Origin of the sequence: Citrobacter sp. Cf087 (assembly GCF_030334285.1) — a bacterium.
GTDB classification, from domain to species: Bacteria; Pseudomonadota; Gammaproteobacteria; order Enterobacterales; family Enterobacteriaceae; genus Citrobacter; species Citrobacter freundii.
This window is the reverse complement of record NZ_JAOWED010000022.1, coordinates 746,618-804,288: the sequence shown is the minus strand read 5'-3', so window position 1 is coordinate 804,288 and position 57,671 is coordinate 746,618. Positions and strand designations below refer to the sequence as shown.

Annotated in this window: 54 protein-coding genes (2 of these 54 running past the window's edge); 26 read left to right on the top strand and 28 right to left on the bottom strand. The window is 50.3% G+C overall.

Annotated elements, in window-relative coordinates; translation table 11 throughout:
• The 4 genes from OGV57_RS05970 to OGV57_RS05955 all read left to right on the top strand — a co-directional run.
• On the top strand, positions 1-780 hold the final stretch of the coding sequence (locus OGV57_RS05970) for a methyl-accepting chemotaxis protein (protein WP_054528382.1). Its footprint begins 1,164 nt before the window's first position; 780 of the gene's 1,944 nt are visible here — the last part of the coding sequence; the start codon falls outside the window, past its left edge; its stop codon occupies positions 778-780.
• A 179-nt stretch (positions 781-959) separates the two neighbouring features.
• On the top strand, positions 960-1,274 hold the full coding sequence (locus tag OGV57_RS05965; protein WP_003836258.1) for a helix-turn-helix domain-containing protein: 315 nt from the start codon (positions 960-962) through the stop codon (positions 1,272-1,274).
• Positions 1,267-2,538 (top strand): type II toxin-antitoxin system HipA family toxin, encoded by a 1,272-nt coding sequence (locus OGV57_RS05960; RefSeq protein WP_054528381.1) that lies wholly within the window; start codon positions 1,267-1,269, stop codon positions 2,536-2,538. The genes OGV57_RS05965 and OGV57_RS05960 overlap by 8 nt, the downstream gene beginning before the upstream one ends.
• A 54-nt stretch (positions 2,539-2,592) precedes the next feature.
• A complete protein-coding gene (locus tag OGV57_RS05955; RefSeq protein ID WP_054528380.1) occupies positions 2,593-3,111 on the top strand; it encodes a hypothetical protein in 519 nt (172 codons plus the stop codon).
• Here the strand turns inward: OGV57_RS05955 and OGV57_RS05950 are convergent.
• The 5 genes from OGV57_RS05950 to OGV57_RS05930 all read right to left on the bottom strand — a co-directional run bounded on the left by OGV57_RS05950 (position 3,108) and on the right by OGV57_RS05930 (position 13,318).
• A complete protein-coding gene (locus tag OGV57_RS05950) occupies positions 3,108-4,475 on the bottom strand; it encodes a glycoside hydrolase family 10-like protein (protein ID WP_046670683.1) in 1,368 nt (455 codons plus the stop codon). The genes OGV57_RS05955 and OGV57_RS05950 overlap by 4 nt on opposite strands.
• Before the next feature lie 12 nt (positions 4,476-4,487).
• Positions 4,488-4,775: a VF530 family protein gene (locus tag OGV57_RS05945; RefSeq protein WP_003019974.1), complete on the bottom strand. Its 288-nt coding sequence runs from the start codon at positions 4,773-4,775 to the stop codon at positions 4,488-4,490.
• Between the two features lie 134 nt (positions 4,776-4,909).
• Positions 4,910-6,238 (bottom strand): HlyD family type I secretion periplasmic adaptor subunit, encoded by a 1,329-nt coding sequence (locus OGV57_RS05940; protein WP_170926215.1) that lies wholly within the window; start codon positions 6,236-6,238, stop codon positions 4,910-4,912.
• A complete protein-coding gene (locus tag OGV57_RS05935) occupies positions 6,238-7,977 on the bottom strand; it encodes a type I secretion system permease/ATPase (RefSeq protein ID WP_049016483.1) in 1,740 nt (579 codons plus the stop codon). The genes OGV57_RS05940 and OGV57_RS05935 overlap by 1 nt, the downstream gene beginning before the upstream one ends.
• 10 nt (positions 7,978-7,987) lie before the next feature.
• Entirely contained in the window at positions 7,988-13,318 is a 5,331-nt protein-coding gene (locus OGV57_RS05930) for a peroxidase family protein (RefSeq protein WP_071684401.1), read from the bottom strand.
• Between the two features lie 1,002 nt (positions 13,319-14,320).
• Between OGV57_RS05930 and OGV57_RS05925 the strand changes: the two genes are divergently transcribed.
• The 6 genes from OGV57_RS05925 to OGV57_RS05900 all read left to right on the top strand — a co-directional run bounded on the left by OGV57_RS05925 (position 14,321) and on the right by OGV57_RS05900 (position 19,017).
• The gene (locus OGV57_RS05925; RefSeq protein ID WP_016150243.1) at positions 14,321-14,875 is read left to right on the top strand and encodes a fimbrial protein; all 555 of its coding nucleotides are present in this window, start codon (positions 14,321-14,323) and stop codon (positions 14,873-14,875) included.
• Positions 14,876-14,889: 14 nt separating this feature from the next.
• The gene (locus OGV57_RS05920; protein ID WP_286530927.1) at positions 14,890-15,609 is read left to right on the top strand and encodes a fimbrial biogenesis chaperone; all 720 of its coding nucleotides are present in this window, start codon (positions 14,890-14,892) and stop codon (positions 15,607-15,609) included.
• Between the two features lie 123 nt (positions 15,610-15,732).
• Entirely contained in the window at positions 15,733-17,076 is a 1,344-nt protein-coding gene (locus OGV57_RS05915) for a fimbrial protein (protein ID WP_286530838.1), read from the top strand.
• A 7-nt stretch (positions 17,077-17,083) separates the two neighbouring features.
• Positions 17,084-17,740, top strand: a complete 657-nt coding sequence (locus OGV57_RS05910) for a fimbrial biogenesis chaperone (RefSeq protein ID WP_054528376.1) — start codon at positions 17,084-17,086, stop codon at positions 17,738-17,740.
• A gap of 55 nt (positions 17,741-17,795) precedes the next feature.
• Positions 17,796-18,560: a winged helix-turn-helix domain-containing protein gene (locus OGV57_RS05905; protein ID WP_054528375.1), complete on the top strand. Its 765-nt coding sequence runs from the start codon at positions 17,796-17,798 to the stop codon at positions 18,558-18,560.
• Entirely contained in the window at positions 18,547-19,017 is a 471-nt protein-coding gene (locus tag OGV57_RS05900) for a YqeJ family protein (RefSeq protein ID WP_063456227.1), read from the top strand. Before OGV57_RS05905 ends, OGV57_RS05900 begins: the two co-directional genes overlap by 14 nt.
• 269 nt (positions 19,018-19,286) lie before the next feature.
• On the opposite strand, the gene OGV57_RS05895 is transcribed toward OGV57_RS05900, so the two are convergent.
• The gene (locus OGV57_RS05895; RefSeq protein WP_016150236.1) at positions 19,287-19,820 is read right to left on the bottom strand and encodes a GNAT family N-acetyltransferase; all 534 of its coding nucleotides are present in this window, start codon (positions 19,818-19,820) and stop codon (positions 19,287-19,289) included.
• 110 nt (positions 19,821-19,930) lie between these two features.
• Between OGV57_RS05895 and tam the strand changes: the two genes are divergently transcribed.
• Together tam and OGV57_RS05885 are read left to right on the top strand one after the other, a co-directional pair.
• Entirely contained in the window at positions 19,931-20,689 is a 759-nt protein-coding gene (tam, locus tag OGV57_RS05890; protein ID WP_003836295.1) for a trans-aconitate 2-methyltransferase, read from the top strand.
• A gap of 131 nt (positions 20,690-20,820) precedes the next feature.
• Positions 20,821-21,198 carry a GFA family protein gene (locus tag OGV57_RS05885; protein WP_003836296.1) on the top strand — a complete coding sequence of 126 codons (378 nt, stop codon included), beginning with the start codon at positions 20,821-20,823 and terminating at the stop codon, positions 21,196-21,198.
• Here OGV57_RS05885 and OGV57_RS05880 read toward each other — a convergent pair.
• The 7 genes from OGV57_RS05880 to sad all read right to left on the bottom strand — a co-directional run bounded on the left by OGV57_RS05880 (position 21,195) and on the right by sad (position 28,908).
• On the bottom strand, positions 21,195-22,109 hold the full coding sequence (locus OGV57_RS05880; protein WP_046670674.1) for a bestrophin family protein: 915 nt from the start codon (positions 22,107-22,109) through the stop codon (positions 21,195-21,197). The two genes, OGV57_RS05885 and OGV57_RS05880, sit on opposite strands and share 4 nt — an antisense overlap.
• Positions 22,110-22,324: 215 nt before the next feature.
• Positions 22,325-23,776 (bottom strand): tagaturonate reductase, encoded by a 1,452-nt coding sequence (locus tag OGV57_RS05875; RefSeq protein WP_054528374.1) that lies wholly within the window; start codon positions 23,774-23,776, stop codon positions 22,325-22,327.
• 106 nt (positions 23,777-23,882) lie between these two features.
• Entirely contained in the window at positions 23,883-24,410 is a 528-nt protein-coding gene (locus OGV57_RS05870; RefSeq protein WP_003032438.1) for a GNAT family N-acetyltransferase, read from the bottom strand.
• An 80-nt stretch (positions 24,411-24,490) separates the two neighbouring features.
• On the bottom strand, positions 24,491-24,850 hold the full coding sequence (locus OGV57_RS05865) for a DUF4186 domain-containing protein (protein ID WP_003032437.1): 360 nt from the start codon (positions 24,848-24,850) through the stop codon (positions 24,491-24,493).
• The gene (gene glsB / locus OGV57_RS05860; protein ID WP_003032436.1) at positions 24,850-25,776 is read right to left on the bottom strand and encodes a glutaminase B; all 927 of its coding nucleotides are present in this window, start codon (positions 25,774-25,776) and stop codon (positions 24,850-24,852) included. Before glsB ends, OGV57_RS05865 begins: the two co-directional genes overlap by 1 nt.
• 62 nt (positions 25,777-25,838) lie before the next feature.
• Complete coding sequence (locus tag OGV57_RS05855; protein ID WP_054528373.1) at positions 25,839-27,416, bottom strand: methyl-accepting chemotaxis protein; 1,578 nt, start codon at positions 27,414-27,416, stop codon at positions 25,839-25,841.
• A gap of 103 nt (positions 27,417-27,519) precedes the next feature.
• The gene (gene sad / locus OGV57_RS05850; RefSeq protein ID WP_044699824.1) at positions 27,520-28,908 is read right to left on the bottom strand and encodes a succinate-semialdehyde dehydrogenase; all 1,389 of its coding nucleotides are present in this window, start codon (positions 28,906-28,908) and stop codon (positions 27,520-27,522) included.
• A gap of 103 nt (positions 28,909-29,011) precedes the next feature.
• On the opposite strand from sad, the gene ptrR reads away from it, so the two are divergent.
• Complete coding sequence (gene ptrR, locus OGV57_RS05845; RefSeq protein WP_003032431.1) at positions 29,012-29,887, top strand: putrescine utilization regulator PtrR; 876 nt, start codon at positions 29,012-29,014, stop codon at positions 29,885-29,887.
• 222 nt (positions 29,888-30,109) lie between these two features.
• Positions 30,110-31,306 (top strand): sugar transporter, encoded by a 1,197-nt coding sequence (locus OGV57_RS05840; RefSeq protein ID WP_003032430.1) that lies wholly within the window; start codon positions 30,110-30,112, stop codon positions 31,304-31,306.
• A gap of 36 nt (positions 31,307-31,342) precedes the next feature.
• Here OGV57_RS05840 and OGV57_RS05835 read toward each other — a convergent pair whose 3' ends face one another.
• The gene (locus OGV57_RS05835) at positions 31,343-32,008 is read right to left on the bottom strand and encodes a MarC family NAAT transporter (protein WP_003032428.1); all 666 of its coding nucleotides are present in this window, start codon (positions 32,006-32,008) and stop codon (positions 31,343-31,345) included.
• A 257-nt stretch (positions 32,009-32,265) separates the two neighbouring features.
• On the opposite strand from OGV57_RS05835, the gene marR reads away from it, so the two are divergent.
• Genes marR through marB form a run of 3 tightly spaced genes read left to right on the top strand, consistent with a single transcriptional unit; the run spans position 32,266 to position 33,351 of the window.
• Complete coding sequence (marR, locus tag OGV57_RS05830; protein WP_003032426.1) at positions 32,266-32,700, top strand: multiple antibiotic resistance transcriptional regulator MarR; 435 nt, start codon at positions 32,266-32,268, stop codon at positions 32,698-32,700.
• Between the two features lie 18 nt (positions 32,701-32,718).
• The gene (gene marA / locus OGV57_RS05825; RefSeq protein WP_003032424.1) at positions 32,719-33,102 is read left to right on the top strand and encodes an MDR efflux pump AcrAB transcriptional activator MarA; all 384 of its coding nucleotides are present in this window, start codon (positions 32,719-32,721) and stop codon (positions 33,100-33,102) included.
• Positions 33,103-33,132: 30 nt separating this feature from the next.
• Positions 33,133-33,351 (top strand): multiple antibiotic resistance protein MarB, encoded by a 219-nt coding sequence (marB, locus tag OGV57_RS05820; RefSeq protein ID WP_054528372.1) that lies wholly within the window; start codon positions 33,133-33,135, stop codon positions 33,349-33,351.
• Positions 33,352-33,843: 492 nt separating this feature from the next.
• On the opposite strand, the gene eamA is transcribed toward marB, so the two are convergent.
• Complete coding sequence (eamA, locus tag OGV57_RS05815) at positions 33,844-34,743, bottom strand: O-acetylserine/cysteine exporter (RefSeq protein WP_048241015.1); 900 nt, start codon at positions 34,741-34,743, stop codon at positions 33,844-33,846.
• A gap of 198 nt (positions 34,744-34,941) precedes the next feature.
• Here eamA and ydeE point away from each other — a divergent pair, with 198 nt between their 5' ends.
• The gene (gene ydeE, locus OGV57_RS05810; RefSeq protein WP_003843627.1) at positions 34,942-36,129 is read left to right on the top strand and encodes an efflux MFS transporter YdeE; all 1,188 of its coding nucleotides are present in this window, start codon (positions 34,942-34,944) and stop codon (positions 36,127-36,129) included.
• A 43-nt stretch (positions 36,130-36,172) separates the two neighbouring features.
• Here ydeE and urtE read toward each other — a convergent pair whose 3' ends face one another.
• The 5 genes from urtE to urtA are packed head-to-tail and all read right to left on the bottom strand — an operon-like array spanning position 36,173 to position 41,640.
• Positions 36,173-36,871 carry an urea ABC transporter ATP-binding subunit UrtE gene (urtE, locus tag OGV57_RS05805; RefSeq protein ID WP_054528371.1) on the bottom strand — a complete coding sequence of 233 codons (699 nt, stop codon included), beginning with the start codon at positions 36,869-36,871 and terminating at the stop codon, positions 36,173-36,175.
• Positions 36,872-36,880: 9 nt separating this feature from the next.
• Positions 36,881-37,678, bottom strand: coding sequence for an urea ABC transporter ATP-binding protein UrtD (gene urtD / locus OGV57_RS05800; protein WP_032935768.1), 798 nt, complete (start codon positions 37,676-37,678; stop codon positions 36,881-36,883).
• On the bottom strand, positions 37,678-38,751 hold the full coding sequence (urtC, locus tag OGV57_RS05795; protein ID WP_054528370.1) for an urea ABC transporter permease subunit UrtC: 1,074 nt from the start codon (positions 38,749-38,751) through the stop codon (positions 37,678-37,680). Before urtC ends, urtD begins: the two co-directional genes overlap by 1 nt.
• The gene (urtB, locus tag OGV57_RS05790; RefSeq protein ID WP_054528369.1) at positions 38,751-40,325 is read right to left on the bottom strand and encodes an urea ABC transporter permease subunit UrtB; all 1,575 of its coding nucleotides are present in this window, start codon (positions 40,323-40,325) and stop codon (positions 38,751-38,753) included. Before urtB ends, urtC begins: the two co-directional genes overlap by 1 nt.
• Positions 40,326-40,368: 43 nt before the next feature.
• On the bottom strand, positions 40,369-41,640 hold the full coding sequence (gene urtA / locus OGV57_RS05785; RefSeq protein ID WP_003032408.1) for an urea ABC transporter substrate-binding protein: 1,272 nt from the start codon (positions 41,638-41,640) through the stop codon (positions 40,369-40,371).
• A gap of 486 nt (positions 41,641-42,126) precedes the next feature.
• Here urtA and mgtS point away from each other — a divergent pair, with 486 nt between their 5' ends.
• A complete protein-coding gene (gene mgtS, locus OGV57_RS05780; protein ID WP_003032406.1) occupies positions 42,127-42,222 on the top strand; it encodes a protein MgtS in 96 nt (31 codons plus the stop codon).
• A 283-nt stretch (positions 42,223-42,505) separates the two neighbouring features.
• Here the strand turns inward: mgtS and OGV57_RS05775 are convergent, their stop codons facing one another.
• From OGV57_RS05775 to dcp, 3 genes are all read right to left on the bottom strand, one after another.
• Positions 42,506-43,432: a diguanylate cyclase gene (locus tag OGV57_RS05775; RefSeq protein WP_286530828.1), complete on the bottom strand. Its 927-nt coding sequence runs from the start codon at positions 43,430-43,432 to the stop codon at positions 42,506-42,508.
• A gap of 197 nt (positions 43,433-43,629) precedes the next feature.
• Positions 43,630-43,848: a hypothetical protein gene (locus tag OGV57_RS05770; protein ID WP_003836310.1), complete on the bottom strand. Its 219-nt coding sequence runs from the start codon at positions 43,846-43,848 to the stop codon at positions 43,630-43,632.
• Between the two features lie 288 nt (positions 43,849-44,136).
• Entirely contained in the window at positions 44,137-46,182 is a 2,046-nt protein-coding gene (gene dcp, locus OGV57_RS05765; RefSeq protein ID WP_054528367.1) for a peptidyl-dipeptidase Dcp, read from the bottom strand.
• Between the two features lie 137 nt (positions 46,183-46,319).
• On the opposite strand from dcp, the gene ydfG reads away from it, so the two are divergent.
• The 3 genes from ydfG to ydfZ all read left to right on the top strand — a co-directional run bounded on the left by ydfG (position 46,320) and on the right by ydfZ (position 48,234).
• A complete protein-coding gene (gene ydfG, locus OGV57_RS05760; protein ID WP_003032398.1) occupies positions 46,320-47,066 on the top strand; it encodes a bifunctional NADP-dependent 3-hydroxy acid dehydrogenase/3-hydroxypropionate dehydrogenase YdfG in 747 nt (248 codons plus the stop codon).
• 86 nt (positions 47,067-47,152) lie between these two features.
• The gene (locus OGV57_RS05755; protein ID WP_003032396.1) at positions 47,153-47,839 is read left to right on the top strand and encodes a GntR family transcriptional regulator; all 687 of its coding nucleotides are present in this window, start codon (positions 47,153-47,155) and stop codon (positions 47,837-47,839) included.
• Positions 47,840-48,030: 191 nt separating this feature from the next.
• Entirely contained in the window at positions 48,031-48,234 is a 204-nt protein-coding gene (ydfZ, locus tag OGV57_RS05750) for a putative selenium delivery protein YdfZ (RefSeq protein ID WP_003032393.1), read from the top strand.
• A 75-nt stretch (positions 48,235-48,309) separates the two neighbouring features.
• Here ydfZ and OGV57_RS05745 read toward each other — a convergent pair whose 3' ends face one another.
• The 4 genes from OGV57_RS05745 to OGV57_RS05730 form a co-directional block, all read right to left on the bottom strand.
• The gene (locus tag OGV57_RS05745) at positions 48,310-49,776 is read right to left on the bottom strand and encodes a mannitol dehydrogenase family protein (protein ID WP_049015837.1); all 1,467 of its coding nucleotides are present in this window, start codon (positions 49,774-49,776) and stop codon (positions 48,310-48,312) included.
• Positions 49,777-49,939: 163 nt separating this feature from the next.
• The gene (locus tag OGV57_RS05740) at positions 49,940-51,274 is read right to left on the bottom strand and encodes an MFS transporter (RefSeq protein ID WP_003836325.1); all 1,335 of its coding nucleotides are present in this window, start codon (positions 51,272-51,274) and stop codon (positions 49,940-49,942) included.
• A 60-nt stretch (positions 51,275-51,334) separates the two neighbouring features.
• Complete coding sequence (gene rspA, locus OGV57_RS05735) at positions 51,335-52,549, bottom strand: starvation-sensing protein RspA (RefSeq protein WP_003032386.1); 1,215 nt, start codon at positions 52,547-52,549, stop codon at positions 51,335-51,337.
• Between the two features lie 108 nt (positions 52,550-52,657).
• Entirely contained in the window at positions 52,658-52,984 is a 327-nt protein-coding gene (locus OGV57_RS05730; protein WP_044699845.1) for a YnfA family protein, read from the bottom strand.
• 153 nt (positions 52,985-53,137) lie between these two features.
• Here OGV57_RS05730 and OGV57_RS05725 point away from each other — a divergent pair, with 153 nt between their 5' ends.
• On the top strand, positions 53,138-53,479 hold the full coding sequence (locus tag OGV57_RS05725; protein ID WP_003032382.1) for a DUF1283 family protein: 342 nt from the start codon (positions 53,138-53,140) through the stop codon (positions 53,477-53,479).
• 35 nt (positions 53,480-53,514) lie between these two features.
• Complete coding sequence (gene speG / locus OGV57_RS05720; protein ID WP_003032379.1) at positions 53,515-54,075, top strand: spermidine N1-acetyltransferase; 561 nt, start codon at positions 53,515-53,517, stop codon at positions 54,073-54,075.
• A 7-nt stretch (positions 54,076-54,082) separates the two neighbouring features.
• Here speG and OGV57_RS05715 read toward each other — a convergent pair whose 3' ends face one another.
• Positions 54,083-54,793, bottom strand: a complete 711-nt coding sequence (locus OGV57_RS05715; protein WP_003843601.1) for a YnfC family lipoprotein — start codon at positions 54,791-54,793, stop codon at positions 54,083-54,085.
• 102 nt (positions 54,794-54,895) lie between these two features.
• Here OGV57_RS05715 and OGV57_RS05710 point away from each other — a divergent pair, with 102 nt between their 5' ends.
• Together OGV57_RS05710 and ynfE are read left to right on the top strand one after the other, a co-directional pair.
• The gene (locus OGV57_RS05710) at positions 54,896-55,204 is read left to right on the top strand and encodes a DUF1161 domain-containing protein (protein WP_085954018.1); all 309 of its coding nucleotides are present in this window, start codon (positions 54,896-54,898) and stop codon (positions 55,202-55,204) included.
• Positions 55,205-55,352: 148 nt separating this feature from the next.
• Positions 55,353-57,671: the 5' portion of a selenate/tellurate reductase subunit YnfE gene (gene ynfE, locus OGV57_RS05705; protein ID WP_054528366.1), read on the top strand. 120 nt of this gene lie beyond the right edge of the window; the window shows 2,319 of its 2,439 coding nt (coding positions 1-2,319); the start codon lies at positions 55,353-55,355; its stop codon lies off the right edge, out of view.

The following is a 57,671-nucleotide window of genomic DNA, read 5'->3' as shown; positions in this document are numbered from 1 at the left end:
GCCATCCTGATTACCGTCAGAAGCAGTAGCACAGTGGTGGCGAATAACGCCGTTAGCCTGGCTGACAGTAATATGGAGCTTTCATCTCGCGTAACGCAGCAGGCCGCTGCGCTGGAAGAGAGCTCAGCGGCTATGGAGCAGTTAAATGCGACCGTTCATCAAAACGCCAGTAATACACAATTGGCGGATGAGCTATCCGATAACACAGCGCAAACGGCCAACCGTTGCGGTGATGTGATGCAGGGCGTTATCTCTACGATGGATAACGTCAGCGCCTCATCCGGCAGAATGGTGGAAATTGTCGCGGTCATCGACAGCATTGCGTTCCAGACCAATATTCTCGCCCTGAATGCCGCGGTTGAAGCCGCCAGAGCGGGTGATGCTGGCAGAGGGTTTGCCGTCGTGGCCTCCGAAGTGCGCACGCTGGCTCAGCGCAGTGCCACCGCCGCCCAGGAAATTAAAGCGTTGATTGATGAATCCGTTTCTCATGTTGGTAGCGGAAGTCAGCAAATTCACACTGCCGGCGAACGTCTGGGAGAACTGGTCAGCAATGTGCGTCAGGTACGCCAGTTGATGGGGGAAATACGCGTTGCGGGTGAAGAACAGCGTAAAGGTGTTTCCGAAGTTACGCTCGCCGTTACCGAAATGGACAGCACCGTTCAGCAGAATGCCTCGTTAATTGATGATGCCGCAGCACGGACGCAGGCGCTGAAAGAGGAGGCGGAACAGCTGGCATTGCTGGTCTCTTCTTTCAGATTACCTGAGCCTTCCGTTGCCTGATAACCACATCCTATCCGGGTACAGATCTTGTGCCCGGATAATTCCAGAATAATGGTGCTTAACCACGATTTATTGATTTAACTCCTCTTTATTGTGTCTTACAAAACTTTGAATCATTCTCCTCTTAACTCTATAATATTGGGTGTAAAGTCGTTTTTATTCCAATAAGAGCCAATATTATGGATTTAACGCTCAATACAGCAGCCGATATCGTCAAACTACTTTGCGACAGATTGCGTAAGGAACGGCTCGCGCAGCAAATGACGCAGGCAGATGTTGCCGCGCGTTCAGGTGTCGGTGTGAATACCGTTTCGAATCTGGAGGCCGGTAAAAATGTAGGATTTGAGAATCTGGTCAAAGTCGCGATGGTGTTAGGCTATGGTGACGCGCTGGAGGGCTTATTCAAACCCAGGATCGACAGTCTGGATGATATTTTGCGTTACGAGAAGAGCGCGGCACGCCAGCGGGTGAAAAGGAAAAATACTGATGCCTGAGCAAGTCGATGTCTTTTATGAAGGCTGGGGTGAAAAATGGTTGTGGGGAAAACTGGTGTCTTCCTCAGCCCTGACCGGACGCCCGTTGATCGCCTTTGAATACAGTGAAGACGCTATACGTAAGGGGCTGGAGCTGTCCCGGTTAAGGTTACCGCTGAACGGTCCTCGTTTACGCAGGGATTTCCCGGCTCATCAGTTGGGATTACCAGGACCCGTGTACGATTCGCTACCTGATGGTTGGGGTATGCTGTTGATGGATCGTTTATTTAAACGCCGTGGACTCAACGCAGCGCGCATAGGACCTCTGGAGAGGTTAACCTGGGTCGGCAATAACGCAATGGGCGCCATGACGTTCCGGCCCGTTCAGTCAGATGTCGAGACGCTTTCAAAAGAGGATGTTCCTCTCGAACAACTGGCATCTGAGGTTCAGGAAGTCCTGAGCGGCGAAGGCGGGGAATTCTTGCAAAAACTGCTCCAGATGGGCGGTTCACCGCAAGGGGCCAGGCCAAAAGCGTTACTTTATCGTGACAGTGTCACGTCAAGGTTCACCACTGCGCCCCTCCCGGAGAGCGAAAGCTGGTTGATTAAATTTCCTGCCAGGCATGAGCATGCTGAGGTATGTGCCATCGAAGCGGTGTATGCTGAATGTTTGCGGCAATGCGGGATCACTACGCCTGATACCGCGTATTTTAATCTGCCTGACGGGCAGGCGGCATTTGCTACCCGCCGTTTCGACCGTGACCAGTCGGTCCGTATTCCTATGCAGAGCCTGGCGGCATTTACCGGTGCAAATTACCAGATACCCGGTGCTTTAGATTACCGGGATTTTCTGCGCGCCACACAGATTTGTACCAATGATGTCAGAGAAAAAGCGAAAGCGTTCGAACGCGTGGTTTTCAACGTGGCATTTAACAACCGCGATGACCATCCCAAAAACTTTGCCTATTTAATGTCAGCCGCAGGAAACTGGACTTTGGCTCCGGCTTACGACGTGACCTGGTGCGAAGGACCCGGCGGGTATCACCAAATGGACGTGCTGGGAGAAGCGCTGGATATCGAAAGAAAGCACCTGCAGCAGCTTGGCATACAGGAAGCTGAGCTATCAGCTGAGCATGTGAACGCTATAATCGACAAGATCTGCCACCATGCAACAGCGCTAAGCGTTACAGCCAAAGACAAATACGCCGATCAGATAACACAAACTACGCTGAATACGATACAGAAACAGATTAATGATAATGTCCGCAGGTTAATGTCCCTGTGATCCAGAGACAGCCGCTACACTTAGCGAAGAATTAAATCTGAGCGAGGCAACGTTATGGCTGAATTTGTCGTGAATATGCTGAAAAACACGCCAGTTTGGGTGTATCTGCTGTTTGCCTTTCTACTGTATCGAGGGATTAAAGCCAGAACACCTGCCACTGTCACGCTGGAAAAGCTGGCGCTGATCCCCGCTATTTTTTTAGTCTGGGATATCTACGATTTAATCACTTATCGCGACCCGACCCTCATTACGTATATTCAGTGGGCGATAGGTATCCTCAGCGGCGCAATCATTGGCTACATATTAATTAACCCCGGCCGTTTGAGCCGCAGTAGCGCACCACGGAGTATTCACCGTCCGGCAGATTATTCCGCATTGCCATTTATGCTGCTGGCATTCGGCGTTAAGTACGTACTTGGCGTACTTAACGCCATTTCCCCCGACGTTTTACGTCAACCCGCAATGAGCGCCCTGGCTATCATTACTGGCGGCATGTTCGCCGGAATTTTTGTGGGGAAATTTACCCGCTACGTGAGCGTCTGGCTCAGGCTTCCCGCTCAGAACAACCATTAACGTCCCCAACGATTGCGAATATAGGTCACAGCTTCCTGCGTTTGCGGTTGATTAAGGTAATCTTCGCGAAACAGGATCGTGCCGTTAATGTACGGTTCGGTCTCGTTTAGATCGAGCTGCTTTTTCAGTTCCGGCACACCGCCTTTGACCGTCCAGTCTGGCTCTTTTCTCGATGGTTCACCGACTTTATACAGCGCTACACCAATGTAGAGGCGAGTGTTGGTTGATTTCACGACATCTGCCCACCATTTTGCCAGTACATCGTAGCGCGCTGCATCGCGGGCAAAAGGCCAGTAGAGTTGCGGTGCGATGTAATCCAGCAAGCCTTGTTGCACCCAACGGCGGGTGTCGGCATAAGACTCATCATACGCTGCCGCACCGCGCGTGTCGGAGCCCGCTGGATCGTGCGAACGGTTGCGCCATACGCCCGCAGGGCTGACACCGAATTCAACCTCAGGCTTGAGTTTCTTGATAGTCCGTGATACCTGGGCAATCAGCCGTTGCGTGTTATCGCGGCGCCAGTCAGCTTTGGAAGCGAATCCCTGGCCGTATCTTCTGAACGTCTGGCTGTCATTGAGCGCAGAGCCAGGAGACTCGGTATAGAAGTAATCATCAAACTGCACACCGTCAACAGGGTAATTCTCAACCACTTCCGCCACGATGCTGGTTATCCAGTCACGCACTTCGGGAATACCGGGGTCTAACACAAAACGCTCGCCCGCGGTGCGGATCCAGTCCCGATGCAGAACGTATACGCTGGACGGTGTTTGTGACAGCGTGCTGTTTAATTCAGTGACCGTCGAAGGTTTGGTGTTTACAGACACGCGATAGGGGTTAAGCCAGGCATGAACTTTCATTCCGCGCTTATGCGCTTCATCGAGCATAAACTGCAGCGGATCGTAACCCGGATCCTGGCCAATCGTGCCGGTCAGGGTATCTGACCACGGCAGAATCTTTGACTTCCACAATGCGGTCCCATCGGGCTTAACCTGGAAAAAAACGGTGTTAATACCAAGTCGTTTCAGGTTGTCCAGCTTATCCGTCAGCGCTTTTTGCTGCAGGCTGATGCGTACAGCAGGTGAACTGATGTTCACAGATGAGATCGGCGGCCAGTCAAGACGTGAAACCGTCGCCAGCCAGATCCCACGCACTGGCTCCTTGCTCTGCTGAGGTTTGCTCACCGGAGGTTGCGGAGTGGTTTTGGGGCCGGGCGGTTGTGAAGAACAGCTGCCAAGTAACAACATACTGCCCACAAGTACAGCAAACCATTTCATGTTGGTCAGCGGTAGTCTGGCACGAAAACGGGCGATAATCTTCGCCAGTTTTTTCTGATAATTTCCTGAAAAGAAACCGGATGCTGCCATCTGATTTTGCTCTTATTTCTTCTTATTGCGGCTGTTAGCCCAGGGATCGAAGGCCGGTTCGGGAGTGTTATTTGAGGCCTGGTCATGTAGAGAGTCCAGGTACAGTGCTTCTACTTCTGCCCGTGCCCACGGCGTACGGCGCAGAAACTTCAAACTGGATTTAACGCTCGGTTCATTTTTAAAGCAGTTGATATTAATGCGTTGCGCCAGCTCAGCCCAACCATAACGTTCAACCAGGGCATTGACCTGCATTTCTAGCGTCACACCATGTAAAGGGTCTTTAGAATTATGAGCATTCATATGAAGTCCAGTTCAGTGGTTCCAGATTTTGTCAGTAGTGAGACGGGAAGAAGGTTACAAGAAAGCAAAGCTGCCAGCAACGGCAGAAAGCGGTATGGCGCGACAAGCCGTACGTCATACCGGCAATGGATGATTCAATACTCTTTAAAAGCCAGTTCCAGACGGGCAATCAACGGTTTAAACAGGTAGCTCATCAGGGTTCGTTCACCGGTCTTGATCGTCACGCTGGCGGGCATTCCCGCTTTAATTTTGTAATCGCCCAGCAAACGCGCGCCCTCTGCTGAAACCTGTACTTCCGCAAGGTAGTAAGGCTGCTGAGTGGCTTCATCAATTAAGCGGTCCGCAGAGATAGTCAGAACCTGGGCCGGAACCGAAGGTAACAGCGCATGGTTAAGGGCAGGGAACAGCACATCAACGGTTAAACCGGGGACCAGTTTATCAATGGCATGTACGGGTATTTTGGCATCAATTTGCATCGGTTGTCCGGCGGCGACGATATCCATCAAATGTTCTCCAGGCTGAATGACGCCGCCCACGGTACTGACTTTAACATCCAGCACAATACCGTTAATCGGTGAGCGGATCTCGGTGTTATCCAGCTCATGACGCGTTGATACCAATTCATCCTCCAGCATTGCCACTTCTTTTTGGTTTTCCGTCAGTTCAGACTCAACTTCACGTAAATACTGATGACGCACCTGATAGGCTTTAATTTTTAATTCGTTCTGCTGCGATTTCAGTTTGGCAATGTTAAGAATATCTTCTGAAACGCTGCCAGATATTTCTGCTGCCTCGCGCTCCAGCACCAGTAATTGTGCTTTGGGGTAATAGTTTTTTTCGCTCAGCGCCCGGATAGCCCCTAACTCCCGGTTAATCAGAGAAAACTGGTGGTCGCGATAGCCTTTTATTTTATTGAGATTATCCGTCTGTCCAACCAGACCATCGAGCGTCTCCTGAATCATCGACAGTTCATCCTGAATCGTTTTGCGACGGGTATCGAAAAGTTTAGCCTGCAGATTTCTGACTTCTGATAGCCGTTTATTGCCAGAGAATTGCTGCGTCAGCGTAGTATTAAAGCGGATCACATCCAGGTCATCGCGTTCTGCTAACAGGCGATCTTCGATACTTTTTGCAGAAATATACTGGGCATTCAACGCGCTGAAACGCATTTCAAGCTGCATTTTATCCAACCGGACGAGGACCTGATTTTTCTTCACGAAGTCGCCTTCTTTGATAAAGATATCGGTTACCCGACCGCCGCTCAGATGCTGAATGGTTTTGCGGTTACTCGATACGGTAACCGTACCATCGGCGACCACGCCCGCATCTAACGGAGCTTGCACTGCCCAGAGGATAAAACTACCGACACCAAGCACAATGACGATCACGCCCCGGATAATCGGCGACCAGATATTGGTATCTACGCCAGCAGAGGCCGTGTTGTGGGGGTTCTTTTTCATCATCAAGCCTCACGTTGCTGTTCAGTCGTGGATGGAGAAGGCGTAGCCACCGGTTTCAGTACGTTGGCCTGACGCAAATGGGCAAAAACCTGATCGCGGGTACCAAACTCCTGTATAACGCCATCGTTAAGCAGCAAAACCTTATTGACCACGCCGAGCAGCGTCGGGCGGTGTGAGATAATGACTGTGGTTTGTCCCTGGGTACGCAGAGCATTGATGGCTTTAACGAGTGCAAATTCGCCCGCGTCGTCAAGATTGGCATTCGGTTCATCAAGCACGATAAACGCAGGATTGTTATACACGGCGCGCGCCAGCCCGATGCGCTGTCGCTGCCCACCGGAGAGCTGGTATCCACCTGCGCCCAGCAGAGTGTCATAACCTTGCGGCAAGCGCAGGATCATCTCATGAACGCCTGCCAGTAATGCGGCGGCGACGATAAGCTCACTGTCATTCTGCGCGAAGCGGGCAATGTTTTGTGCGATGGTACCGTCAAACAGTTCCACATCCTGCGGCAGATAGCCAATAGACGGGCCCAGCAGCGCTTTATCCCACTGGCATATATCTGCGCCATCTAATCTGACTTTCCCTGATAACGGTTTCCAGACACCAACCAGAACCTTTGCCAGCGAGGTTTTTCCTGAGGCTGAAGGGCCGATAATCCCCAGCACTTCACCTTGCTCCAGCTGGAATGAGATATTACGCAGTAGCGGAGAAGGCTGGCCGGGGGCTGCAGCGAAGACGCTTTCGACGCTGATGTTGCCATTCGGACGCGGCAGGGTCAGTACCTCTTTCGGCGCCGGATACTCCTTCAGCAAGGTTGAGAGCTGATGCCACGCGCTACGAAACTGCACGAACTGCTTCCAGCTGCCAATGACTTGTTCTACCGGGTTGAGGACGCGGCCAAGAATGATCGAGGCGGCAATCATCAAGCCCGGGGTAATATGGCCGCCGATCACCAGTAAAGCCCCGGCGCCCAGCGCAATCGACTGCAGCAATACCCGCACAAAGCGGCTGAGACTGCTTAACCCGGCCGTTTTGTCGGCAATCTGTGTTTGTAGCGCCAGCACTTTGTTATGTTGCTCCTGCCAGTTGGACTTCAGGGTCGAAAGCATCCCCATCGCTTCAATGGCATCGGCGTTTTGCAGCTGTTTATTCAGTTTACTGGCATTGTTAATGGTTAAGGCGTGCGCTTGTTGAATCGGGCGCTTGGTAGAGATTTCAGATACCAGCGTCAGAATAAATAATAACGTTATTCCGCCGAGAGAAAGATATCCCAGCAGGGGATGGACCAAAAAGGCGATGAAAAGATATATCGGCGTCCAGGGAATATCCAGTAAGGCGAACAGACTATTCCCGGAAAGAAACTGACGGATCTGATCCAGTTCGGCTAAAGATTGCGCCGGGTTGTTATCACCGGTAGCCATCTTTCTTTTAAAGGCTGAGTTAAAGACCAACTGACTTAGCTTTATATCCAGCCTGTTGCCAAGCCTGACCATAACCTGCGCGCGGGCAGATTCAATCATGGCAATAACGATGTACAAGCCGACAATCAATAAGGTTAACATTAACAGCGTGGTGGTATTTTTACTGACCAGCACACGATCGTAAACCTGTAGCATATAAATTGCCGGCGCCAGCATAAGCATATTAATCACACAACTAAAAAACAGCAGCATCAGAAAAGTGGGTTTCGTTCCCTTTAATGCATCATTCAGTTCTGTTGGCGTATGCTGGCGCGACATAGTCTTCTCCTTATACGATCAATGAACTATTGCCATTGTTGCTGGCAAGGGTAGTGGGCATTTCCAGATAAAAGTCACCAATATTCACGGTGGTCGAATTGACGCCCACCAATGTGATGGTGTCTGTACCGATAGTCACAATGGTGTTGCCATTGTTTCCGGTGATAGACACGTTGCTGGCAAAATTACCCGCATTGATACCTAACAAGACGAGATCAAGGAAGTCCTGCCCGCCGTTGGGGTTACTGTCAAAACCGGTAATTCGGTCCTGCCCAAAGTTGGCCCCAAAGGCGAAGATGTCGCTCCCGGTACCACCGTCCAGAATGTCGTTACCTTCCTGACCATTGAGAATATCGTCTCCACTACCGCCGGAGAGGGTATCCGCGCCCGCACCGCCAATCATGACGTCGTTGCCAACACCACCTTGCAGGTTATCAACGCCATCTCCGCCATCGAGGAAGTCATTCCCGATACCACCAAACAACTGGTCGTTACCGCCCATACCAAACAGATAGTCGTTACCAGAACCGCCCGTAATGGTATTTGCAATGGCATTACCGGTACCAATAAAACTGCCGTTGCCGGTAAATACCAGTTCTTCCACGTTATCGGTGAGGTCGTAGCTGCTGAGGCTGGTTCGGACAACGTCCGTGCCGCCATTCACACCTTCGATAACCACATCACCGAAATCATCAACGATGTAGGTATCATCGCCCGCGCCGCCGGTCATACTGTCGGCACCAAGCCCGCCATCAAGCGTGTCGTTACCGGCATCACCTTGCAGAATATCTTGTCCCGCCTGACCAGAGAGGTTGTCGTTTCCAGCACCGCCGATGAGCAGATCGTCACCTGCACCGCCAAGTAAGGTGTCATTACCGCCTTCACCGCGCAGGATATCGCTCCAGGCAGTACCGACGAGGGTGTTAGCCCCGTTGGTACCAACAATCAGATCGCCTACAGGCTGGGTGGTGGTCGACGTCAGGACAACAGGGGGGTTGCCTTCATCGTCGACGACGGTAACGACCACCTGCAACGTTCTGCCGACCATAGCCTGGCCCGGCGTATAGGTAGCGGATGTCGCACCGTTAATGTTGACGAATCCGGTTGGCGAACTCATTCTCCATTGATAAGTGAAATTACCGCCGCTCAAACCATCAGCGTCAGAAATGCCTGAAACCACCGCTGTCAGCGTCAGGCTTTCAGTTGGGGTGAGGTCGTTAATTACCGGCATACCGGTCGTGACCTGATTGCGCGGGAGGATTGCCTGAGTTTGTGCCGACACCAGGGTTTCAGCGTCACCCATGCGGTCGTTAAAACTGGCGACCACACGCAACGGTGCGCCCTGAATAGCGCCAGGCACTCTGAACTCAACGCCTGTTGCCTGATCTCGCCATTGGCCGTTGACGAATGCCTGCCAGGTCATAGTGATGACCACATCCGCCGCCAGCCCGTTACCATCCAGCAAGTTCGCCACGTTGACGCGCAGCAGGTCACCCACCGAAGGATTAGGATTGCTGATGGTCAGATCGCCCGTCGCTTGTTGCCCCGTCACCCACAGCTGCTTCCCATCGCCAAACTCCAGTTTTTCGATGTTCAACAGACGATCGATGCCATCATTCAGGTTCAGCGCGGAATCCGGCGTAGCGTGATCGACGCGCAGGCTACCGTCCGCCATACGGGTAAAGACATAGTTGCTGCTGACATCACGGTACACCGCGACGTCAGTTTCCGTGCCGTTACCTTCATGCAGAATTTCGCGCACAATCGACAGTTGATTCGGTTTCAGCGTGCCGGCCAGCATGTACGATTTCAGTTCGGCCATACCTTCGGCGCTGGTGAGTCCCGCCATACCCGTAACGGCAATACGAACGTTGAGCCACGCATCACCATCAATGATATCGTTACCAGCTTTACCCATGATGCGGTCGCTACCACCACCGCCGAGTAAAATATCGCTACCATCATCAGGGTTCAGTAGCACCGCGTCCGGATTTGTAGAACGCTCTACGCCGAGAATAGCCTGTAGACCGTTGATCCGGTCCGCACCTTCCTGGGTCAGGTTGTTAGAGAGGGGAACGCCCTGAACAGGCGCAGTACCTATCGGCTGTTCTGTTCCGGTCAGGATATCGTCGTGTTTCCAGCCCGACAGCCCTTCAACAAGATCAAAACGGTCGCGTAGAATAAACTCCTGCTGGTTGACGAAAATAGGGATCCCAAGGTCAGAGTTAGCACCATTTGGGTCGCCTTTATGGATAGCCCAGTCGAAACCGGCCATGCCATTATTGCGCTGGATCCCCGCGCCCTGAACCATGATGTCGTCACCGGCTTCGCCATCGTAGTCGGTGTCGTTACCCTGACCGTTGAGGACATCGTGACCGATAATGGTACTGTTGAAGAACAACTCAGAGTTGTCACCCGCCAGCGTGTCAAACCCGTCGCCGCCTTCCAGCCAGTCATCGCCTTCGTTGCCCATCAGGAAATCACCACCCGAGCCGCCAAGCGCAAAGTCGTTATCCTGACCCGAGAAGACCTCCTGCGCATCTTCGCCGACCACCACGAAGTCGCTGCCGCTGCCACCAAAGACCAGATCGTTTCCGTTACCGGAGAAGATAACGTCATGTCCGGCATCGCCATGCAGGAAGTCCGCATCACCAACAGGCGTTCCGGTATCGGTAATAATGTCATCACCGTCACCGCCGTGGACCACATCTGCTTCGTCACCGCCGTCCAGTCGGTCATCTCCGCCATCGCCCCACAGGCTGTCGATCCCTTTACCGCCGATTAACGTATCGTTGCCTGCCGTCCCACCAAGCACCACATGCCCATCGCCGGTATATTTCAGATACCCACCATCGGCAAAACTATCGCCGTCAACATCCACCCCTGGGTCGCGACGCACCAACAACGGCGAGAGCAGATCCTTCAGCGGATTACCCCATTTCGGGTCGATTTCCGTTTGCAGCACGCGGTTCACTTCAAAAATATGGTCCGGTGTCTGGAACAGATTAGCGGGCAGGTGGGAGGAACCCTCATCACCAAGATCGCTGTTACGCATTACCAGCGCGGAAAACGAGTTGGCCTCCAGTTCATTGAGTAAGTTCAGCCCCTGAACGCGGCTCAGATAGTAGAAACGATCACCGTCCTGAAGCATTTCCATTTGTGTTTCAAAGACGAAGTTGAAGGTTGAGCCGAGCATGCCGCCAAATTCATTTTTGCGCTCAGCCAGCCCGCCAATCCAGAAATCGACCATATTCAGACCGGTCTCTTTGGTTGCCCACGCTCCGGTACTGTTAAAGAAATCCATCGCATCCGCAGGCGGGGAATTGTTTGCATCACCAAATAACAGGAAGTTAACCGCTGCGCGCTTACCTTCAAGGCTGGTAGCGTTAAGGATCAGTTCGTGCTGGCCATAGGCGGCCATAAAGTTAATGATTGAAGCGGGATTTTTCAGGTAGGTAGTGAAGTCAGCCCAACTGGTATAAGGCTTTAGTTGGCTATCGCCGCTTAAAGCAAAAAACTGCTCGCGGGCCTGGTTCAGCGTCGGCATTGCGGTGTCACGGCCACGGGCTATATTAAGCGCGCCTAAATCGAGGGGCAGGCCGATGAGATTATTACGCAGAGCATCGGTAATAAATTCATCAATTTCGTTACCCACCTGACGCGTCATACCACGCACTATTGCGCCGATAGCCTGATCGTCCGTGACGGTGGCCCCGTTGATTTGATTAAATGCTACCGGATTCAGGAATGCTGAAATCAGGTCAATATCACCGCTTTGCATATCAATGTCGGTACGCGCCACGGTTTCTGTCAGCATTGAATGCCCAAAACGGTAAACAACATGCGCAAACTCTGCAAAGATCAGCGGGTTGATATCCGCCGTGTTGGAGAAGACAAACGGATCGACGGCAGGTTGTACGGTACGGGCAAACTCCTCGAATACGAGGTGCTGATATTGCATTTCCGTGGAGAAGCGGCCTGCCTGGAATAAGTACTCACCGTTCCATACCAGAGTATTGGTATCGGCAGGTAATTCCGTGATTTGGTGGTTGGGCATCAACCACTGGTTAATGAGGTCGATATCGCCGGTTTCCAGCAGAGTGGTTTTATACTGCTCAACCAGGCGGTTATGCTCGCTGTGAAAAACGGCGTGCACCGCGGTTAAACCTATATTTTCGTTCCCGCGCCCGTCACCAGTGATAAAGTGGCGATCGAGCAGTTCATTATCATAGGTTCCTGCCGGTTGCGGTCCTTCTCCGCCGATGGCGCTGTCATCATCTGCCAGCAGACCAGCTTTTGGCACGGCAGTATGAGCGATGTCATCCAGAAACGCATGACCGGTGCGGAACGTCTCCGCGGGTAACAGGCCTCCGTTGGCTTCAACCAGCCCCCCGGTGGTAACAATCTGTACCTTTCCGTTTTCACTTAAAATCAAATTACCGTAGCGATCCGTTGCCAGCAGGGGAACATTAAACACGTCCTGATCGGTGAGTTTAATGCCAAGCAGGGTTTCAGCCTGGTTTTTAACGTCAGCCCAGGTCGCCAGTCCACCGTTTGCACCACCCAATAAATTCCCGGTGGGCTCAGGTTTCCCATCAATAATGACGTATTCGCGGATGAAAATTTGATGTGAAGGATGGGAGGTGTAGGTTTGGTTTTGGTCGATGAAGGGGGTCGTCAGGTTTACTGTCTCTCGGTTTTCATCCACCGTTGCCCGGGTTAATAACATAAAGTTTGTCGACGACCCTTCAACATATAAAGGGTCATCGGGCTGGAGCGGAATGAAAACGATACCGTTGCCTCCTTTCGGAATCAGATCCAGACCATGGTCGAAAAACTGGCCAAAGAAGGTCATCCAGCCGTTAAACGCAGGGGAGAGCCCAATATCGGGAGACTGATTGGGGATGGATAAGCTGCCATCCCCAGTAACAGTCCCGCCGCCGGGCGCATCTTTTAATGCGTTAAAAGCCTCCAGCGCAGCCGGGTTTGAGGCCGTCTGGTCTGAAATTAAATTGCTAATTATTCGTGGGTCGGCATCAATGACCGTACCGCCAATCTGGAGATAGCTGGTCATTTGATCCGCATCCTGCCAGTTTAATGCGGTTAATCTCGGCATTGTCTGATCGGCAGAGCCGTATAATTCCTGACCTGGTAAAAGGTTATTCCATGAACCATCTACCGTGCGAAGTCCGTAGGGCAAGAGTGGGCTGGAGACTAATTCCCGAAGCATTTCAGCATTAACGCTCCCGTCTGGGTTAGTTGCCGCTTCGGATATTTTGATCTGCTTAAGAATAAAAGCAAGATCGTGCAGGGTGACAGTAAAGTCATATTGTGAGGCCATAAGTCATTACCCCTATCTTTACTTGTATTAGCTATCATCATTCGTTCTCATGTTTATAAAAAACATGTGAGAATGAGTCGTATTTAGTGCTTGATTGTTATTGCTTGTACAACTCCATTTAATAAAATGCTCAGATTATCAATGACGTATTTAGCGTCATCTTCGTGGATATTCACATCGCGAAATAATGTAGTCGCAGGTTTAAAAGTTTGCTATTTGTGTGCAAGAGACACACTTGCTCTCTTGAATTATCAGGCATATTCAAGGTCTGCTGCGTCGCAAGTTTGAGCGTAGTAAGGGTTAGACGTGTTGTTTTTTTCTCACATTACATTTCTGTGATGATCATAACTATGGTTTTTCCTTTGCCGACTTCACTCATACTTTTCTATGAATAAGATTGTATTTTCATTTCTTTACATTAGGGGGGTGGCAATTTATTTTTACACCGAAGACAACGCTGAGTAGACTGCATTGAAGCTTCAATTTATGAGGAAAATATAACGTTATCTCGGTTAAACATTCCTCTCATCTTAAAATTATGTGCTACTTTGCCAGGTTGAATTAACCCGGGCAAGTTATGTTAACACCAGTACGAACACGGGTAATAACGAAGGTTAACTTTAAGACTAAACGGTCACAAGGTTGGCTATGGCTGCATTAACTTGTGATGAATATGGTCTTTATCGTGTTTAATTCGGGTTAAGAAAATTTTTCTTAGGGAAATTATGCCTGTAGATAAAATTTAATATAAACAATGAGTTACATCAAAAGCATCGAGATTTAGATCTTATTTAAGATCGACCTAATATGATTTGAGAAAACAAAGGTTTTAATCTCTGGGATTATTCTTAAACTAGCAGTCATCGTAGGGTTAATCCTACGGAGTCATAAGACATTACTGGCGTCGCTGTATCCCTCAATAAATACTCCGCTCTCAGCGGAGAGGGACTATTGAATTATTTATTACGATACCGATGTATTTATTAATTAAGGACAGACAATATGAAAATCAATAATCCTCATACCAGTTACATATTTGCAGCTGGTGGCCTTGCGTTATTGTTAGCGCAGATAGCGTATGCTGATTCAGCAAATACCATCACCTTTAAAGGCGAAGTGACCGAACAAACTTGCGAGGTCACGGTTAACGGTGTAAATGCACGGCCGGTAGTATTACTGCCGTCGGTTGCGAAAAGCGATCTCGCAGCAGCAGCATCTTCAGCAGGCCTGACAACATTCACCCTCGGCGTTACTGGTTGTACTGTTGATTCTAATGCGTTGGATATTAAAACCGTCTTCGTTGCAAATAATATGACCGAGCGTGGAAACCTGGCTAATACGGGTACAGCGCAAAATGTTGAATTACAACTGCTGACCGATAGCGCGGGCACTACGCCTATTGATTTGCGTACTGGAACTCCAGTTGCAGGAATCACCGTTGCGGCCGGAAATACGTCCGGTGAGCACGACTTTGCCGTGCAGTATTTTAGCCCGAACGGTGGAGCAACCGCCGGGACAGTTGTCGGCACTGTGCAATACGCCATTTCCTATTTGTAAGCGAGATCTGCGTGATGAAAGGATTGGCTATTGGTTTAGTTGGAATGATGATGTGCTTCTGCGTGCAGGCAAGCATAGTGATGACTGGCAACCGGATAATCTATCCGGCAGACAGCCGGGAAGTCAGTGTGCAATTAACTAATCGCGGCGACGTCCCTGGTGTCGTTCAGGTTTGGCTTGATGATGGCGATGCACAATCAGTACCACAAACTGCGGCCGCTCCTTTTGTCACCACGCCACCGGTCTTTCGGATGGCGGCCCACGCGGGGCAAACTGTGCGGCTGCGTTACATCGGCAAACCCGTTGCACAGGACAGGGAATCGCTATGGTGGTTTAACTTCATTCAGATCCCGCCCATAAATAAGGATGCGCAAAACGATAACCAGCTTCTGGTGCTGGTACGTAGTCGCGTAAAAGTATTGGTCAGACCCACAGGGCTGGTGGGTTCGCCGCTGGAGATGGCGAACACCAGCCGGGTCTGGCTGCAGAATGGCAAGCTGCATTTACGCAATAACAGTGGTTTCTATCTTGCTCTCTCGTCACTTGACGTCAGCGGTGCGGGAAAAAAACAGCGCATTCAGAGCGAAACGATCGCACCGTGGGCGACAATGTCGTGGCCTGCAAAAATTTCGCAAGTGAATGACGCGCAAATCGATGGGAGCGGCTGTGACCGACGGTCGAGGTCGTGTAGTCGGGATGGTTGCCCAGGCGAACCAGGTATATGCCCGCGTTGAAGAAGAAGAGGGACTATTGATGCTGGAAAGCAGTGATTGTTCGTTGCCGTGGAAACTTAACCAACAACAACGTACAGAACCGTTAATTGCATTAACGGTAGCTTGCGTAACAAAAGGGCGCTCATGAGACTATTTTTTCTGGTGCTGGCGCTGTTTTCTTGTCAGATACAGGCCGCCTGTGAATACATTATTTATCCATATAAATCAGGAAGTAGTGGCGCACAAGGCACGCACAGGCTTAGTGCAAGTACGGACGGCATTGCCAATGACTGGCGCTCCGGTGGCGGCAACGATGCCTGGAACGGGCTATTGCCGGGATTGAGTAAGTCTGTCGATATCACCAGTAATAGCAGTTTTCAGCCGGCAGGGACGATCCTGACCTCCAGCGGCGGGATCCCTTTTACCACTTATGCCCATAAAGGCGGCGGTTACGATCCTGAGCAGGTATTTTTCCGTTGTACACCGGACACAGCCGGGCAACTCTATGAAGCCTGGTCAACTAACGGCGATGACACCGTGGCTGGCTGGTATGAAGCAACGGATGTACCTGGCGCGTATCTGACCATCATGAAAAACGTCGCATTACGCTTGACGCACGATGCGACAGGCAGCGTCTTTACCGACAGCTGGCAGCAACGCCCACTGGAAAACCTGGATCTTGATACCAATGGCAACTTCCTGATTAAGGCCAAGAACTTCTCGACGATAAGTGCCGAGTTGATTAAAACGCTGGATACACGCTACTACGCCAACCAGGCGCAGTCTGCTACTTACAATAGTTATGTGAATCCCAATGCTTACGTGGTTTTTCGTGGGCCCGGTACAACTTCGTGGGGTATCAAGATAGGTCAGCCACACCGTGGAGGAAACTGGGCTGGCTGGGCGAATGACTGGCCGTCAGTGATTAGCCTGTACAATAACGGGATCTTCGTCAAACGTGCAGCAATGTGTCAGGTTACCGATTTTACGCCCGTTGTGCATCTGCCGCCAATTTCCGTGGCCCAGCTCAAGCAGGGGGAGTATTCATCAGCGCCCTTCCAGATAGGATTTGCCTGCGAATCAACGGTGGTTTCCGGTGTGGCGACCGGGAAGAGCAATGTCGCAATGGGGCTGCTTGCACCGGAAAGCAGCGTCAACAGCGCCTGGGGTTTTAATTTGATTACTGGTAAAACCGTAACCTGGCTATTAGATACGCAATATGGCGCTCCCGGGCAGGCTCGCGGCGTTGGCGTGCGTGTTTACCGCGCGGGTAGTCCGGTGAATTTTATGGCGGTATCAACTGTCGGCAGCGGTAGCGAAGGCGGCTGGATGCCAGTCATTGGCAGCAATACGCAGCAAAATGGCAGCCAGGATGGCATCAATTACTACAGCGAAAGCTTCGAAGCTCGTCTGGCAAGTTTTGGTGCAGATACGTTAACGGCGGGGGGCTACCAGTCACATGTACAAGTTTTATTGCGTATTCAGTAGCCTCTGGATGTTGGCATTTGGCCTACATGCGGCGGTTAACATCAGTACTACTCGGGTCATCTTCAACCACGGAGAGACTCAACGCTCGGTGATGTTAGTCAACGACGGTAATTATCCCGTGGTGGTTCAAAGTTGGGTAGATGACGGCACGCCAGAGAAAGGGCCATCTCAGGCCAGTTCGCCTTTTATCGTGCTTCCCCCGGTGCTAAAAATTCTCCCCGGTGAACAACGCGAGATAAAGGTGATGACGACTGGGGCGGGGCTTGCCAACGATTATGAGTCGTTATTCTGGCTCAACGTGTACCAGGTTCCAGCGGAGTTGAATAAAAGCTCAACTGGTGAAAAAGTGCGCTTAACGTTAAGAAATCAGCTAAAAGTCCTATGGAGACCGAAAAACACAGGCGTGTTGACTGAAAAAAGCATCAATCTTCTGAGTTTTCACCATGAAAACGGGGGGATTTACGCTGTTAATCAGAGTTCCTGGAACATATCTCTGGCTAATGTAGCTTCAGGAGACTATTCCATAACTGGAATAGTGGTTTCACCGCGTTCCCGGCAGGTAATTTTTAAGTCAGCACCTCCTGAAATGCTGAATAATAAGATAAACTTTACTGTGATTAACGATGAAGGAAATCGTTGGGGATTTTCAACTGTCGTAAATTAACGCTGGCAGTACTCGCTCCAGCTAAATTGACAAAAATCCATATTCAGGGAACATAATGGCACACGTGTTTTTGCTTAACAGTACCGTTGTATTCTGGCCAGAGCGGAACGTACTCTACGCGAAATCAGATGAGACCAAACGTATAACATTAAGCAATCCGGCAACCCGTTGTTTACTATTATTAATTCAACAACAGGGGCAGGTTATTGAACGTGATTATTTCTTTGAGCATGTCTGGTATATTAACGGTGCGCAGGTCACCAATAATACGTTCTATCAGAATATTTCCTTGCTTCGTCGCGCGTTTAAAGAACTTAGCCTGAATGAAGAACTTATCGTAACCGTACCGAAAGTCGGGATCCGCCTGGAGCCACAACTGGAAGTGCTGGAACAGAAGATTGAAGAACCGCTTAGCGAGCTCTCTGTCACGCCATCGGTAACGTCGGTAAATACAGTGACAAAATCACTGCTTATGCGCTCACTGTGCTGGATTCTGGCGGGTGTTGTGTGCTGCGTTATAGCCGCAATAGTGACCTGGGAGGCACAGTTTGATCCCAGACTCAGTCGTTATGTGTCTTTAAGCGTAGGGGAGGGATGCCACTGGTACGCCAATCAGGATGTGCTTAAATTTGATCAGCACCAGCAGTTTATCAAAACAAGTACGCTGGATTGTCAAAGCTATCCCTGGGTTTATCTCACGCTGTATCCTAATTTCCCGCGGATCTCCGCATTAACTTGTCGAAAGCAATTTAGCCGCTGGCAGGATAATGATTGTGTGACCCATTATTATTTCGCGGAGTCCAGACATGTGGGGACGTAATATAAAATGGTGTGTTGGCATCATCTTAGCAGTAGCGTTAACAATTTCTGTCACGATGACGTTACAAAACTGGCAGCGGTCACATTTTGATTGCTCCGGAGAATTAGTAATGGAGTATCCAGATATTCGTGGTGATATTTCAGTCAGGTACGTTTTTAATGGCAGCAATGGGGTGGCTATTTTACGCGGAAAAATCACTGATAATAACGGTGAAAAGCTGGCGGTAAATCAAAATGTCTGGTTTACCTTTACCCGCAAGGATGATGATTACTTTATGGAATCCGGAAATGTCGCTTCAAGTTCCGGTGGCACTAACATTCATCCATTGTTAGCGAGAACGTTGCCAGATTTTTTCCTTAAACCCAAAGAACCATTTTATTTCAGCATATTGCGACTCAATAGCAGTACATGGCAGTTCTATACCAGCCGTTCGCCGTCGGTGTTTTGTCAGCGTTAAACCGTTGAGATTGCACTCTGTATAGAGTTTGCATCCAGAGTGCTTGTGCTCAAAGCATTTCAACTGCTGGAGCGAACTTTGTTGCTCAGACCTTCATGATTGGTTATTCGACAGAGAAATCAGAAGGGGCGAAGACTGAACAGGTCCATGGGGTTAGAAGCCTAATACAGTTCAAATTCAATTTAACATAATATACATTATGCGCACTAAGATGGAGTAAGAAAGAACCTGAGTTTTTTTGGTCGTCCTTGTGCAACTGAAACATAGTGTTAAACGGCGCTGCTGCGTATCAGACGATACAGAACATGTTGTGCTAATCGATGATCTGGCGGCAACGCGGGATGCACAAACTCTTCTGCTTTACTCATGCCAAGGCGTATCATCAGGTTCTCAGACGGTTTGTTCAGCACCGAAGTAAAAGAAACCACCTCAGTTAACGCCAGTTCCTCGAAAGCAAAAGTCAGGCAGGCTTCAGCAGCTTCCAATGCAAACCCCTGATGCCAGAATGATTTCGCAAGACGCCAGCCTATTTCAGTACAGGGTGAAAAATGAAACTTATCAGGTTGTGGATGTAAACCTACGCAGCCCACAAACTGGTGTGTTTCTTGTAGTTCAACGGCCCAAAATCCCCAGCCGCGCTCTGTAATGCCTTCCTGGAATCTTGCGGCAAGATTGTCGCTTTCCGTCCGTAGCAATGGAGCCGGAAAAAAACGCATCACATCGGAATCGGTATTTAACGCGGCGAATGGCGCTCTGTCTTTCGCTTCCCACTGACGGAGAATCAGTCTCGATGTTTCCAGCATAAATCTGCCCTTATCATTCATTTTCATATAATCTTCTAAAAGAAGCTGCTCATCGGCAAGGACTAATGAACCCCCTTTCCGCCTTTTCTTCTTATACTGGAGATTCATACATGGCCGACTGGAACCCTTCGCTTTATTTGCAATATAAAACTGAACGTTCAAGACCCGCAGCGGAATTACTTAGCAGAGTGGCGTTAGAAAGTGTTCGTTCAGTTGTCGATCTTGGCTGTGGCCCGGGAAACAGTACAGCATTACTGCATCAGCGCTGGCCTTCAGCTCAAATAACTGGGGTTGATACCTCACCCGCGATGCTTAATGAAGCGCGCAACACATTACCAAAATGCCATTTTATTGAAGCGGATATCAGTACGTTTCAGGCAGAGCACCCCGTGGATCTGCTTTATGCCAATGCATCGTTACAGTGGGTACCCGATCACTATGAATTATTCCCGCACCTGGTCTCACAACTGAGTCACAATGGCGTTCTGGCCGTGCAAATGCCAGATAACTGGCTGGAGCCAACGCATGTATTGATGCGCGAAGTGGCTTATGAACAAGATTACCCAGACCGTGGCCGTGCTCCGCTTCCTGGCGTTCACGCCTACTATGATATTTTGACCGAAGCGGGTTGTGATGTAGATATCTGGCGTACAACGTATTATCACATTATGGATTCGCATCAGGCAATTATCGACTGGGTAAGCTCGACGGGCCTGCGCCCCTGGTTGCAGGATTTGAGCGAAAGCGAGCAACGTCATTACCTGGCGCGCTACCATGAACTGCTCCAGGAACAATATCCGTTGCAGGAGAACGGCAAAATTTTACTGGCATTTCCGCGATTGTTTATTGTTGCCAGACGCAATAGTTAAGCGTTTATCATCTGGCAGATCACAGGAATAAACTATCAGCCATGCGTACCCTCGCCTTTTTATCATAAGGATCTAGTGGCTATGTCTGGCTTCTGCTAGTGTCTTGCAATATGTTTCTGACGGGGGTTGTTATGTCTAAAGTCTACATTGGTGGGTGTCTGTGTGGCTCGATCCGTTTCACAGCCAGCAGTCCTAATAATTCCCATACCTGCTCCTGCGATATATGCCGGAAACATACGGGCGCGCCTACCGTCGTCTGGATTGAGTTTGATGCAGAAAATGTAGAATGGACGGGAAAAGCCGGAAAACCGAAAACCTGGCGCTCATCAGAAACGACCAGTCGGGCCTTTTGCCCTCAGTGCGGCAGTTCCGTGGGCGCCATCGATGACGCCCCGGTCATTGCGCTTTTAGCCGGTGCTTTTGACGATCCTAACGATGAAGACCTTGCACCGGAGTTTCATTCGTTTTCCGATATGCAGCCCGCGTGGTGGCAAAACGAACGTCGCTAAGTGAGTTGATAGTGCTTATCCGGCATATGCTTTGCTGGCACATTTGTTTCATCATTCATTTGCAGCAAATCGATTTCGATTGCATTGCAAATCGCATCCAGCGGCAGATCGTTGTTCTCAGTGCCAAACGGATCTTCAAGCTCTTCTGCAAGCGTGTCGAGCGAAATAAAAGTATAGGAAATAAGCACTGAAATAAACGGTGTCATGTAGTGCAGATCGACCACCAATGCAAATGGCAACATGATACAAAACAGGTACACAGTACGGTGAAGGATCAAGGTATAAGCAAACGGCACCGGGGTATTAGCAATCCGCTCACAACCGGCCAGTACTGCAGACATATCATTTAACCTATTGTTTAAACTGTGAAATAATATGTCAGACAGTTGACCATTACGTCTGCGTACGGCCAACCACTCCCCCATCAGCAACAAAATACGGTTTGCCGGGGATTGTGCGGCAAATACCGTTTGCAAATCTTTCTCGCTAAGATATTTCGCTAACGGCTTCGCCTGTGGGTTTCGACGTAACGTCATGCGTAAACAGTGAGCAAATGCAATTTGCAGACGCACAAACTGTCCCAGTTCTGCATCGTCAGGTAACGTGGTTTTTACCTCACGCAGAAGCGATCGGGAAGCAATCATCAACTGCCCCCACAGGTGTCGGGCCTCAACGTAACGTGAATAGCAGGCGTTATTGCGAAACCCCAGAAAAATAGCTATCGCCACGCCGAGAATGCTGAACGGCGCAAGGGTAAACTTAATGCCCAGCATCGTATACCAGGGCAACATGATAATAACGGCGATGGAAAGCAGGAAGTTCAGCAGCAGACGTGAAAAAATCTTGGATAATACGGAACCGTGCCAGACGAATATCAGGCGCATCCAGTGTTGTTGGGGACGAACGATCATGGTTATCTTCGGGAAAATGTGAAATCCGTCACATTAGACGCGATAGCGATCAATGTTGCAAGTTAATCGCAACATTATCCAAACAACTTTTGCCCTGCTCAAAACGAAGCCGCACGGAAGTTACAGACTGGGTTAATGACATAAATAATACAGTATGTTGTAACTAATTTATATCCAGAAAAAACCCGGCCTGAGCCGGGTTGTCGGTAGTCGTCTTAGCACAGTGGCTTAACGGCTTCCCGCATACCTTTTGCCAGGATGGCATCCAGATCGGCAGAAACTTGCTCCACCAGCCCAGAAACCTGGGTCAGGTCTTGCTCCCAATGTTCTTTGACCGCCAGTACAGTACGCACCAACGCCTCAGTACTTATCTGGCGATCGCGATGTTGGCTCCACAGTTGTTGGAAACGTTCAATCCAGGGCGCATCATCCTGGACCGGATAAGACTCACCGTTACGCTCCCCGCGGTAGAACGCAATCAACGCCGCCAGCGCAAACGTCAAACGCGCAGGCAGTTTACCGCTGGCCTGTTGCCCTGCCAGCAGTTGCGGCAATATGCGGGTACGGAATTTAGTCATGCCGTTCAGGGCAATCGACAACAACTGATGCTTGATGTACGGGTTGCAGAAACGCCCCGTCACCGCACTGGCAAAGGACGCCAGCTCATCGCGCGGTAAATCCAGTACCGGAATGATTTCTTCATAAATAGCTTTTTCAACGAAGGCGCAAATTTCTGCGTCATTCATCGCCTCGCCCACGGTGTCCAACCCTGCCTGCCAGGCAACAGGAACCAGCGCAGTGTGAGCACCGTTGAGAATCGCCACTTTGCGCTCTTTGTACGGTTTGATGTCATCCACAATCAGGACATTCAGCGGATACTTATCCAGACGTAGTTCTGCGGCTAATGACTTCGGCCCCTGAATGACAAACAGATAGAAATGTTCTGCCGTGTCGAGGAAAGCATCATGATAGCCCAGTTCAGCTTCGAGCTTAGCTACCTCATCACGCGGATAGCCGGTAACAATACGGTCCACCAGCGTAGAGCAAAATGCATTGGCCTGATCCAGCCACTGAATAAACGCTTCCGGCAGCGTCCATTCCTGAGCGTAGCGCAGAACCAGTTCACGCAGCGCATCACCGTTATAATCAATCAGTTCGCAAGGGATGATAATCCAGCCTTTATCCAATGCGCCGTTAAAATAGCTGAAGCGTTCGAACAGCAGACGCGTCAGTTTAGCCGGATAACTTACCGCTGGCGCGTCGTCAAACTTATCGCCCGCGTGGTAACTGATACCTGCTTCCGTGGTGTTAGAGAACACAAAACGCATATCAGGATTATGTGCCAGCTTCAGGAACTCATCGTATTCGCTATAGACGCTGATTTCACGGTTAACTGAACGAATTAGACGAGCATCGCTGACAGCCTCGCCCTTCTCATTCAAACCACGAATGATAGTAGTATAGAGGCCATCCTGCGTACTCAGCGATGGCGGGAAGGTACTTTCGATAGGACGAACAATGACCACACCAGCGTTCAGATCGGTATGTTCGTTCAGCAGATCAACCTGCCAGTCTACAAAGGCGCGCAGGAAGTTTCCTTCACCAAACTGAATAATGCGTTCAGGATACTGAGCACCGGGGAAATCGCGACGATTTAGTGTTTGCACAATGGGTTCCCTTTATGATTAGTCATACAACATGATTGAATTGGTCCAATAGGTTAGCAAACTTTAATACATTGAAACCCTGTTTTGATCAATCCCCGGCGACAAATTAGAGCGTTTTATAGAAAAGTGTGGTCCCGGTCAGCGTCCCATCGGGCATTTGGGCATAGTCAGGTATCACCCCTACCTTTTTCCACCCGCAATTGTGGTAGAACAACTCCGCGCCACTGCCCGTCGCCGTATCAAGCACCAGCAGCGTTTTACCTTGTTGACGCGCGCAACTTTCCAGTTCGTTCATCAATTCACGAGCCAGGCCACCGCGTCGCGCTGAGGGGTGAACCAGCAGTTTGGCAACATCAGCACGATGAGGTTGATTTTCAGGTTGATCGATAATGAGTTGGACGGTACCGACAAGCGCCCCCTGCGCGTTTTGCGTACCAAGAACGATCCGTTCTCCGCGAGAAACACTTTGCGCGACGTTCATCCAGAAAGGCTCTGATTTTTCGCGATTAAAGGGCAGCATAAAACTGATGGAGGCACCGTCATTGACGCACCGTTCAAGAACATCGCTGAGCTCGTCGATTCGCGACAGAATCTGTGCCGCGCTCAGCACAAAGCAGGGTTTACCGGAAGCCATGGTTTCTCCTTAGATTGACCCCTTCATACTGCTTTTAACAATTACACAACACAAGGGGTCATATCATAGGATAATGTTATCTATGGCTTGTTCATCTGAAGTACTAACCAGTGATAAATAACCGTGACAACGTAACGTTTTTGTTCATCGTTTAGCGCTACGCCCTTAGGTATATCATGCCATTTCGCCAGACACCCTCGACAGCATGTTGCCGTAGCATGTTGAGCGATAAATACCGGGTGACCGCGCATGGGAGTTTGTTTACCATCATTGGCGGGAAACGCAGGAGCCAGTCGTTTAGCAATAAAATCCGCAGCATGTTGTTCGATAACCGGCGCCCCTTTATCCAGACAATACTGCCTTTCTTTCTGACCAAGACGAAACCGCGAGCGAAACGTTGATTTCGCCAGCCGGGCAAAAAGAGGATCGAGCGTATTCATCAGTAAACCGAACGCCCCAGCTGTTGTGTTAATTGCTCCAGCACGGCGATACCGGCCAGTGAATTTCCCGCCGGGTCCAGTTCCGGACTCCAGACAGCAATCGCCATCTCGTGAGGCACGATCGCCACGATGCCGCCCCCCACACCAGATTTCGCCGGAAGCCCGACCCGCCAGGCAAACTCCCCTGCGTTCTGATACATGCCGCTGGTCGCCATTAGCGCATTGATCTGCCTGGCCTGCATCGGCGTCACCACGGGTTCCGCAAGATGAAAGGCATGCCCTTGATTTGCCAAAAAGACAAAGGTTCGCGCCAACTCCACACAGCTCATTTTTAGCGCGCAGTAGTGAAAGTAATTTTGCAAAACGGTGGTCACGTCATGGTGAAAATTGCCGAAGGATTTCATCAGCCAGGCAATTGCGGCATTACGCGCCGAGTGTTCAAACTCTGATCGCGCGACCGTCGCATCATAAGCGATATCCGAAACACCGCTTAACGCACGTACCACTTCCAGCATCCGTTGACGCGGTGCGCTTAGACGCCCTTGCAACATATCGCAAACCACCAGCGCCCCGGCGTTAATAAAGGGATTGCGAGGGATACCCTGCTCCATTTCCAGCTGCACCAGGGAGTTAAAAGGATGGCCAGAAGGATCTTTGCCGACACGCTGCCAAATCTCCTCTTCCTGATAGTGACGCATTGCCACGACCAGGCTGAGCACCTTTGAAATCGACTGAATAGAAAAACGTTCTTGCGCATCTCCCGCCTGATAGTGCTGTCCATCAACGGTACAGATAGCAATACCCAGTTTTGAACCGTCGACAGAGGCTAATGCCGGAATATAATCAGCGACTTTACCCTGACCAATCAGCGGACGAACCTGCTGCACAATGGTCTCTAAAATTGAATTGTCCATGGCCCTGGCCACAACATGCTCCTTGCTCGCAGGTATGAAAGGCCTGCGAGTATAACAGAGCTGAATACGCAGCGTCAGGCCGGAAGGCGGAATCTGGCCACGGCCTGCATAAGCTGGCGGGATTCATGGTGTAGCTGCAAGGAAGAGTCAGATGCAGCATTCACCAGTTCGCTGGTTTGCCGGGCTTCGCCGTTCAGGACATGCAGCTTTCGAGTCAACTGGTGAATATTGTTCCCTTGATTTAAGGTTGCAGTCGAAATGTCGTTCAGCAACGCGCCAAGATTCTCAACCAGTGCGATAACCTGCTGCAAATTCTTATCCAGTCCGTTAACCGCGTGAAAGCCCTCTTCAATGCCCTGTAACGAGTGTTTAATCAGTGTCTGAATGTTTTGCGTAGACTGACCGCTTTTTCGCGCCAGCAGCCCAACTTCTTTTGCAACCACGGCAAACCCACGCCCTTGCTCCCCAGCATGTGCTGCCTCGATTGCCGCGTTAAGAGCCAGGATATTTGTCTGAAATGCAATGTTGTCGATAAGCGTTGTAATCCCTCGCATTTCAGACGAACGTGTCACAATCGCCTGCATTGACGTATTTACCGTCGCCATCATTCGGTCCCCGCCTGCCGCAACATCTCGCGCCTGCACAGCGCGTTGATTCGCCAGTTCAGCAAAGCCACTGTTATCCTCAACATGCATTTCCAGCAACGAAATATGCGATGTCACGCTGCTTAACTCTTCACTTTGTTTCGCCGACTGCTGATATAGCTGTTTATTGTTCTGCGCAAGTTCGTTGATATTTTCTACCATTGCAGTGGTGGCATCGTTCACCTGCTGCACCAGCGCGCAGAGACCTTGCTGCATTGCAGCAATACGCGAACTTAATTGCGTCACTTCCCGGTTAAACTGACTTACCTGCGGGGCCGGGCGAGACAGGTCCCCCGCTGCTAAAATATCGATATGATCGATCAGCCGTCGCAGTGGCATAATCACCCAACGGGACATACTGCGCCAGACCAGAAAGGCGATAACCACCAGCACGAGAGGAATAAACAAAAATAGATTCTGTAAACGCTCAAGACTGGTCAACAGCTGCTGACGCCCAGCTTCCGCATGTCGCCCACTGTGCTGCTGAAAGCGCGCGTAATTAGCGTTAAAGTCCGTCTGAAAGGCCTGCACGGGTACGGCAAAAAACGCATCAATGGAACCTGACTGCATCAGCCCATCCGCCTGCTCCTGAATACCGCTATAAAAACGCTGATAGCTCTCCGTTAGATCCGGATCCGGCTGCGGTTTCATATCCCGCCAGGCATCCCATGCACTTTTTGACTGCGCCAGCGCCCGGTATGCCTCTTCCATTAACGGACGCCAACTCCCGTCCGAACCGGTGGCGGCATCCTGCATAAAATAAACTCCCGCACGGTTAAGTAAATCGCTGGCAGATAATAACGCCACCCGCGCTTCATCAACCTTCGCCTGCTGTATAAGCGCGAGTTGATTACGTTCTTCATTATGCTGTGCGCCGCTGACTGAGGCCGAAAGCATTAAGGAGGACGCGACCTGCAAAATAGAGAACAGCGCAATAATGCAAAAAATGCCGGTTAACAGACCAAACTGACGGGGTATAAGACGACGGAAAATTTGCGTTATGTTCATATTACTCATCTGTATCAAAGCGTTAGACGCGAGTGTACGGAGAGTAAATGACAGAAAAATTGCAGAAATAAGACAGGTGCCCCCAGCGGAGGCACCTACACCATCAAAGGCGGTTTTTCCAGACGGTCTGCACGTTACAAAACTCATGCAAACCAAAGTGCGAAAGCTCTCGGCCAAAACCACTTTTCTTCACACCGCCAAACGCAACGCGGGCATCGCTGGCACTGTAACCATTGATGAATACGCCACCACACTCCAGGCGTGACGCCATCTTCTGCGCCAGCACTTCATCCGCAGTAAACACCGTGGCAGATAAGCCGAAATCACTGTCATTCGCCAGCGCTAAGGCATGTTCCGCATTCTTCGCCACAGTAATTGCCGCAACTGGACCAAACAGTTCCTGGCGGAACGCCGTCATCTCTGGAGTAACATCGCCCAGTACCGTCACGGCATAGTAATTACCATGACCCGCAATTTTTTCCCCGCCGAGAAGTAACCGCGCCCCTTCGGCAAGGGTGGCTTCAACCTGCTGGTGCAACTCATCACGCAGATCAAATCGCGCCATCGGCCCCAGATCGTTTTCTTCGTTCAGCGGATCGCCCATTTTGAGCGCGCTCGCAGCGGCCACAAAGCGTGAAGTAAATTCTGCCGCTATCCCTTCTTCGATAATAAAGCGTTTGGCTGCCGCACAAACCTGCCCGGTATTCTGATAACGCCCGGCGACCGCCGCCTTAACGGCCAGATCGAGGTCTGCATCATTAAGGACAATAAACGGATCGGAGCCCCCCAGTTCAAGAACGCATTTTTTCAACGCGGCCCCCGCCTGGGCGCCAATCGCCGCACCAGCACGAACACTACCCGTTACCGTTACCGCCGTGATACGCGGGTCATTGATCATCTGACTGACCCCTGCGTTATCGGCATTCACCCAACCGTAAACCCCCACGGGTACACCCGCATCAGCGAAAACCTGCGCAATAATTGCAGCACAGCCGGTTACGTTAGGCGCATGCTTTAACAGGTAACCATTTCCGGCCAACAGAATCGGGACGGCACCTCGCATTACCTGCCAGAGTGGGAAGTTCCACGGCATGATCGCCAGAATAGTTCCTACCGGACGATACTCAATCACCGCCTGGTTATTCTCCACCAGCGTGGGTTCCGGACTGAGCATCACCGGTCCATGCTCGGCGTACCAGTCACACAACGCAGCTGACTTAGCGACTTCAGCCCGCGCCTGCTTAATGGGTTTACCCATTTCACGTGAGATACACTGCGCCATCTCTTCCGCACGATGGCGCAGAGCTTGCCCAATATGGCGCAGCATTTGCGCACGGTGCTCAACGGAAGTGTGTTTCCATTCGCTATAGCCATTCGCTGCAAGGTTCAGCGCATGATCAATCTCTTCCACGCTGGCCCACGGCGTCGCCGTCAGTCTTTCACCGCTGGTAGGGTCAATGGAAATCGCATGTGTTGCTGCTGTGATAGTCATTAAGTGCCTCTCTTTATCGCAGGGTATGGTTATATCATGAGCATATTTACTCTTTCTGAAAAATGAATAATATTAACCATACCATTCACGAATAGAGAAAATTATGGATCTGACGCAGCTGGAAATGTTTAATGCCGTCGCGGAAACTGGCAGTATTACGCAGGCCGCTGCGAAGGTTCATCGCGTGCCATCTAATCTCACCACCCGTATACGTCAGCTTGAAGCCGACCTGGGTGTTGATCTGTTTATTCGTGAAAACCAGCGTCTGCGGCTTTCCCCATCCGGGCACAACTTTTTGCGCTACAGCCAGCGGATCCTCGCGCTGGTTGAGGAAGCCAGGATGGTCGTCGCCGGGGATGAGCCGCAAGGACTCTTCTCTCTCGGCTCGCTTGAAAGTACGGCAGCAGTACGCATCCCCGCCACGCTGGCTGAATATAACCAGCGTTACCCCAAAATTCAGTTCGCGTTAGCGACAGGTCCTTCTGGCACAATGCTGGACGGCGTGCTCGACGGTACATTGAACGCTGCCTTTGTCGATGGCCCAATTACCCATCCAGGCCTTGAAGGAATGCCGGTCTACCGTGAAGAGATGATGATTGTCACTCCTAACGGTCATCCTCCTATTCAGCGGGCCAGCGACGTCAACGGTTGCAGTATTTACGCCTTTCGCGCCAACTGTTCCTATCGCCGCCATTTTGAAAGCTGGTTTCATGCCGATCGCGCCATGCCCGGCACCATTCACGAAATGGAGTCATATCACGGTATGCTGGCCTGCGTCATTGCCGGAGCGGGTATCGCACTGATCCCGCGTTCGATGCTGGAGAGCATGCCAGGGCATCATCAGGTCAACGCCTGGCCGCTAAGCGAGAACTGGCGCTGGCTGAATACATGGCTGGTCTGGCGCAGAGGTGCAATGACGCGGCAGCTGGAAGCGTTTATTGAGGTGTTGAACCCTCAGTTATCACAGAGCCCGGAGTAGCTGGCTATCCTCAAAGAACATGAATAACTGTATATCCGGGTGAAGTCATACGCCCGGAATTTCATTATTATTGAAATACTTAAAAATATGAGGAATGTTCGGCAGCAAATTGTAGCGCCCTGCCAATGAAATGAGATCCGCATCACAAAATGATTGTATTTTCGCCAGCAAACGTTTTAAGATCGTGGCCTTACCTTTTCGCAGCTAATCCTCTTATTTGATATGACAACAGACACTGTTTCCCGCAAGGTCGCGTGGCTACGGGTAGTTACGCTTGCCATTGCCGGTTTTATTTTCAATACCACAGAGTTTGTCCCTGTCGGTTTGCTTTCCGACATCGCACAAAGCTTTAATATGCAGACCGCTCAGGTCGGGATCATGCTGACGATCTACGCCTGGGTTGTTGCCCTGATGTCGCTCCCCTTCATGTTACTTACCAGTCAGGTAGAGCGCCGAAAACTTCTGATCTGTCTGTTTGTTGTGTTTATCGCCAGCCATGTGCTCTCTTTCCTGGCATGGAATTTTACCGTGTTGGTAATTAGCCGTATTGGTATTGCCTTTGCGCACGCTATTTTCTGGTCGATCACCGCATCGCTGGCAATTCGCCTGGCTCCTGCCGGGAAACGTGCACAGGCTCTCAGCCTGATTGCCACTGGCACTGCGCTGGCGATGGTATTGGGGCTGCCCATCGGGCGTATCGTCGGTCAGTATTTTGGCTGGCGCACAACCTTCTTCGCCATCGGTATGGGGGCGTTAGTTACCCTGCTTTGCCTGATTAAGCTCCTGCCCAAACTACCCAGTGAGCACTCCGGCTCTTTAAAAAGCCTGCCCGTGTTATTCCATCGCCCGGCATTGATGAGTCTGTATCTACTGACGGTGATTGTGGTCACCGCGCACTATACGGCCTACAGCTATATCGAGCCGTTCGTGCAGACCGTCGCGGGCCTGAGCGCAAACTTTGCTACTGTCCTGTTGCTGGTTCTGGGTGGTGCGGGAATTGTCGGTAGCGTCATTTTCGGTAAGCTGGGTAATCTGCATGCGTCCGTACTGATTAGCAGTGCCATTGCCCTGTTGACGATATGCCTGGTACTGTTACTTCCCGCCGCTGACAGCGAAATGCACCTTGCCATCCTGAGTATTTTCTGGGGCGTCGCCATCATGCTGATAGGCCTGGGTATGCAGGTGAAAGTTCTGGCGCTTGCTCCGGATGCGACTGACGTCGCAATGGCGCTGTTCTCAGGAATCTTTAATATCGGTATTGGCGCTGGCGCGCTGGTAGGCAATCAGGTGAGTTTGCACTGGTCGATGTCTACGATTGGTTACGTCGGCGCAGTGCCTGCCGTTGCCGCGTTGATATGGTCGGTGATTATCTTTCGTAAATGGCCGGTATCACTGGAAGAACAGCCTCAGCATTCATAAAAAATATGCCCGGTAAATATTACCGGGCATAGTGTTTTAAGCGTAGGTTTTGATAATTTCCAGCACGCCGTTAATAATAAACTGCACGCCCATACACACCAGCAGGAAGCCCATCAAACGAGAAATCGCTTCGATACCACCTTTACCGACCAGCCGCATGATCCCCCCGGAACTGCGCAAACAGCCCCACAGGATAATCCCGACAACCGCAAAAATAATCGGCGGCGCGATCATGATCACCCAGTCCGGAAATTCGGAACCATGACGCACGGTGGACGCGGAGCTGATGATCATCGCAATCGTCCCCGGACCGGCAGTGCTTGGCATAGCCAGCGGTACAAAAGCGATATTGGCCGTCGGTTCGTCTTCCAGCTCTTCAGACTTGCTTCTCGCTTCCGGAGAATCATGCGCCTTCTGCTGTGGAAACAGCATCCGGAAGCCGATAAACGCAACGATTAACCCACCCGCAATACGTAACCCGGGAATCGAAATCCCGAACGTATTCATTACCACCTGCCCGGCGTAGTACGCCACCATCATAATGGCAAATACATAGACAGATGCCATGAGTGACTGACGGTTACGCTCTGCGCTGTTCATATTGCCGGCTAGGCCAAGGAACAACGCCACGGTGGTTAACGGGTTTGCCAACGGTAACAGGACTACCAGCCCCAGTCCTATTGCTTTAAACAAGTCCATCATAATGTCATCTTTCCTGTGCGTTAATCGTCAGCGGCAAGTATACGGTGAAATCCGCGAGATAAGCCATTTTCGTGATGTAAGGATTCATTTTTCATCCGCACGTATAAACCATAATTATCAAACCGTTAAAATTCCACTCGCCAGGTATTTAGTCTGATGATTTAGCAAAACGTGGCATTTGCGGATCCATTCGTTTGACTTATATTTGCCTAAGCAATAATATCAGCCGTGACTAACTACTTGCCAGGGCAACCATTGTGAAAAACACCAGTGATCTGTTTAACGAAATCATCCCACTGGGTCGTTTGATCTATATGGTTAATCAGAAAAAAGATCGTTTGCTAAACGACTATCTGTCACCGCTGGATATCACGGCATCGCAGTTCAAGGTGCTCTGCTCCATCCGTTGCGCGGTGTGCATCACCCCTGTCGAATTGAAAAAAGTGCTGTCTGTCGACCTTGGCGCCCTGACGCGGATGCTGGACAGACTGGCCTGTAAAGGCTGGATAGAAAGGCTTCCGAATCCACATGATAAGCGTGGCGTGCTGGTAAAACTCACCGATCATGGCGCAGCAATTTGCGAGCAGTGTCATCAATTAGTAGGGCAAGACCTGCACCAGGAACTAACAAAAAACTTAACGGCGGATGAAGTAGCCACACTTGAGCACTTGCTTAAGAGAATCCTGCCGTAAACAGAAAGAGGTATGACGATGTCCAGACGCAATACTGACACAATCACTATTCATAGCATTTTGGACTGGATCGAAAATAACCTTGAATCGCCGCTCTCACTGGAAAAAGTGTCTGAGCGTTCAGGTTACTCCAAATGGCACCTGCAACGGATGTTTAAAAAAGAAACCGGTCATTCACTGGGTCAATACATTCGCAGCCGTAAAATGACTGAAATAGCGCAAAAATTAAAAGAGAGTAACGAGCCCATTCTTTATCTGGCAGAGCGTTACGGTTTTGAGTCTCAGCAGACGCTGACCCGGACATTCAAAAACTATTTTGATGTTCCGCCGCACAAATACCGTATGACGAATATGCATGGCGAATCGCGCTATTTGCTTCCACTCAATCAATGTAATTGCTAATCGCCAGTTAACGACGTAACCGAGGAAATCATGAAAATTCTGTCTTATGCAATGCTGGCCCTGCTGTTTGTTGTTTCGGGTCAGAGCATGGCGGAACAGACCGCGCAACCTGCCACACAGAACAGTCGCGACGCGATGATTATGCCCCCTGCGCACGATCAGTCCCCGTTCGATTTTAATCATATGGGTGCAGGCAGCGACAAGTCCGACGAATTAGGTGTGCCTTATTACAATCTGCGCAACCTGTAATTTTATTGCCCCGCTACTGCGTAATACTTGTCAGTTAACGAACCGGAGGTAATAAATCTGTTGCCTCTGTCGCATTGTTACGTTCACCTTATATTTTTCACTTATCTGAAACCAGATTGCCTGTGAACGTGTTAAGGGTACTATCGCCGTACCCTTAACAATCCCGGCTCCCGGCGGGAAAATTGCCACTTCGTGGTTCCCTCCGATTATTCCTTCAGGCTTTCGGGCCGGGCGCGAGGCAACTTCCCTGTAAAGCGCGCCCTGAGCCAGCATCCATGCTGGCTCTCCCGGCCTTACGGAAACACGTCGGCAATTTTCCCGCCGGGAGCCTGGGTTGCAAGGGAGGCGGCGGTGAGCCTCCCTTGCACGTTCACGGATATCAGTGCCTCAGAGAAGTTATGCCGCTGAGGTGAACGGAACCCTGATCCTGAATTACATGTTCTCAATAATGCTTAACTGACGCAGGCATCACCCGTCACTGCGGGGCTTTTTTTAGCCCCTCACCGACGCAATTTTACGCAACCGAAAACCAAACACATTGATATACAGCCCAGCCATGATCAGTAGCGCGCCAAGTAGCTGTAATCCGCTAAGCGTTTCGTCCAGCAGTACGGCCGCACTCGCCAGACCGACAACCGGCACCAACAGCGATAGCGGCGCTACCCGCCAGGTCTCATAGCGTCCGAGTAACGAACCCCAGATGCCATAACCCACAATGGTCGCCACGAACGCCAGATACACCAGTGACAAAATGGTTGTCATATCTATCGCCACCAGACTTTGGGTAATTTGCGCTGGACCATCGAGAAGTAATGAGGCCAGGAAGAACGGAACAATGGGGATTAGCGCGCTCCATACCACCAACGACATCACGGCCGGACGCGATGTATGCTGCATGATTTTTTTGTTAAAGATATTGCCACAGGCCCAGCTTAGCGCCGCCGCCAGCGTCAGCATAAAACCGAGCATGCCAACATGCTGACCGTTCAGACTGGCTTCAATCAGTACCAGCACACCAAATACCGCCAGCGCAATTCCTACCAATTGTTTACCCTGCAGACGTTCGCCAAAGGCGAATGCCCCCAGAATGATGGTGAAAAACGCCTGAGCCTGTAATACCAGAGAAGCTAACCCGGCAGGCATACCAAATTTGATGGCGCTGAAGAGAAACGCGAACTGTCCAAAACTAATTGTCAGGCCGTAGCCGAGTAAAAGCGAAAGCGGAATTTTCGGGCGGGCAACAAAAAAAATCGCCGGGAACGCCACCAACAAAAAGCGTAACCCTGCCAACATCAACGGCGGCATATTGTGCAAACCCACTTTAATGACAACAAAGTTCAGTCCCCAAACCACAACGACCAGTAACGCCAATAACCCGTCTTTACGCGACATACCACCGCCCCTGCAAATATTAAATTTTTGTAAACAAGTTAAAGTAACGGAAATCGTTGTACCGTAACAGATCATTAATTTAGGTAGGCCACACAGGGCATTTTCGGACAACTTATTGAGTGTACATCACACTTTTAGCATGCTATTTGTTTCTGATATCTAAAAAAAACATAACAACATGCATTGTCGGGCAGGAAAATGAATATCTCTCTGAGAAGGTCCACTCTCGCGTTACTTGCGTCATCTTTGTTATTAACCATTGGTCGTGGCGCCACGCTGCCATTTATGACGATTTACCTCAGTCGACAGTATCAACTGAGCGTCGACCTGATCGGTTATGCGATGACGGTTGCACTGACCATAGGCGTCGTCTTCAGCCTTGGCTTTGGTATTCTGGCCGATAAGTTCGATAAAAAACGCTATATGTTGCTGGCTATCTGCGGCTTTGCCTCCGGCTTTATTGCTATTCCGCTGGTGCATAACGTCGTGATAGTGGTTTTGCTCTTTGCCCTGATCAACTGCGCCTACTCCGTCTTCGCCACGGTGCTGAAAGCCTGGTTTGCCGATAACTTGTCTGCGACCAACAAAACGAAAATTTTCTCACTTAACTATACCGTGCTGAACATCGGCTGGACCGTTGGTCCGCCGCTGGGCACGCTGCTGGTTATGCAAAGCATTAACCTGCCGTTCTGGCTGGCTGCCGCCTGTTCTGCGCTACCTCTGGTGTTTATCCAGACGTGGGTAAAACGTTCACCGGCAACCGCAGAAGGTGTAAATGCCGCTGTTTGGTCCCCTTCAGTACTGCTGCGCGACAGAGCATTATTCTGGTTTACGCTGTCAGCATTTTTGGCATCATTCGTTGGCGGCGCCTTTGCATCCTGTATTTCGCAATACGTTATGGTGGTCGCCGATGGCGATTTTGCCGAGAAAGTCGTCGCGGTGGTCCTGCCCGTTAACGCCGCCATCGTAGTATCACTGCAATACGCACTTGGTCGCAGGCTCACCGCCACGAATATCCGCCCGTTAATGACAATGGGTACAGTCTTCTTTGTCGTTGGCCTGGTCGGTTTCGCTTTCTCCGGCAACAGTCTGTTGTTATGGGGAATTTCTGCTGCCTTTTTCACTATCGGCGAAGTCATTTACGCACCGGGTGAATACATGCTTATCGACAACATCGCGCCAGCAGGTATGAAAGCCAGCTATTTTTCCGCCCAGTCGTTAGGCTGGCTTGGCGCAGCGGTTAACCCATTAGTCAGCGGCGTCATTTTAACCACATTGCCACCCTGGTCGCTGTTTGTGGCGCTGATAGTGGCGATCGTTCTTGCCTGGGCGCTAATGATAAAAGGCATGCGCGCCAAACCCTGGGGCCAGACGGCGGTCTGCTAGTTATTATGTTCGCGACAGAGCCACAGTCGCTCTGTCGCATACCTCAGATAGCAACCAGTCCCCGAACGCCCTCGGACTCCATATTTTTACCGTCGCCGCTTTGAATAATGCTGCCCCGCGACATCAACAGGTATTTGTCGGCGAGCTGCTCGGCAAAATCATAGAACTGCTCCACCAGCAAAATGGCCATATCGCCGCGATGCGCCAGTTGGGAAATCACCTGACCAATCTCTTTAATGACCGAAGGCTGGATCCCCTCGGTAGGCTCATCAAGGATCAACAATTGTGGGCGACTTGCCAGTGCTCGTCCAATCGCCAGTTGCTGCTGCTGCCCGCCGGACAAATCTCCGCCCCGCCGATGCTTCATTTCCTGTAAAACCGGAAAGAGCGCGTAAATATCATCCGGCACATGTCGTGCCTCCGGTGCTGAAAAACGGGAAAGGCCGAGCAGCAGATTCTCTTCTACCGTCAAACGCGGAAAAATATCACGCCCCTGCGGGACATACGCCACACCGGCCCTGACCCGCTGATGCGGCTTCCATTGAGTGACATTTTTCTCCTGCCAGAGCACGCTTCCGCTGCGGGCCGGAATAAGCCCCATCAGACACTTCAGTAGCGTTGTTTTCCCCACGCCGTTACGCCCCAGCAGACATGTCACCTCACCGATACGCGCTTCAAAGTTCACCCCGCGCAGAATATGACTGCCGCCATAATATTGATTAAGTTCTTTCACCTGCAGCATCTGCACTCCTTAACGCCCGAGATAAACTTCAATAACCTGCTCGTTGGCCTGCACTTCACGCAGACTCCCCTGAGCCAGGACACGTCCTTGATGTAATACTGTGACGCGATCGGCAATGGTTTCGACAAATCCCATATCGTGCTCAACAACCATCAGAGAGTGCTTACCGGCAAGCTGGCGAAACAGCTCCGCCGTGTATTCCGTTTCCGCATCCGTCATCCCCGCCGCGGGTTCATCCAGTAGCAGTAAATGCGGCTCCTGTACCAGCAGCATGCCAATTTCGAGAAACTGTTTTTGCCCATGCGAAAGCAGACCAGCGCGGCGGGCCCGCTCATTACCCAGCCGCAACAGCGCCAGTACTTCATCAATACGATCCCGCTGTTCGCCTGAGAGTCGTGCCCGTAGAGAACCCCAGACAGATTTATCATTTTTCAGCGCCAGCTCCAGGTTCTCTTCCACCGTTAATGCTTCAAATACCGTGGGCTTTTGAAATTTCCGTCCAATCCCCTGACGTGCAATGGCAATGGGATCCAGCGTCGTTAAGTCGGTCGACTGATCGTATATCGCACGACCACTTTGCGGCCTGGTTTTGCCGGTAATGACATCCATTAACGTTGTTTTTCCGGCGCCGTTGGGCCCGATGATGCAACGCAGTTCCCCAACCCCAATATTGAGCGTGAGATCGGTTAGCGCCTGAAAGCCATCGAAGTTAACGTTAATTTTTTCCAGCTGTAGCACCGGATCAGTCTGGTTGCGAAACCGATCCCCCGGCATCTGGCGAGTAAATAGCCCTTCATCTGGTTGCATTATTTGTCTCCCTTGCGAAACAGACCAATTACCCCTCGGGGTAAAAACAGCGTAACGCCAATAAAGATCAGGCCAAGAAACAGCTGCCAGTATTCCGGCATAATCACCGTAAACAGGCTTTTCGCACCGTTCACCAACACGGCGCCGAATACCGGGCCGATCAGGGTTGCACGTCCGCCGAGGGCAACCCAAATCGCCGCTTCAATCGAGTTGGTCGGCGACATTTCGCTGGGGTTAATGATCCCCACCTGCGGAACATACAGCGCCCCTGCCAGGCCGCACAGTACAGCGGAAAGCGTCCACACCAGTAACTTGAAACCTTTCGGATCGTAACCACAGAACATCAGACGGTTCTCTGCATCCCGCACGGCAGTCAAAATACGACCGAACTTACTGCGGGCCAGCGCCAGTCCCAGCCATAATGCCAGCACCAGCAGCATGACCGTCGCCAGAAACAGCGCGATACGGGTTGAGGTGGCGGTTACCGGGAATCCCAGAATGGTGGTAAAGCCGGTAAAACCGTTATTTCCCCCAAAACCCGTTTCGTTGCGAAAAAACAGCAGCATTCCTGCGAAAGTCAGGGCCTGGGTCATGATGGAGAAATAGACCCCTTTGATTTTTGACCGAAAGGCAAACCAACCAAATACCAGCGCCAGCAGGCCAGGAACCAGAACGACCAGCAGGAGCGCCCAGATAAAATGTTGCGTCCCCCACCAAAACCACGGCAACTCGCTCCACGACAGGAATGACATGAAGGCCGGTAATCCTTCGCCAGAGGCCTGGCGCATCAGGTACATTCCCATCGCATACCCTCCCAGCGCAAAGAAAATACCGTGTCCCAGCGAGAGCATGCCGGCATAGCCCCACACCAGATCCAGCGCGACCGCGACAATGGCATAACAGAGAATTTTCCCGGCCAGCGTTAGCGTCCACACCGATATCGCCAGCGGATGGTCCGCAGGTAACAGCGCAAGAAACGGCAGAATAATCAACGCCAGCAATAACCCCAGCCCCAGGATGCGCGTCGCGCGTGGCGCTTTACGCGCCAGCGTTAATGTCATTGGCATCGTCATCAGTCAATAACCCTCCCTTTTAGCGCGAACAACCCCTGCGGACGTTTCTGAATAAACAGAATAATCAGCACCAGAATCATGATTTTGCCTAGAACCGCCCCCACCTGAGGCTCCAGAATTTTATTGAAGATCCCCAGTCCAAACGCCGCGGCCACGCTCCCGGCGAGTTGTCCCACGCCGCCCAGCACCACAACCAGAAACGAATCGATAATGTAGCTTTGCCCCAATTCCGGTCCTACGTTGCCCAACTGCGAGAGCGCTACGCCCCCCAGCCCGGCAATGCCTGAACCAAGGCCAAAGGCCAGCATATCGACGCGTCCGGTAGGTACGCCGCAGCAGGCCGCCATACTGCGATTTTGCGTCACGGCACGTACGCGCAGCCCCAGACGCGTTTTATTCAACAACAACCAGGTAAAAAACAGCACCAGAATGGCAAAGCCAAGCACCACAATTCGGTTCCACGGTAAAATCAGATTGGCATAAACCTGAATTCCCCCTGAAAGCCATGCCGGATTGGCGACTTCCAGGTTTTGCGCGCCGAAGGACATACGCACCAACTGGATGAGCATCAGGCTGATCCCCCAGGTCGCCAGCAGCGTTTCGAGAGGACGCCCGTATAAATGGCGGATCACCCCGCGCTCAAGCAGCATTCCCACCGCCGCGGTAAGTAAAAAGGCAACCGGCAGCGCAATAACCGGATACCAGGCTAGCCATTGCGGGAAAAACTGGCCCATCAGCTGTTGTACCATCCAGGTACAGTAAGCCCCGAGCATTAACATCTCGCCATGCGCCATATTAATGACGCCGAGTAATCCATAGGTTATAGCCAGACCCAATGCCGCCAGCAGCAAAATTGAGCCCAGTGACAGCCCCATAAAGGCCTGTCCAAGAAGATCGCCAATCTTCATGCGATGCGCGATGGAATTCAGGCTTTCGCCAGCGGCAGCACGCACGCGGGTATCGGGTTCATGTTCAGCCTGGGTGAATGGTTGCAGGCGCGCCTGAGTTTCAGGATCATTTGACGACCCTAATAGTTCGATTGCCTGACGTCTGACCTCCGGCGAGGAACTGTTCAGCTGCAGATTTGCCAGTGCAATAGCCAGCGCGGATTTCACATCACCATTTGACTCCTGAGCCAGTCGTTGCTGTAAAAACGGCAGCATACCCGGCTGTGCCTCACGCTGTAATGTACGAGCTGCCTCTAACCTTAATGTGACACTGTCACTTAAAAGCTGATGAACGGCCTGCGTTCCTGCCACCAGATTACGCAGGCGGTTAGTCAGGCGAATTTTTTTTAGCTCGCCGTTTGGGGTTATCGCTGTTCCTAACGGCTGTGCGTGCGAGCCGTTCATGATGAAGGTATTTTTCGCGTTATCAGTCAGCAGATGCTCCTCGCGCAACGCGTTGAGCATCGGCAAACGCTGAATGTCGGGATTGATCGACCATTGTTCGAGCAAGGCGGCCTGCTGAGTTCGATTTGCGGCTGTAAAGGTATCGGCATCTGATGCCTGCGCTATCCACGGCAAAAACCACGTCAGCAACAACACACCACGAATAAAGCGCATAGCTTTCATGAGCGTTCTCCAAAGCGGTACCCTCCCGCAGGAGGGCACACGATCAGTTGCTGGCGGTTTTCACAGGCTGTTCAGATTTTTTATCATTACCAGCGATGTACGGACTCCATGGCTGGGCGCGGACCGGCTCATCGGTTTGCCATACCACGTTAAACTGGCCATTGCCCTCAATCTCGCCAATCATGACGGGTTTATGCAGGTGATGGTTGGTCGCATCCATGGTCAGGGTAAAGCCTGATGGCGCAGCGAAGGATTGCCCCGCCATTGCAGCGCGAACTTTATCCACATCGGTCGTTCCGGCTTTTTCTACCGCCTGCGCCCACATATGGAGGCCAACATACGTAGCTTCCATGGGGTCGTTTGTCACCACCGATTCAGCATTTGGTAATTTGTGCGCTTTGGCATACGCCCGGTAATCCGCGACAAACTTCTTGTTGGCAGCGTTATCGACGGACTCAAAGTAGTTCCAGGCTGCAAGGTTGCCCACCAGCGGTTTGGTATCAATACCGCGTAACTCCTCCTCACCCACGGAGAATGCCACCACAGGAACATCGGTAGCTTTCAGGCCCTGGTTGGCCAACTCTTTATAGAATGGAACGTTAGAATCGCCGTTGATGGTTGATACCACCGCCGTTTTTCCCCCTGCAGCGAATTTTTTAATACTGGCGACAATGGTCTGGTAATCGCTGTGTCCGAATGGGGTGTACACCTCTTCGATGTCTTTATCGGCAACTCCTTTTGAGTGCAAAAAGGCGCGTAAAATTTTGTTGGTCGTGCGCGGATAAACATAATCCGTGCCCAGCAGGAAGAAGCGTTTCGCGCTGCCGCCGTCCTCACTCATCAGATACTCAACCGCAGGGATCGCCTGCTGGTTGGGGGCTGCGCCGGTATAGAAGACGTTAGGCGACATCTCCTCACCTTCATATTGCACTGGGTAAAACAGCAGACCGTTCAATTCTTCAAATACTGGTAGAACCGATTTACGCGAAACCGATGTCCAGCAGCCAAAAACTGCCGCTACCTTATCCTGACTCAGCAACTGCCTTGCTTTTTCAGCAAATAAGGGCCAGTTCGAGGCTGGGTCAACCACCACCGGTTCCAGCTTTTTACCCAACACACCGCCCTGAGCATTAATTTCATCGATGGTCATCAACGCCACATCTTTTAGCGGCGTTTCGGATATGGCCATCGTGCCGGATAAAGAATGCATGATGCCAACTTTGATGGTGTCGGCTGCCTGAACGCTAAAACTCACGCCCATTGCTACAACAGAGGCAGAAAGTGCAAAAGCTTTTAAAAATGTACGACGCTGCATAGTTTCACTCCTGAAATTAAACTTGCTGAAAGCTCCGGTGCAGCCGGGCAGACAAAACGGTGCAAATTAAAGGTGTTCAGAAGTGATAAGGCAAAAACGATGCCAGATATTAAAACATCATATAAAATCAATAAATTAGCATCTCGAGCACAAAAATCAGTATTACATTTTCCCACCAAACGGGTTAATCAAAGGAAAAATTGAACCACCATGAGACAACTCTGCATTATAAACGTGCAACAATCTGTGTCAGCAGCACACTGTCATAGCAGCGTCTCAGGGTTTAAAAACAGGATTATTTGTGCGCAGATAAATGTGTCTCGTCACTATTATTTATTTTATTCGACGTGATCATGTCAAAAATTTACTTTTCAGCCGAAATAATCACACAGTTCAGCCTTTGTTTAAGATTGAATTGCTACTATAGTCATAAGCGAGGTGAACTTAAGGTAAGAGAGGAAACTCACAGATAAAGGAGCATTTACTATGCTGGGTAATATGAATATTTTTATGGCTGTTCTGGGAATTATTTTATTTTCCGGTTTCCTGGCCGCGTATTTTAGCCACAGATGGGATGATTGATGAACGGAGATAGTCCTGCACCGACCCGGCCCCTTGTTGCGTAGCTGCACAAGGGGCCATTTTTTTGCCCAAATCGCGCTCGTGGTACCTTTTTCCTGATTTACAGATAAAAAAAACCGCCGGATAAACCAGCGGTAAATGCTTGCATGGATAGATTTGTGTTTTGCTTTTATACGCTATCTGGCAATTCCCTGCGAAGATAACGGATAGTCAGCTAACCTATCATCAACAACCCCAATGAAAGTTAAACGAAACGCAACTACCTCAAAGCGTTTTCGAAAACTCACGCACTGAGGGGATACGAGGTCCCGTCATTGGTGTCCACCAACGCGATCTGCTCATTTTCATCCATAAACATACAGCGATTTCTGCCGGTCTGTTTCCCCTGATACATCGCCCTGTCAGCCCGACCAAGCGCGGTATCCAGCGTTTTACCCGGTTGGACTCGGGTTATGCCTGCCGTCACCGTGATACCGATCTCTCCATCAGCGTAGGGAATTTTTTTCTGCCCAATCAGACGACAAAGTCTCAAACCCGCCTGGCATGCCTGCTCGTCCGTTTTTGTTCTGATGATGATAATGAACTCTTCTCCACCGTAGCGGTACGCCACCTCATCATATCGCGTCCATGACAATAAATTTGATGCCAGAGCCCGCAATACAACGTCACCAACCAAATGGCCGTAGGTATCGTTAACGTATTTAAAACGATCGATATCTAACAACAATATATAGAGATTAAGCGGTTCGGCATCGAGCAACTGCCGATCAAAAGACTCATCGAGCATTCTTCTGCCAGGTAAACCTGTTAATACATCGATATTACTGCGGATATTCAATAAATATATTTTGTAGTCCATTACAGATGAGGTAAATGCCAGCAGCGCGTCCTGGAAACTGTCGAAATGCCATGGATGGCTACGTTTCTCCACTATAGCCAATAGCAACTCCTTGCCTAATAAATGCATCTTTTCGTGGGTGGCATTTATCTTGCTTACGTAACTACAATCATCCTCATTATACCGCGATTGATTATTAAGCCACTGTCCAAATCGACAAACACAATGCGAATTTTCACCCACAATATCCGGCTGAGTAACATCTAAAGACACCACGCAGCGGAACATTGTCACTAACCATTTGTAGTGGGCATCAATGGACTTGTTCAACTCAATCAAAATTGTATCTATTTCCTTCGTATTTCTCATCATCACGTTCTCCCTCCCTGTTCGAGCGTTTCTGATGGAATTATCTTAACGATAAAAAAGAAAATTTATGTAAATTTTTTAATAGTAATTAATAAGCCGCGATTAACAATAGCATTGCGCTATGCCACTGGTCGCGGCATAGCGAGTATCGCCGACTCAGTTCATACCTGGCTCAAATTGGTCGCGGTTCATTGAGCCTTTTATTTTCGCGGATAGATAAAAACCGATAAGAAAGCTGATGTGTATGCCTTAAGCTTTTTATAGCTATGAATATCCAGTGTCAGTGATGCTACCGTCAGAGTTGTTACGGTCAGGATAAAAATTACAATATCCTCTGCTGTCGCCAGTGGCCAATTCTCAAAGTAGGTTTGCAGACTGTTAAGGACGATTTTATCAACAAGTTCTGTACGTTCAGGCATGTTTAAGACCTCTATGAAGTTCAACGTTTTGGAACAATGATTGTCGCACAGAGTAAAAGTAACTTTTTCCGGTAAGGACGTTAAATTGCAGGGTTCTTTTCTTAGATAATTCAAATAAACGGGCATCACATCCGGTTGTTGATGCGCGAAGCGACAGTAAGCAGTAGGCCGGATGGCGCTTCGCTATCCGGCCTACTGCGTAATTCCCTTTTCATCACAATGATGAATTTATCGGCATCATTATGATTAACTAAGCTGAATTGAGGACTTTCCCCCTCTGAACAAACCTTACGCGCTCAAACCACGATGTTCCAGCATCGGCTCCATTTTTGGATCTCGTCCGCTCCACTGACGATAGAGTTCAGCTAAATCAGTGCTATTTCCGCGGGACAAAATCGCTTCGCGGAATTTCTGCCCGTTTTCACGAGTTAATCCGCCCTGCTCTACAAACCACTGATAGCCGTCATCGGCCAGCATTTGCGTCCACAGATAGGCGTAATAACCCGCGGCATAACCGCCGCCGAAGATATGGGCAAAATAACTGCTGCGATAACGTGGTGGCACGGCCTTGAGATCCAAACCTTCTGCTGCCAGCGCCTGTTGTTCAAATTGATCGACCGAAAGAGATAACGCGCTATTTTCCAGACCGTGCCAGCGCATATCCAGCAATGCAGCACTGAGCAGTTCGGTCATGTCGTAACCTTTGTTAAACAGGCTGGCCTGCTGCATTTTATCTCGCAACGCCTGCGGCATTTGCTCCCCGGTAACAACATGACGAGCAAAACGAGCAAAGACCTGCGGATGACTCGCCCAGTGTTCGTTAATCTGCGAAGGAAATTCAACAAAATCACGCGGAGTGTTGGTCCCTGAAAGCGTGGCGTAACGCTGAGTGGCGAACAGACCGTGCAACGTGTGCCCAAACTCATGAAATAACGTAATAACATCATCCCACAATAACAATGCAGGCTGACCTTTTGCCGGTTTTTGATAATTACACACGTTGTAAATAACCGGCCGGGTTTCATTGAGTTGCGATTGCTCAACAAAATTGCCCATCCAGGCACCACCGCTTTTCGATTCCCGGGCAAAGAAATCGCCGTAAAATAACGCCAGACCTACGCCATCGTGATCAAATATTTCCCATACCCTAACATCCGGGTGATAAACAGGAATATCGAACCGTTCTATAAATTTTATGCCAAAGAGTTGATTTGCCGTCCAGAAAACGCCCTCGTTCAGCACCGTATCAAGGGCAAAGTAAGGTTTGAGCTGCGCCTCATCCAGAGCATATTTCTCACGACGAACCTGCTCAGCATAAAATGCCCAGTCCCAGGCCTCGACGTTAAATTGCCCCTGTTCGTGATTGATAACATTCTGGATTTCGGCCTGTTCATCTAGTGCCCGAGCTCGCGCGGCAGGAACAATCGCCCGCATGAAAGTCAGTGCAGCTTCCGGTGTTTTTGCCATCTGGTCGGCAATTTTCCATGCAGCGTAATTGGCAAAACCGAGTAGTTTCGCCTGCTGCATCCGGATCTCGACCAGTCGCTGAATAATAGCCCGAGTATCGTTAGCGTCATTGTTTTCTGCTCTCGTCCATGCGCGGGTGAACAGACTTTCACGGGTATGGCGATCGCGTAACGCCGCAAGCGCCGGTTGCTGAGTCGTGTTCAATAGCGGGATAACCCAACGCGCGTCGAGCCCTTTCTCCCTTGCAGCTTCAGCGGCAACGGCAATTTCCTCAGCGCTGAGTCCCTCCAGGTAACGTGCATCATCCACCACCAGAGCAGCAGACTTGTTCGCTGCCAGCAGCCGTTGGTTAAACTGGCTGGTCAGCGTGGCGGACTCTGTATTGAGCGCTTTAAGGTTCGCTTTATCAGTCTCATTCAGACATGCGCCGGCCAGTACAAAACGCTGGTGGATGACCTCCAGCAAGCGTAATGATTCGCTTTCCAGCCCCAGAGAACCTCGCCGTTGCCAGACAGCTTCAACGCGTGAAAAGAGTGCTTCATTGAGATAGATATCATTGGCAAGGCTCGCCAGTTCTGCGGAAAACTCTTCGTCAAGGTGCTGTAGTTCATCGTTGGTGTGCGCCGCCGTCATCGCGAAGAAAACGCTGGTTACGCGTGTCAACAAAGCGCCGCTTTGTTCAAGCGCCAGCAACGTATTGGCAAAATCAGGGGCTAGCGGGTTTTGCACAATCGCCTCGATCTCTGCACGTTTTTGCCGCACGCCTTCATCGAACGCTGGGCGATAGTGCTGCACCTCTATCTGATCAAACTGCGGGGCCTGATACGGCAACGTGCTGTGACGTAAAAAAGGATTCGTTAACGACATTTTTCACTCCTGAAAACGATTTGTTTACCAGAGTAGACTTCCCAGGATTCAACCGCAATCGCGTTACGCAGGAATAGCTCTGAACGGAAATGACGTGCTATGTTAGTACTACATAAAAAGCGTTGAGGAACAGTGAGATGATCGTTTTAGTAACCGGAGCAACCGCAGGTTTTGGTGAGTGCATTACGCGTCGTTTTATTGAGAATGGGCATAAAGTTATTGCCACCGGACGCCGCCAGGAGCGCCTGCAGGAACTGAAAGAGGAATTGGGTGACCGCCTCTATACCGCGCAACTGGACGTACGTAATCGTGCATCAATTGAAGAGATGCTGGACGCCCTCCCTGCTGAATGGCGCAATATTGATGTTCTGGTCAACAACGCAGGTCTGGCGCTGGGCCTTGAGCCTGCCCATAAGGCCAGCGTTGAAGACTGGGAAAATATGATCGACACCAACAACAAAGGGCTGGTTTATATGACCCGTGCCGTTCTGCCAGGCATGGTTGAACGCAACCGCGGTCATATTATCAATATCGGTTCTACAGCGGGCAGTTGGCCATACGCTGGCGGTAACGTCTACGGTGCGACCAAAGCATTTGTTCGCCAGTTTAGCCTGAATTTACGTACTGATTTACACGGCACTGCCATTCGCGTTACCGACATCGAACCGGGTCTGGTTGGCGGTACGGAATTCTCTAATGTCCGTTTCAAAGGTGATGATGCCAAAGCTGAAAAAGCCTACGAAAATACCACGGCGCTGACCCCGCAAGATGTCACAGAAGCGGTATGGTGGGTGGCTTCTTTACCGGCTCATGTCAATATCAACACCCTTGAAATGATGCCTGTCACACAGTCTTTTGCCGGGCTGAGTATTCATCGGAGCTAATTTATCTGCCCGGCCTTGCGCCGGGTATAGATAGCCTGAAAGAAGTGATAAAATATCCGGGTTAACTCTCTAAAAAGTAAGAATGAATGACCGTAGAAACGCAGCTCAACCCTACACAGCCAGTAAATCAACAGATTTACCGTATTCTTCGCCGTGATATCGTGCATTGTCTGATAGCACCCGGTACACCGCTGTCTGAGAAAGAGGTTTCCGTACGCTTTAATGTGTCACGCCAGCCGGTACGAGAAGCATTCATCAAACTGGCAGAAAACGGTCTGATTCAGATCCGCCCACAGCGTGGCAGCTATGTGAACAAGATTTCGCTGTCGCAGGTGCAAAATGGTTGTTTTGTCCGCCAGGCGATTGAATGTGCCGTGGTACGCCGCGCCGCATCGCTGATCAACGACCAACAGTGCTATCAGCTTGAACAAAATTTGCATCAGCAGCGCATAGCAATTGACCGAAAACAGATCAATGATTTCTTCCAGCTTGATGATGAGTTTCATCAGAAACTGGCTTTAATCGCCGAGTGCCAACTCGCCTGGGATACCGTTGAGAATATAAAGGCTACAATTGACCGCGTTCGTTATATGAGCCTGGATCATATTTCCCCGCCTGAAATGCTGTTACGCCAGCATCACGATATCTTTGCCGCCCTTGAGAAACATGATGGCGATGCGGTCGAGCGCGCAATGATGCTCCATCTCCAGGAAATTGGTGAGTCCGTTCAGCTTATTCGTCAGGAAAATAGCGACTGGTTCAGCGAAGATTAATACTACGCTCGCCTCACACCGGGGTGAGTTTCTCCTGCGTTTTCCCCTCTCCTGCATAACTGCATAAAAAAAGCTGTGATTTTGATCGAAAACAAAAAAAATCCTTAACGAGAAGCGTATTTATATTGCGCCCGTTACGTGGGACTAAAAGCCCACGGGCTTTGACGGTAAGTTGGAAAGGAGAAAACACCATGAAAACATACGATCGTAACCGTAACGCAATCACCACTGGCAGCCGCGTCATGATCAGCGACACCGGGCTCACAGGCCGCATTACAGCGATAGATACCGATGGCCTGACCGCTGAGCAGATTCGCCGCGGAAAAACAGTGGAAATCGAAGGGTGTGAAGGCAAATATGCCCCCCTCGAGCTGATTCGTTTAGGCATGAACTAATTGGTGTGAATGCCAGAAAACACAGCGCCATCTGGCCCGTTGAAAGCCAGATGGCGACATAAAACATAATCTTCGTTACTTCAGTTTTGCTGCATACTTCGCAACCGTCGCTTTCGCCCCTTCAGCCAGTAAAGCAAGATATGCTTGTGTAACCTGGTTTTTGAACAATTCAACCTGCGGCAGTTCACGACCAAAGATAGCATCGATCGCCAGCAGCGCCCGAACGCGCTCTTCGCCCTCGTTACTGCTACGCACCGCATTCTGGATCACGGGCAACAGCGGATCGCTAATTTCAATCGCCTGGCCCTGCTCATCCACACCGCCGACGTAGCGCATCCAGCCCGCCACGCCCAGCGCCAGTAAATCAAAGTGACTGCCGTTTACAATGTGCCAACGAACGGAATCAAGCATACGCTGCGGCAATTTTTGGCTTCCGTCCATAGCAATCTGCCAGGTACGATGACGCAGTGCCGGGTTGCTGTAACGCTCAATTAACAGATCGGCATAACGCTGTAGATCAACACCTTTTACTTTCAGCGTGGGTGCTTGTTCCTGCAACATCAGCGCACGAGCTGCAAGACGATAGTTTTCATCGTCCATACAATCATTAATGTGTTGATAACCGGCCAGATAACCAAGATAAGCCAGGAAAGAGTGGCTGCCGTTGAGCATACGCAGTTTCATCTCTTCAAACGGAATGACATCTGCCACCAGCTCCGCTCCTGCCTTCTCCCATTCAGGGCGACCGGAAACAAAGTTATCTTCGATAACCCACTGACGGAAAGGCTCACATGCCACACCTGCTGGGTCGCGTACGCCAGTGATGTGTTCAATTTTGTCCAGAGTCTCTGGGGTAACTGCCGGGACAATTCGGTCAACCATAGTCGACGGGAACGTCACATGTTGTTCGATCCACGCAGCCAGTTCTTCATCCACCGCTCTGGCATACGCGGTGACAACATTACGCATTACATGACCGTTTTCAGGCATGTTGTCGCAGGACATCACAGTAAAGGCGGCTAAACCTGCCGCTTTGCGGCGTGCCAAAGCCTCAACCACTACGCCTGGCGCAGTTTTTGGCTGTTTTGGGTTTTGCAGATCGGCGGCAATCATTGGATTGTCTAACATCAGTTCACCGGTCGCCGGAGAATGGCAGTATCCTTTCTCCGTTATGGTCAGAGAAACGATCGCGACCTGTGGTTCACACATCGCTGCCAGTACGCTTTCCAGACCATCAACCTGTGCATGCAATGCATTTTTCACCACGCCCACGACTCTCGCAGTCCAGGCATCAGCAGACATCTCTGCAACGGTATACAGATTATCTTGATGTTTCAGATCGAAAATCTGCTGCTCGCCGCCAATCAGATTCACTTCGCAGTAGCCCCAGTCACTGCCGTGGTCTGCAGCCAAAATGTCAGCGTAAACCCCCTGATGTGCGCGGTGAAACGCGCCAAACCCCAGATGAACAATACGCGGAACCAGTTTTGTACGATCGTAGTCAGGAAGTGCAGCCTTTGCCGCTAAGAGCTTGTTTTGCATGGTATGGCCTACTTATAAATGAAATCAGGACTGTTCCAGAGTAACGCCTGTATGGTTGTATGTTTTGATTTGCATTAAGCTTTTTATGATTGGTATGACATCAATATCTAAGCTATATACCACCTGAAAGATGAATATGGCGGCACACTGCCGCCAAAGAAGATTAGTGTTTCTGCCACTGCTGGTATTCACGTTTTAGTCTCTGCGGCGCGGTTTCAGGCATCATTAGCAAACCAATGACTGAGATGACGCCTAGTACAATCACGTAGGTTGCCAGTCCATAATAATGCCCACCAGTAACCTGCAGAATCTTCACAGCCACCAGCCCCAGGATCCCACTACCTATCAGCGATCCTAACTGCCAAATTAATGCAATACCGCTACAGCGAATGTGCGTAGGGAAAAGCTCCGGGAAATAAGAGGCCTGAGGCGCATAGCACATACTATGTCCAAAACTCAGAACCAGAATCATCACAAGCTGTGTTAGCCAGAAATTATCCTGATTAATTGCCAGGAAGAATGGAATAATCATAACAACCTGAAGAAGCGCACCCATAATATAGACGGGTTTACGCCCAATTCTGTCACACAGCGATCCCATTAGAGGTATGGCAACAATTTCTATTATCACTGCGACAATCATTGTCTCCATCAAGATATTTGCATCAAGATTATTTGCTTTACCGTAAGCAAGGACAATCACAGTAAACATAGCAAATGTGCAAGCTTCAATAAGCTTAGCGCACACTCCCTTAACAACAATACCAGGGAAATCACGAATGACTTCGACTAATGGTCGCGATTCTTCTGCTTTTGTCTCCCTAATCTGAGCAAAGACTGGTGACTCATCAATTTTTAAGCGGATAAACAGCCCAACAATAACCAGTAGCAGGCTTAACAGGAACGGTATACGCCACCCATAATCCATCATTGCCTCTGGAGAAAGCGTGGCATTCAACAACGCAAAGAGTGCCAAAGGCAGAAGGAAGCCAACCGGAGCGCCGATTTGAACCCAACTGGAGAAAAAACCACGATGCTTGGGTTCAGAGTATTCAGCAGTCATCAGTACTGCACCGGCTTGTTCACCTCCAACACCAAAGCCTTGTAATACACGAATAAAAATAAGTAAAGCTGGGGCCCATACACCTATTTTTTCGTATGTAGGTAACAAGCCAATACAGAATGTCCCTAAGCCAACGATTAATATCGTAATCACCAGAGCTTTTTTGCGTCCAACTTTATCGCCAATATGTCCAAAGACAATTCCGCCTAATGGTCTTGCGAGGAAACCAACAGCATAGGTAGCAAAAGCCGCGAGTGTACTAATTAACGGATCATCACTTGGGAAAAATAAATGGCCAAAAAAGAGTACAGCTGCTGTGCCATATGCAAAAAAATCATAATACTCAGCAGCAGTACCAATTGCGGATGCTGAAGCCACTCGGCGAATAATGGGCTTATTATCTACGTTGTTTTTAATATCGACTGAACTAACCATAAGTTTAACCTTCTGTAGGGTATTGGGTTAATCAACATCTTTCGTACGTAAAATTTATATTTACCAGTTCCACAGCGTGCCATCTTCCAGGCGAGCAACAGGCAGATATGCAGGGTCATACGGATATTTCGCCGCCAGTTTTTCGTCAAACTCGATCCCAAGGCCGGGTTTGTCTCCTGGGTGCATATAGCCGTTATCAAAGGTCCAGTTATGTGGGAACACTTCCAGCATCTGCTCGGAATAGCCCATATATTCCTGTACGCCGAAGTTCGGCACCCACAGATCAAAATGCAGCGCGGCGGCCATGCACACAGGCGATAGATCGGAAGGTCCATGTGAACCGGTACGTACCTGATACAGCGACGCGAAATCAGCAATCCGGCGCATACCGGTGATCCCCCCCGCATGGGTGATGGTGGTGCGGATATAGTCGATCAATTGTTCTTCGATCAGCTGTTTGCAGTCCCAGATGCTATTGAACACTTCCCCTACCGCAATCGGCGTGACGGTATGCTGGCGGATCAGGCGGAAGCACTCCTGGTTTTCAGCAGGGGTTGGGTCTTCCATCCAGAACAGACGATATTGCTCAATGCTTTTGCCAAAACGGGCCGCTTCAATTGGCGTCAGACGGTGATGCATGTCGTGCAGGAGATGTTCGTTGAAACCGAATTTATCGCGCACGGCTTCAAACAGTTTTGGCGTGAAATCGAGATATTTCTCCGTTGACCATAACTGTTCTTCCGGCCATTGCCCTTTAGTGGCAGGTTCATAGGCCAGTCCTTTGCCTTTAGACATACCGTAAGTGGTTTTCATGCCCGGTACGCCACACTGCACGCGAATCGCTTTAAAACCCATTTCTTTATGACGCGCATAATCTTCCAGTACGTCATCAACGGTATGGCCTGTGGTGTGGCAGTAGACCATAACCCCTTCACGAGAAGCACCGCCGAGTAACTGGTACAACGGCATATTGGCTGCTTTCGCTTTGATGTCCCACAATGCCATATCCACTGCGGAAATCGCCGACATGGTGACCGGCCCACGACGCCAGTACGCGCCTTTGTAGAAAAACTGCCAGATATCCTCAATACGATGCGCATCGCGACCAATAAGCTGCGGACACACATGATCTTTCAGATACGACGCCACGGACAGCTCGCGTCCATTTAACGTGGCATCTCCCAGCCCGGTGATCCCATCTTCTGTCGTAATTTTCAACGTCACAAAATTACGCCCAGGACAGGTAACAAAAACATCAGCCCCAACAATCTTCATTTCTTATTCCCTACATCTGTTCTTGTGATGCAGGAAATTTACTCAACTGAGCTACTACCATACAAGTATAAAGATCAAAAAAGCACTGCTTGATCACAAAAAAAGGCGCTATGCGCGCCCCCATCCAGCCACAATGATCAACATGCCGCACAACGCCACCAGCGCGCCAGACCAGTCATACAAACTGAGTTTTACACCATCGACAATGCGTAGCCATAACAGCGCGGTCACCACGTAAACACCGCCATAGGCTGCGTATACACGCCCGCTGGCTGCCGGATGCAGTGTCAGCAACCAGACGAATAAAGCCAGTGACACCCCCGCGGGTATCAGTAACCAGGCTGTAGCCCCGCGCTTAAGCCAAAGCCAGGGTAAAAAGCAGCCAATGATTTCGCATAACGCGGTGACGAAAAAAAGAAATGTGGTCTTAAGCATTGATGTTATTCAGTTACCTTCGGTTTAACTATGATACGACAGAATCTCGTTAGCGTATCCATATCCACCGGGTGGGTATGCCCGCAAACCGGAATAGTGTAGAATTTAACCCTGTTTTATCGTTTTTACCCTTTCCCATAAAAGGAATTCGCCATGAAAATTACACTGACCAAACGCCTGTGCCTGACGGCTATGCTGACGCTGGCTGCGGCTGTGTACACCTCTTCCGCATTTGCTGAAACCAGTAAACTGGTCATTGAATCCGGGGACAGTGCGCAAAGTCGTCAACAAGCAGCAATGGAAAAGGAACAATGGAACGATACGCGTCAGCTTCGCCAGAAAGTCAACAAACGTGCAGAGAAAGAGTGGGACAAAGCCGATACAGCCTTTGATAGCCGTGATAAATGCGAACAGAGCGCTAATATTAATGCGTACTGGGAACCTAACACATTGCGCTGCCTTGACCGCCGTACTGGCCGCACCGTTGCCCCATAATCATTGCACTTTGAAGGATATTGAAAGGATACGATATGACTAGCGCCCTCAGTGTTAAGTTGCGCCCGCTGGAGCGTGAAGATTTACGATTCGTCCATCAGCTTGATAATAACGCCAGCGTAATGCGTTACTGGTTTGAAGAACCTTACGAAGCGTTTGTTGAGCTGTCAGACCTGTATGACAAACACATTCACGACCAAAGCGAACGTCGCTTTGTGGTGGAATGCGACGGTGAAAAAGCCGGACTCGTGGAACTGGTTGAAATTAACCATGTGCACCGACGGGCGGAATTCCAGATCATTATTTCCCCTGATTATCAGGGCAAAGGTCTGGCTTCCCGGGCTGCTAAGCTGGCGATGGATTACGGCTTTACCGTACTCAATTTATATAAGCTGTATCTGATCGTTGATAAAGAGAACGAAAAAGCTATCCACATCTACCGTAAACTTGGCTTTATGGTCGAAGGCGAGCTGATTCATGAATTCTTTATCAACGGCCAATACCGCAACACTATCCGTATGTGTATCTTCCAGCAGCAGTATCTGGCAGAACATAAAACGTCAGGTCCAAACCTGCTGCAACCTACAGCTCAATAAAGCCTGACTAATAGTACGCGATGGTGTTTTCAATTGAGTAATGGTGTTCAACTGCCGGCTTCACGCTCTCGTCAACGATAACGAGCTGGCAGTTGACCGGATTTGCGTATTCATCGTATTTGCACGTTTGTTTGACGTTGCCTACCGGATGATTGTTGAGCAGGCTCACCGCGGTGTAATCCAGCTTCTTCAACGGGTCGACCGACGGTTTGGCATCAACCTGTAAGGTATTGTCCTTATTAACGGTTGTTTTACCCAGCGGGTAGCCTTCCGCATCATATCTATATTGCACCTTCATCTCTTTCCCCGTGGCAGAAACGACAAAACCGTTATCGTCGGTATCCCACACCACTCCTGCCGCAGGCAGTTCCGCCAGTTGGCATTTGCCCTGTAAACGGATCCGTTTTTCCAGCGTTTCGGCATCCCGGTAGTAGTTTGCATCCAGGACCAGCGCCATACCGGTATTGTTTTCAATATCGTGCAGTTCAAGCGTATCGAAACACCCTTCCTGTGACAGCGTACCAACGACACGCTTAGTGACCTCACCTTTATCATTGAGCAGCGTCTGGCTGAAATCTTTCACCGGCCCACGCAGCGGGTCGAAATCAAATTCATTGGAAAAACTGGCCATTTCCGGCGTAAAGGAAACCAGCCCTTTGGCGTTATCACAGCCAACCAGCACGACGCACAGGAAACCTAACAGGGTCTGTTTCTTCACATTTTTCACCGGGATAAGAAGATAATTCTCAATCATATTAGCAAATACAGTTATTTACACCAGAAATGCTAATCTTAGTTTAAGTCGATCATAAAGGAGCTGATGATGAAATACATACCAGGAATTGCCGCGATCATGTTGGTAGTCGCTTCCCCGCAGGTTCTGGCGGCACCCGCGTCATGCGAACGCGTAAAAAGCGATATCGAACAACGCATCATCAATAATGGTGTAGCTGAATCCAGCTTCACGCTGAATATAGTCCCCAACGATCAGGCCGATCAACCTGACTCACTGGTAGTCGGACATTGTGCAAATGATACGCACAAAATTCTCTATACCCGGACCAACAGCGGCAACGCCCCCGCCAATAGCACATCTGCACAAGACGGACACGTCGTCGAACCGCAATAAATCTCACCCTCCGTGCGCGGAGGGTTACTCCAGTTTGATATGCATTAAGATGACATACTCATAAATGGGTAAACTCACTCCATTATTAGCATGCTATTAATTTCGCTGTAGAGATTAATATATAGCGATAACTATAATGGAGTGAGTTATGTCTGATACTGAGCAATATGGAGGCATCAGCCGCAGGACGTTAGTGAAATCCTCGGCTATCGGTTCGCTGGCGCTTGCCGCAGGCGGGCTGTCATTACCTTTTGGAATGCGCACCGCCGCCGCTGCGGTACAACAGGCGATACAACCGGCTGAAGAGAAAGTGGTTTGGGGCGCGTGTTCCGTAAACTGCGGCAGCCGTTGTGCCCTGCAACTCCACGTCAAAGATGACGAAGTCGTATGGGTGGAGTCCGATACGACCGGAGACGATCTTTATGGTCAGCACCAGGTTCGTGCCTGTCTGCGTGGGCGTTCAATCCGCCGACGGATCAATCATCCGGATCGCCTGAATTATCCGATGAAGCGCGTAGGCAAACGTGGTGAGGGAAAATTCGAACGTATAACCTGGCAGGAAGCGCTGGATACCATCAGTGACAGTTTAAAAAATACCGTGGAGAAATACGGTAATGAAGCCGTTTATATTAATTACACCTCAGGCATTGTAGGCGGCAACATTACGCGCTCCTCTCCTTATGCCTCGCTGGTCGCTCGCCTGATGAACTGCTATGGCGGATTTCTGAGTCATTACGGCACTTACAGCACCGCACAAATCGCGGCAGCAATGCCCTATACCTACGGCTCAAATGACGGCAACAGCACATCCGACATCGAAAACACGAAACTGGTAGTAATGTTTGGCAATAATCCTGCCGAAACGCGCATGAGCGGCGGCGGAATAACGTACTTCCTTGAACAGGCCCGGGAGCGATCTAATGCCCGGATGATCGTCATTGATCCGCGCTATACCGATACCGCTGCGGGTCGTGAAGATGAGTGGATCCCTATCCGTCCGGGAACCGATGCCGCACTCGTGGCGGGACTTGCCTGGGTTATGATTAACGAAAATCTTGTCGACCAGGCGTTCCTCGACACATATTGCATCGGTTATGACGAGAAAACCCTACCCGCCGACGCCCCCGCTAACGGACATTACAAGGCCTATATACTTGGCAACGGCGATGATGGTATCACTAAAACGCCCCAATGGGCCTCGCATGTCACCGGGATCCCCGCCGATCGCATTATCAAACTGGCTCGGGAAATCGGCAGCACAAAACCGGCATATATTTGTCAGGGTTGGGGTCCGCAACGTCAGGCTAACGGCGAACTGACCTCACGGGCGATCGCGATGTTGCCTATCCTGACCGGCAACGTTGGCATCAACGGCGGCAATAGCGGTGCTCGAGAATCAACCTACACCATCACGATTGAACGCATGCCGCTGCCGGAGAATCCCATCAAGACCCAGATATCCTGCTTTAGCTGGACCGACGCCATCGCTCGTGGCCCGGAAATGACCGCAACCCGCGATGGCGTGCGCGGGAAAGATAAGCTCGATGTACCGATTAAATTTATCTGGAACTACGCGGGCAACACCATTACTAATCAGCACTCAGATATCAATAAAACGCATGAGATCCTTCAGGATGACACGAAATGCGAAATGATAGTGGTCATCGAAAACTTCATGACATCCTCGGCCAAATATGCCGATATTCTGCTGCCGGACTTAATGACCGTCGAACAGGAAGACATTATTCCTAACGACTATGCGGGCAACATGGGGTACCTCATTTTTATTCAACCCGCGACGTCACCGAAGTTCGAGCGTAAACCGATCTACTGGATAATGAGCGAAGTCGCCAAACGCCTTGGCAATGATATTTATCAACGCTTTACGGAAGGCCGTACTCAGGAACAGTGGCTCCAGTATTTGTATGCAAAAATGCTGGCCAAAGACCCCACGCTACCTTCCTATGACGAGCTGAAAAAAATGGGGATCTATAAACGTAAAGACCCTAACGGGCATTTTGTCGCGTATAAAAAATTCCGCGACGATCCGCAGGCCAATCCGCTCAAAACACCGTCCGGAAAGATTGAAATTTATTCCAGTCGACTGGCGAAAATAGCCAACACCTGGGAGTTGCAAAAGGACGAAGTAATTAGCCCGCTTCCCGTCTACGCCTCTACGTTTGAAGGGTGGGATGATCCGAAACGCAGCGCATTTCCGCTGCAGTTGTTTGGCTTCCATTACAAATCCCGTACGCACTCCAGCTACGGCAATATCGATGTTCTGCAGGCGTCCTGCCGTCAGGAAGTGTGGATCAATCCTGTCGATGCCCAAAAGCGTGGTATTGCAAATGGCGATTTGGTGCGGGTCTTTAACGACCGCGGTGAAGTACGTATTGCAGCCAAAGTGACGCCGCGGATCCTGCCCGGCGTCAGCGCAATGGGCCAGGGTGCATGGCACGATGCCGAT

Excerpts from the sequence above, each read along its gene's own strand:
- OGV57_RS05740 (WP_003836325.1), bottom strand. The coding sequence starts at position 51,274 with ATGGTTAGTTCAGTCGATATTAAAAACAACGTAGATAATAAGCCCATT.
- urtB (WP_054528369.1), bottom strand. The coding sequence starts at position 40,325 with ATGAAAGCTATGCGCTTTATTCGTGGTGTGTTGTTGCTGACGTGGTTT.
- eamA (WP_048241015.1), bottom strand. The coding sequence starts at position 34,743 with ATGTCGCGTAAAGACGGGTTATTGGCGTTACTGGTCGTTGTGGTTTGG.
- marB (WP_054528372.1), top strand. The coding sequence starts at position 33,133 with ATGAAAATTCTGTCTTATGCAATGCTGGCCCTGCTGTTTGTTGTTTCG.
- speG (WP_003032379.1), top strand. The coding sequence starts at position 53,515 with ATGACTAGCGCCCTCAGTGTTAAGTTGCGCCCGCTGGAGCGTGAAGAT.
- rspA (WP_003032386.1), bottom strand. The coding sequence starts at position 52,549 with ATGAAGATTGTTGGGGCTGATGTTTTTGTTACCTGTCCTGGGCGTAAT.
- mgtS (WP_003032406.1), top strand. The coding sequence starts at position 42,127 with ATGCTGGGTAATATGAATATTTTTATGGCTGTTCTGGGAATTATTTTA.
- sad (WP_044699824.1), bottom strand. The coding sequence starts at position 28,908 with ATGACTATCACAGCAGCAACACATGCGATTTCCATTGACCCTACCAGC.
- OGV57_RS05925 (WP_016150243.1), top strand. The coding sequence starts at position 14,321 with ATGAAAATCAATAATCCTCATACCAGTTACATATTTGCAGCTGGTGGC.
- marA (WP_003032424.1), top strand. The coding sequence starts at position 32,719 with ATGTCCAGACGCAATACTGACACAATCACTATTCATAGCATTTTGGAC.
- OGV57_RS05755 (WP_003032396.1), top strand. The coding sequence starts at position 47,153 with ATGACCGTAGAAACGCAGCTCAACCCTACACAGCCAGTAAATCAACAG.
- ydfG (WP_003032398.1), top strand. The coding sequence starts at position 46,320 with ATGATCGTTTTAGTAACCGGAGCAACCGCAGGTTTTGGTGAGTGCATT.
- OGV57_RS05900 (WP_063456227.1), top strand. The coding sequence starts at position 18,547 with ATGTGGGGACGTAATATAAAATGGTGTGTTGGCATCATCTTAGCAGTA.
- OGV57_RS05730 (WP_044699845.1), bottom strand. The coding sequence starts at position 52,984 with ATGCTTAAGACCACATTTCTTTTTTTCGTCACCGCGTTATGCGAAATC.
- OGV57_RS05840 (WP_003032430.1), top strand. The coding sequence starts at position 30,110 with ATGACAACAGACACTGTTTCCCGCAAGGTCGCGTGGCTACGGGTAGTT.
- OGV57_RS05855 (WP_054528373.1), bottom strand. The coding sequence starts at position 27,416 with ATGAACATAACGCAAATTTTCCGTCGTCTTATACCCCGTCAGTTTGGT.
- tam (WP_003836295.1), top strand. The coding sequence starts at position 19,931 with ATGGCCGACTGGAACCCTTCGCTTTATTTGCAATATAAAACTGAACGT.
- OGV57_RS05885 (WP_003836296.1), top strand. The coding sequence starts at position 20,821 with ATGTCTAAAGTCTACATTGGTGGGTGTCTGTGTGGCTCGATCCGTTTC.
- OGV57_RS05870 (WP_003032438.1), bottom strand. The coding sequence starts at position 24,410 with ATGGCTTCCGGTAAACCCTGCTTTGTGCTGAGCGCGGCACAGATTCTG.
- OGV57_RS05955 (WP_054528380.1), top strand. The coding sequence starts at position 2,593 with ATGGCTGAATTTGTCGTGAATATGCTGAAAAACACGCCAGTTTGGGTG.
- OGV57_RS05910 (WP_054528376.1), top strand. The coding sequence starts at position 17,084 with ATGTTGGCATTTGGCCTACATGCGGCGGTTAACATCAGTACTACTCGG.
- OGV57_RS05835 (WP_003032428.1), bottom strand. The coding sequence starts at position 32,008 with ATGATGGACTTGTTTAAAGCAATAGGACTGGGGCTGGTAGTCCTGTTA.
- urtC (WP_054528370.1), bottom strand. The coding sequence starts at position 38,751 with ATGACGATGCCAATGACATTAACGCTGGCGCGTAAAGCGCCACGCGCG.
- OGV57_RS05865 (WP_003032437.1), bottom strand. The coding sequence starts at position 24,850 with ATGAATACGCTCGATCCTCTTTTTGCCCGGCTGGCGAAATCAACGTTT.
- OGV57_RS05935 (WP_049016483.1), bottom strand. The coding sequence starts at position 7,977 with ATGTCGCGCCAGCATACGCCAACAGAACTGAATGATGCATTAAAGGGA.
- OGV57_RS05930 (WP_071684401.1), bottom strand. The coding sequence starts at position 13,318 with ATGGCCTCACAATATGACTTTACTGTCACCCTGCACGATCTTGCTTTT.
- OGV57_RS05945 (WP_003019974.1), bottom strand. The coding sequence starts at position 4,775 with ATGAATGCTCATAATTCTAAAGACCCTTTACATGGTGTGACGCTAGAA.
- OGV57_RS05905 (WP_054528375.1), top strand. The coding sequence starts at position 17,796 with ATGGCACACGTGTTTTTGCTTAACAGTACCGTTGTATTCTGGCCAGAG.
- dcp (WP_054528367.1), bottom strand. The coding sequence starts at position 46,182 with ATGTCGTTAACGAATCCTTTTTTACGTCACAGCACGTTGCCGTATCAG.
- OGV57_RS05745 (WP_049015837.1), bottom strand. The coding sequence starts at position 49,776 with ATGCAAAACAAGCTCTTAGCGGCAAAGGCTGCACTTCCTGACTACGAT.
- OGV57_RS05960 (WP_054528381.1), top strand. The coding sequence starts at position 1,267 with ATGCCTGAGCAAGTCGATGTCTTTTATGAAGGCTGGGGTGAAAAATGG.
- urtE (WP_054528371.1), bottom strand. The coding sequence starts at position 36,871 with ATGCTGCAGGTGAAAGAACTTAATCAATATTATGGCGGCAGTCATATT.
- OGV57_RS05770 (WP_003836310.1), bottom strand. The coding sequence starts at position 43,848 with ATGCCTGAACGTACAGAACTTGTTGATAAAATCGTCCTTAACAGTCTG.
- ydfZ (WP_003032393.1), top strand. The coding sequence starts at position 48,031 with ATGAAAACATACGATCGTAACCGTAACGCAATCACCACTGGCAGCCGC.
- OGV57_RS05725 (WP_003032382.1), top strand. The coding sequence starts at position 53,138 with ATGAAAATTACACTGACCAAACGCCTGTGCCTGACGGCTATGCTGACG.
- ydeE (WP_003843627.1), top strand. The coding sequence starts at position 34,942 with ATGAATATCTCTCTGAGAAGGTCCACTCTCGCGTTACTTGCGTCATCT.
- OGV57_RS05940 (WP_170926215.1), bottom strand. The coding sequence starts at position 6,238 with ATGATGAAAAAGAACCCCCACAACACGGCCTCTGCTGGCGTAGATACC.
- OGV57_RS05915 (WP_286530838.1), top strand. The coding sequence starts at position 15,733 with ATGAGACTATTTTTTCTGGTGCTGGCGCTGTTTTCTTGTCAGATACAG.
- OGV57_RS05920 (WP_286530927.1), top strand. The coding sequence starts at position 14,890 with ATGAAAGGATTGGCTATTGGTTTAGTTGGAATGATGATGTGCTTCTGC.
- OGV57_RS05895 (WP_016150236.1), bottom strand. The coding sequence starts at position 19,820 with ATGCTGGAAACATCGAGACTGATTCTCCGTCAGTGGGAAGCGAAAGAC.
- ptrR (WP_003032431.1), top strand. The coding sequence starts at position 29,012 with ATGGATCTGACGCAGCTGGAAATGTTTAATGCCGTCGCGGAAACTGGC.
- OGV57_RS05950 (WP_046670683.1), bottom strand. The coding sequence starts at position 4,475 with ATGGCAGCATCCGGTTTCTTTTCAGGAAATTATCAGAAAAAACTGGCG.
- OGV57_RS05775 (WP_286530828.1), bottom strand. The coding sequence starts at position 43,432 with ATGATGAGAAATACGAAGGAAATAGATACAATTTTGATTGAGTTGAAC.
- OGV57_RS05965 (WP_003836258.1), top strand. The coding sequence starts at position 960 with ATGGATTTAACGCTCAATACAGCAGCCGATATCGTCAAACTACTTTGC.
- urtD (WP_032935768.1), bottom strand. The coding sequence starts at position 37,678 with ATGCAACCAGATGAAGGGCTATTTACTCGCCAGATGCCGGGGGATCGG.
- OGV57_RS05880 (WP_046670674.1), bottom strand. The coding sequence starts at position 22,109 with ATGATCGTTCGTCCCCAACAACACTGGATGCGCCTGATATTCGTCTGG.
- urtA (WP_003032408.1), bottom strand. The coding sequence starts at position 41,640 with ATGCAGCGTCGTACATTTTTAAAAGCTTTTGCACTTTCTGCCTCTGTT.
- OGV57_RS05710 (WP_085954018.1), top strand. The coding sequence starts at position 54,896 with ATGATGAAATACATACCAGGAATTGCCGCGATCATGTTGGTAGTCGCT.